The sequence below is a fragment of the Microbacterium sp. HM-570 genome (genome assembly GCF_054165885.1).
The window spans coordinates 2,737,658-2,793,009 of the sequence record NZ_CM135111.1 but is presented as its reverse complement, the minus strand read 5'-3'; the positions used below and the strand labels follow the sequence as shown (position 1 = coordinate 2,793,009).

Annotated in this window: 55 protein-coding genes, 1 tRNA gene, 2 pseudogenes and 1 riboswitch (2 of these 59 running past the window's edge); of the genes and pseudogenes, 31 read left to right on the top strand and 27 right to left on the bottom strand. The window is 67.5% G+C overall.

Going from position 1 to position 55,352, the window contains the following annotated elements:
* The 5 genes from ACT9TC_RS13410 to ACT9TC_RS13390 all read left to right on the top strand — a co-directional run.
* Positions 1-821, top strand: the 3' portion of a protein-coding gene (locus tag ACT9TC_RS13410; protein ID WP_458040959.1) for a sugar ABC transporter ATP-binding protein. It extends 715 nt beyond the left edge of the window; only the last 821 of its 1,536 coding nucleotides appear in the window; its start codon lies beyond the left edge, outside the window; it ends in the stop codon at positions 819-821.
* Entirely contained in the window at positions 818-1,909 is a 1,092-nt protein-coding gene (locus ACT9TC_RS13405; RefSeq protein ID WP_458040958.1) for an ABC transporter permease, read from the top strand. The genes ACT9TC_RS13410 and ACT9TC_RS13405 overlap by 4 nt, the downstream gene beginning before the upstream one ends.
* Positions 1,910-1,980: 71 nt before the next feature.
* Positions 1,981-2,937 carry an ABC transporter permease subunit gene (locus ACT9TC_RS13400; RefSeq protein WP_458040957.1) on the top strand — a complete coding sequence of 319 codons (957 nt, stop codon included), beginning with the start codon at positions 1,981-1,983 and terminating at the stop codon, positions 2,935-2,937.
* A 57-nt stretch (positions 2,938-2,994) separates the two neighbouring features.
* Positions 2,995-4,518 (top strand): sugar ABC transporter ATP-binding protein, encoded by a 1,524-nt coding sequence (locus tag ACT9TC_RS13395; protein WP_458040956.1) that lies wholly within the window; start codon positions 2,995-2,997, stop codon positions 4,516-4,518.
* The gene (locus ACT9TC_RS13390; protein ID WP_458040955.1) at positions 4,511-5,566 is read left to right on the top strand and encodes a LacI family DNA-binding transcriptional regulator; all 1,056 of its coding nucleotides are present in this window, start codon (positions 4,511-4,513) and stop codon (positions 5,564-5,566) included. The genes ACT9TC_RS13395 and ACT9TC_RS13390 overlap by 8 nt, the downstream gene beginning before the upstream one ends.
* Positions 5,567-5,839: 273 nt before the next feature.
* Here ACT9TC_RS13390 and ACT9TC_RS13385 read toward each other — a convergent pair whose 3' ends face one another.
* The 4 genes from ACT9TC_RS13385 to ACT9TC_RS13370 all read right to left on the bottom strand — a co-directional run bounded on the left by ACT9TC_RS13385 (position 5,840) and on the right by ACT9TC_RS13370 (position 9,342).
* A complete protein-coding gene (locus tag ACT9TC_RS13385; RefSeq protein WP_458040954.1) occupies positions 5,840-7,111 on the bottom strand; it encodes a DUF222 domain-containing protein in 1,272 nt (423 codons plus the stop codon).
* 118 nt (positions 7,112-7,229) lie between these two features.
* The gene (locus tag ACT9TC_RS13380) at positions 7,230-7,703 is read right to left on the bottom strand and encodes a hypothetical protein (protein ID WP_458040953.1); all 474 of its coding nucleotides are present in this window, start codon (positions 7,701-7,703) and stop codon (positions 7,230-7,232) included.
* 38 nt (positions 7,704-7,741) lie between these two features.
* Entirely contained in the window at positions 7,742-9,055 is a 1,314-nt protein-coding gene (locus ACT9TC_RS13375) for a serine/threonine-protein kinase (RefSeq protein ID WP_458040952.1), read from the bottom strand.
* A gap of 8 nt (positions 9,056-9,063) precedes the next feature.
* Entirely contained in the window at positions 9,064-9,342 is a 279-nt protein-coding gene (locus tag ACT9TC_RS13370; RefSeq protein WP_458040951.1) for a GlsB/YeaQ/YmgE family stress response membrane protein, read from the bottom strand.
* Between the two features lie 156 nt (positions 9,343-9,498).
* Here ACT9TC_RS13370 and ACT9TC_RS13365 point away from each other — a divergent pair, with 156 nt between their 5' ends.
* The 3 genes and pseudogenes from ACT9TC_RS13365 to ACT9TC_RS13355 all read left to right on the top strand — a co-directional run.
* Positions 9,499-9,810, top strand: coding sequence for a hypothetical protein (locus tag ACT9TC_RS13365; RefSeq protein ID WP_458040950.1), 312 nt, complete (start codon positions 9,499-9,501; stop codon positions 9,808-9,810).
* A 64-nt stretch (positions 9,811-9,874) separates the two neighbouring features.
* Positions 9,875-11,296, top strand: a complete 1,422-nt coding sequence (locus ACT9TC_RS13360) for a DUF2254 domain-containing protein (protein WP_458040949.1) — start codon at positions 9,875-9,877, stop codon at positions 11,294-11,296.
* A gap of 57 nt (positions 11,297-11,353) precedes the next feature.
* Positions 11,354-11,746: pseudogene (locus tag ACT9TC_RS13355) on the top strand (lysophospholipid acyltransferase family protein); the annotation flags it as partial.
* Positions 11,747-11,809: 63 nt separating this feature from the next.
* On the opposite strand, the gene ACT9TC_RS13350 reads toward ACT9TC_RS13355, so the two are convergent.
* The 3 genes from ACT9TC_RS13350 to ACT9TC_RS13340 are packed head-to-tail and all read right to left on the bottom strand — an operon-like array spanning position 11,810 to position 14,605.
* Complete coding sequence (locus ACT9TC_RS13350; RefSeq protein ID WP_138173519.1) at positions 11,810-12,616, bottom strand: AAA family ATPase; 807 nt, start codon at positions 12,614-12,616, stop codon at positions 11,810-11,812.
* Complete coding sequence (locus ACT9TC_RS13345) at positions 12,616-14,001, bottom strand: Mu transposase C-terminal domain-containing protein (RefSeq protein WP_128217844.1); 1,386 nt, start codon at positions 13,999-14,001, stop codon at positions 12,616-12,618. The genes ACT9TC_RS13350 and ACT9TC_RS13345 overlap by 1 nt, the downstream gene beginning before the upstream one ends.
* A 7-nt stretch (positions 14,002-14,008) precedes the next feature.
* Complete coding sequence (locus ACT9TC_RS13340) at positions 14,009-14,605, bottom strand: recombinase family protein (RefSeq protein ID WP_458040948.1); 597 nt, start codon at positions 14,603-14,605, stop codon at positions 14,009-14,011.
* Positions 14,606-14,867: 262 nt separating this feature from the next.
* Between ACT9TC_RS13340 and ACT9TC_RS13335 the strand changes: the two genes are divergently transcribed.
* Both ACT9TC_RS13335 and ACT9TC_RS13330 read left to right on the top strand, forming a co-directional pair.
* Complete coding sequence (locus tag ACT9TC_RS13335) at positions 14,868-15,548, top strand: response regulator transcription factor (RefSeq protein WP_292903264.1); 681 nt, start codon at positions 14,868-14,870, stop codon at positions 15,546-15,548.
* On the top strand, positions 15,545-16,513 hold the full coding sequence (locus ACT9TC_RS13330) for a sensor histidine kinase (protein ID WP_128217842.1): 969 nt from the start codon (positions 15,545-15,547) through the stop codon (positions 16,511-16,513). The genes ACT9TC_RS13335 and ACT9TC_RS13330 overlap by 4 nt, the downstream gene beginning before the upstream one ends.
* Here ACT9TC_RS13330 and ACT9TC_RS13325 read toward each other — a convergent pair whose 3' ends face one another.
* From ACT9TC_RS13325 to ACT9TC_RS13315, 3 genes are read right to left on the bottom strand one after another with little or no spacing between them, the layout of a single operon-like run.
* Positions 16,514-17,308: an FAD:protein FMN transferase gene (locus tag ACT9TC_RS13325; protein WP_128217841.1), complete on the bottom strand. Its 795-nt coding sequence runs from the start codon at positions 17,306-17,308 to the stop codon at positions 16,514-16,516. It lies immediately after the preceding gene.
* Positions 17,308-17,814 carry an FMN-binding protein gene (locus tag ACT9TC_RS13320; protein ID WP_128217840.1) on the bottom strand — a complete coding sequence of 169 codons (507 nt, stop codon included), beginning with the start codon at positions 17,812-17,814 and terminating at the stop codon, positions 17,308-17,310. The genes ACT9TC_RS13325 and ACT9TC_RS13320 overlap by 1 nt, the downstream gene beginning before the upstream one ends.
* 13 nt (positions 17,815-17,827) lie before the next feature.
* Positions 17,828-19,237 (bottom strand): ferredoxin reductase family protein, encoded by a 1,410-nt coding sequence (locus ACT9TC_RS13315; RefSeq protein ID WP_359921008.1) that lies wholly within the window; start codon positions 19,235-19,237, stop codon positions 17,828-17,830.
* Positions 19,238-19,758: 521 nt separating this feature from the next.
* Between ACT9TC_RS13315 and ACT9TC_RS13310 the strand changes: the two genes are divergently transcribed.
* The 5 genes from ACT9TC_RS13310 to ACT9TC_RS13290 all read left to right on the top strand — a co-directional run bounded on the left by ACT9TC_RS13310 (position 19,759) and on the right by ACT9TC_RS13290 (position 23,195).
* Positions 19,759-20,280, top strand: coding sequence for a DUF2231 domain-containing protein (locus ACT9TC_RS13310; protein WP_128217839.1), 522 nt, complete (start codon positions 19,759-19,761; stop codon positions 20,278-20,280).
* Positions 20,280-21,011, top strand: coding sequence for a VIT1/CCC1 transporter family protein (locus tag ACT9TC_RS13305; RefSeq protein ID WP_128217838.1), 732 nt, complete (start codon positions 20,280-20,282; stop codon positions 21,009-21,011). Before ACT9TC_RS13310 ends, ACT9TC_RS13305 begins: the two co-directional genes overlap by 1 nt.
* A 100-nt stretch (positions 21,012-21,111) precedes the next feature.
* Positions 21,112-21,588 carry a cupin domain-containing protein gene (locus ACT9TC_RS13300; RefSeq protein WP_128217837.1) on the top strand — a complete coding sequence of 159 codons (477 nt, stop codon included), beginning with the start codon at positions 21,112-21,114 and terminating at the stop codon, positions 21,586-21,588.
* A 126-nt stretch (positions 21,589-21,714) separates the two neighbouring features.
* Positions 21,715-22,095 (top strand): lysophospholipid acyltransferase family protein, encoded by a 381-nt coding sequence (locus ACT9TC_RS13295; protein ID WP_458040947.1) that lies wholly within the window; start codon positions 21,715-21,717, stop codon positions 22,093-22,095.
* A 59-nt stretch (positions 22,096-22,154) separates the two neighbouring features.
* Positions 22,155-23,195 (top strand): lactonase family protein, encoded by a 1,041-nt coding sequence (locus ACT9TC_RS13290; RefSeq protein ID WP_458040946.1) that lies wholly within the window; start codon positions 22,155-22,157, stop codon positions 23,193-23,195.
* Between the two features lie 73 nt (positions 23,196-23,268).
* Here ACT9TC_RS13290 and ACT9TC_RS13285 read toward each other — a convergent pair whose 3' ends face one another.
* Positions 23,269-23,988 (bottom strand): GAF and ANTAR domain-containing protein, encoded by a 720-nt coding sequence (locus tag ACT9TC_RS13285; protein WP_458040945.1) that lies wholly within the window; start codon positions 23,986-23,988, stop codon positions 23,269-23,271.
* Between the two features lie 321 nt (positions 23,989-24,309).
* On the opposite strand from ACT9TC_RS13285, the gene ACT9TC_RS13280 reads away from it, so the two are divergent.
* The gene (locus ACT9TC_RS13280) at positions 24,310-24,663 is read left to right on the top strand and encodes a DUF7882 family protein (protein WP_458040944.1); all 354 of its coding nucleotides are present in this window, start codon (positions 24,310-24,312) and stop codon (positions 24,661-24,663) included.
* A gap of 87 nt (positions 24,664-24,750) precedes the next feature.
* Here ACT9TC_RS13280 and ACT9TC_RS13275 read toward each other — a convergent pair whose 3' ends face one another.
* Positions 24,751-25,632: a manganese catalase gene (locus ACT9TC_RS13275; protein ID WP_458040943.1), complete on the bottom strand. Its 882-nt coding sequence runs from the start codon at positions 25,630-25,632 to the stop codon at positions 24,751-24,753.
* Between the two features lie 565 nt (positions 25,633-26,197).
* Between ACT9TC_RS13275 and ACT9TC_RS13270 the strand changes: the two genes are divergently transcribed.
* Genes ACT9TC_RS13270 through ACT9TC_RS13260 form a run of 3 tightly spaced genes read left to right on the top strand, consistent with a single transcriptional unit; the run spans position 26,198 to position 27,848 of the window.
* Positions 26,198-26,875 (top strand): hypothetical protein, encoded by a 678-nt coding sequence (locus ACT9TC_RS13270; RefSeq protein ID WP_458040942.1) that lies wholly within the window; start codon positions 26,198-26,200, stop codon positions 26,873-26,875.
* A complete protein-coding gene (locus ACT9TC_RS13265; protein WP_458040941.1) occupies positions 26,875-27,288 on the top strand; it encodes a phage holin family protein in 414 nt (137 codons plus the stop codon). The genes ACT9TC_RS13270 and ACT9TC_RS13265 overlap by 1 nt, the downstream gene beginning before the upstream one ends.
* The gene (locus ACT9TC_RS13260; RefSeq protein ID WP_458040940.1) at positions 27,285-27,848 is read left to right on the top strand and encodes a DUF3618 domain-containing protein; all 564 of its coding nucleotides are present in this window, start codon (positions 27,285-27,287) and stop codon (positions 27,846-27,848) included. Before ACT9TC_RS13265 ends, ACT9TC_RS13260 begins: the two co-directional genes overlap by 4 nt.
* Positions 27,849-28,039: 191 nt before the next feature.
* Here ACT9TC_RS13260 and ACT9TC_RS13255 read toward each other — a convergent pair.
* From ACT9TC_RS13255 to ACT9TC_RS13210, 10 genes are all read right to left on the bottom strand, one after another.
* Positions 28,040-28,115: transfer RNA gene (locus tag ACT9TC_RS13255), tRNA-Thr, on the bottom strand.
* Positions 28,116-28,401: 286 nt separating this feature from the next.
* The gene (locus tag ACT9TC_RS13250; RefSeq protein WP_458042935.1) at positions 28,402-29,940 is read right to left on the bottom strand and encodes an alpha/beta hydrolase; all 1,539 of its coding nucleotides are present in this window, start codon (positions 29,938-29,940) and stop codon (positions 28,402-28,404) included.
* Between the two features lie 23 nt (positions 29,941-29,963).
* Positions 29,964-31,124, bottom strand: a complete 1,161-nt coding sequence (locus ACT9TC_RS13245; RefSeq protein ID WP_458040939.1) for a DNA polymerase III subunit delta' — start codon at positions 31,122-31,124, stop codon at positions 29,964-29,966.
* A 225-nt stretch (positions 31,125-31,349) separates the two neighbouring features.
* Positions 31,350-32,012 carry a dTMP kinase gene (gene tmk, locus ACT9TC_RS13240; RefSeq protein WP_458040938.1) on the bottom strand — a complete coding sequence of 221 codons (663 nt, stop codon included), beginning with the start codon at positions 32,010-32,012 and terminating at the stop codon, positions 31,350-31,352.
* Positions 32,012-34,726: a type I DNA topoisomerase gene (gene topA, locus ACT9TC_RS13235; RefSeq protein WP_458040937.1), complete on the bottom strand. Its 2,715-nt coding sequence runs from the start codon at positions 34,724-34,726 to the stop codon at positions 32,012-32,014. The genes tmk and topA overlap by 1 nt, the downstream gene beginning before the upstream one ends.
* Positions 34,678-35,193: an Rv3654c family TadE-like protein gene (locus tag ACT9TC_RS13230; protein ID WP_458042934.1), complete on the bottom strand. Its 516-nt coding sequence runs from the start codon at positions 35,191-35,193 to the stop codon at positions 34,678-34,680. Before ACT9TC_RS13230 ends, topA begins: the two co-directional genes overlap by 49 nt.
* Before the next feature lie 108 nt (positions 35,194-35,301).
* Positions 35,302-35,598: a TadE family type IV pilus minor pilin gene (locus ACT9TC_RS13225; protein ID WP_458040936.1), complete on the bottom strand. Its 297-nt coding sequence runs from the start codon at positions 35,596-35,598 to the stop codon at positions 35,302-35,304.
* A 116-nt stretch (positions 35,599-35,714) separates the two neighbouring features.
* Positions 35,715-35,918, bottom strand: a complete 204-nt coding sequence (locus ACT9TC_RS13220; protein WP_458040935.1) for a DUF4244 domain-containing protein — start codon at positions 35,916-35,918, stop codon at positions 35,715-35,717.
* Positions 35,919-36,060: 142 nt separating this feature from the next.
* On the bottom strand, positions 36,061-36,990 hold the full coding sequence (locus ACT9TC_RS13215; RefSeq protein WP_458040934.1) for a type II secretion system F family protein: 930 nt from the start codon (positions 36,988-36,990) through the stop codon (positions 36,061-36,063).
* Complete coding sequence (locus tag ACT9TC_RS13210) at positions 36,978-38,162, bottom strand: TadA family conjugal transfer-associated ATPase (protein ID WP_458040933.1); 1,185 nt, start codon at positions 38,160-38,162, stop codon at positions 36,978-36,980. Before ACT9TC_RS13210 ends, ACT9TC_RS13215 begins: the two co-directional genes overlap by 13 nt.
* 448 nt (positions 38,163-38,610) lie before the next feature.
* Here ACT9TC_RS13210 and acs point away from each other — a divergent pair, with 448 nt between their 5' ends.
* Together acs and ACT9TC_RS13200 are read left to right on the top strand one after the other, a co-directional pair.
* Positions 38,611-40,578: an acetate--CoA ligase gene (acs, locus tag ACT9TC_RS13205; RefSeq protein WP_458040932.1), complete on the top strand. Its 1,968-nt coding sequence runs from the start codon at positions 38,611-38,613 to the stop codon at positions 40,576-40,578.
* 97 nt (positions 40,579-40,675) lie between these two features.
* Entirely contained in the window at positions 40,676-41,521 is an 846-nt protein-coding gene (locus ACT9TC_RS13200) for a GIY-YIG nuclease family protein (protein ID WP_458040931.1), read from the top strand.
* Positions 41,522-41,526: 5 nt separating this feature from the next.
* Here ACT9TC_RS13200 and ACT9TC_RS13195 read toward each other — a convergent pair whose 3' ends face one another.
* On the bottom strand, positions 41,527-41,715 hold the full coding sequence (locus ACT9TC_RS13195) for a hypothetical protein (RefSeq protein WP_458040930.1): 189 nt from the start codon (positions 41,713-41,715) through the stop codon (positions 41,527-41,529).
* A 112-nt stretch (positions 41,716-41,827) separates the two neighbouring features.
* Between ACT9TC_RS13195 and ACT9TC_RS13190 the strand changes: the two are divergent.
* From ACT9TC_RS13190 to ACT9TC_RS13180, 3 genes and pseudogenes are all read left to right on the top strand, one after another.
* A pseudogene (locus ACT9TC_RS13190) lies at positions 41,828-42,112 on the top strand (AMP-binding enzyme); the annotation flags it as partial.
* A gap of 72 nt (positions 42,113-42,184) precedes the next feature.
* Positions 42,185-42,532 (top strand): PadR family transcriptional regulator, encoded by a 348-nt coding sequence (locus tag ACT9TC_RS13185; RefSeq protein ID WP_458040929.1) that lies wholly within the window; start codon positions 42,185-42,187, stop codon positions 42,530-42,532.
* A complete protein-coding gene (locus ACT9TC_RS13180) occupies positions 42,529-42,909 on the top strand; it encodes a hypothetical protein (RefSeq protein WP_458040928.1) in 381 nt (126 codons plus the stop codon). The genes ACT9TC_RS13185 and ACT9TC_RS13180 overlap by 4 nt, the downstream gene beginning before the upstream one ends.
* A gap of 72 nt (positions 42,910-42,981) precedes the next feature.
* Here the strand turns inward: ACT9TC_RS13180 and ACT9TC_RS13175 are convergent, their stop codons facing one another.
* Positions 42,982-43,446, bottom strand: a complete 465-nt coding sequence (locus ACT9TC_RS13175) for an aromatic ring-opening dioxygenase LigA (protein WP_458040927.1) — start codon at positions 43,444-43,446, stop codon at positions 42,982-42,984.
* A 131-nt stretch (positions 43,447-43,577) separates the two neighbouring features.
* Here ACT9TC_RS13175 and ACT9TC_RS13170 point away from each other — a divergent pair, with 131 nt between their 5' ends.
* Positions 43,578-44,372, top strand: coding sequence for a transglutaminase-like domain-containing protein (locus tag ACT9TC_RS13170; RefSeq protein WP_458040926.1), 795 nt, complete (start codon positions 43,578-43,580; stop codon positions 44,370-44,372).
* 44 nt (positions 44,373-44,416) lie between these two features.
* On the top strand, positions 44,417-45,004 hold the full coding sequence (locus tag ACT9TC_RS13165; RefSeq protein WP_458040925.1) for a hypothetical protein: 588 nt from the start codon (positions 44,417-44,419) through the stop codon (positions 45,002-45,004).
* A 154-nt stretch (positions 45,005-45,158) separates the two neighbouring features.
* On the opposite strand, the gene ACT9TC_RS13160 is transcribed toward ACT9TC_RS13165, so the two are convergent.
* Both ACT9TC_RS13160 and glyA read right to left on the bottom strand, forming a co-directional pair.
* Positions 45,159-46,043, bottom strand: a complete 885-nt coding sequence (locus tag ACT9TC_RS13160) for a bifunctional methylenetetrahydrofolate dehydrogenase/methenyltetrahydrofolate cyclohydrolase (RefSeq protein ID WP_458040924.1) — start codon at positions 46,041-46,043, stop codon at positions 45,159-45,161.
* A gap of 309 nt (positions 46,044-46,352) precedes the next feature.
* Entirely contained in the window at positions 46,353-47,627 is a 1,275-nt protein-coding gene (glyA, locus tag ACT9TC_RS13155) for a serine hydroxymethyltransferase (protein WP_458040923.1), read from the bottom strand.
* Between the two features lie 35 nt (positions 47,628-47,662).
* Positions 47,663-47,747, bottom strand: a riboswitch (ZMP/ZTP riboswitch).
* 104 nt (positions 47,748-47,851) lie between these two features.
* On the opposite strand from glyA, the gene ACT9TC_RS13150 reads away from it, so the two are divergent.
* The 5 genes from ACT9TC_RS13150 to ACT9TC_RS13130 all read left to right on the top strand — a co-directional run bounded on the left by ACT9TC_RS13150 (position 47,852) and on the right by ACT9TC_RS13130 (position 54,944).
* Positions 47,852-49,405: a family 20 glycosylhydrolase gene (locus tag ACT9TC_RS13150; protein WP_458040922.1), complete on the top strand. Its 1,554-nt coding sequence runs from the start codon at positions 47,852-47,854 to the stop codon at positions 49,403-49,405.
* Positions 49,402-50,700: an N-acetylglucosamine-6-phosphate deacetylase gene (locus ACT9TC_RS13145; RefSeq protein WP_458040921.1), complete on the top strand. Its 1,299-nt coding sequence runs from the start codon at positions 49,402-49,404 to the stop codon at positions 50,698-50,700. The genes ACT9TC_RS13150 and ACT9TC_RS13145 overlap by 4 nt, the downstream gene beginning before the upstream one ends.
* 512 nt (positions 50,701-51,212) lie before the next feature.
* Complete coding sequence (locus ACT9TC_RS13140) at positions 51,213-53,075, top strand: sigma-70 family RNA polymerase sigma factor (RefSeq protein WP_458040920.1); 1,863 nt, start codon at positions 51,213-51,215, stop codon at positions 53,073-53,075.
* Between the two features lie 22 nt (positions 53,076-53,097).
* On the top strand, positions 53,098-53,514 hold the full coding sequence (locus ACT9TC_RS13135) for a YrdB family protein (RefSeq protein ID WP_458040919.1): 417 nt from the start codon (positions 53,098-53,100) through the stop codon (positions 53,512-53,514).
* Complete coding sequence (locus ACT9TC_RS13130) at positions 53,511-54,944, top strand: FAD-binding oxidoreductase (protein ID WP_458040918.1); 1,434 nt, start codon at positions 53,511-53,513, stop codon at positions 54,942-54,944. Before ACT9TC_RS13135 ends, ACT9TC_RS13130 begins: the two co-directional genes overlap by 4 nt.
* Positions 54,945-54,958: 14 nt before the next feature.
* On the opposite strand, the gene ACT9TC_RS13125 is transcribed toward ACT9TC_RS13130, so the two are convergent.
* Positions 54,959-55,352, bottom strand: the 3' portion of a protein-coding gene (locus ACT9TC_RS13125; RefSeq protein ID WP_458040917.1) for a glucosamine-6-phosphate deaminase. Its footprint extends 386 nt past the window's final position; 394 of the gene's 780 nt are visible here — the last part of the coding sequence; its start codon lies off the right edge, out of view; its stop codon occupies positions 54,959-54,961.

The following is a 55,352-nucleotide window of genomic DNA, read 5'->3' as shown; positions in this document are numbered from 1 at the left end:
TGACGAAGATGATCGGGCGCGAGCTCAACGAACTCGCCGCCCTCGCCACCGTTTCGGAGCGTGTCATCGACCGCAGCGGCACGCCCGTCTTGAAAGCGACCGGCATCGGGCGCCGGGGCGTTATCGAAGCCGCGGATCTGGACGTCTACCCGGGCGAGGTCGTCGGACTCGCCGGTCTGCTCGGATCGGGTCGAACCGAGCTCGTCCGGCTGTTGTACGGGGCAGACCGCGCCGACACGGGCCAGATCGAGGTCAAAGGCGACCCGGTCAAGGTCACCAACCCGCGCCACGCGATCGAGAACCGCATTGCGTTCTCGTCCGAGAATCGGCGGGAAGAGGGCATCATCGCCGACCTGACCGTCGGCGAGAACATCGTCCTCGGCATCCAAGCCCGGCGAGGCGCACTGCACAAGATCCCCCGTGGGGAGCAGGATGCGATCGTGAGCGAGTACATCACGGCCCTCGGCGTTCGGCCCGCGGACCCGAACCAGCTCGCCGGCAACCTCTCCGGCGGCAACCAGCAGAAGGTGCTGCTCGGGCGATGGCTCGCCACCGCCCCCGAACTGATCATCCTCGACGAACCCACCCGCGGCATCGATGTCGGGGCCAAAGCCGACATCCAGCGAAAGGTCGCCGAGCTCAGCGCCCAGGGCCTCGCGGTCGTGTTCATCTCGTCCGAACTGGAAGAGGTCCTGCGCCTTGCCCAGCGCGTCGTCGTGATGCGGGATCGTCGCCGCATCGGAGAACTGGACTCGAGCCGCACCGACCTGGACGACCTCATCGACTACATCGCCGACGGCGGCGAAGGGAACGCAGCATGAAGAAAGTCTTTCGTCACAGGCTGTTCTGGCCGATCGCGGCGCTCGTCACCCTGATCTTGGTCAACACGATCGTGAGGCCGCAGTTCATCGTCGTGACCGTGCGCGATGGGCAGTTGTACGGCGTGCTGATCGACATCCTGCGCACGAGTGCGCCCTTGATGTTGGTGGCGCTCGGCATGACGATGGTCATCGCAACACGCGGTATCGACCTGTCGGTCGGCGCGATCATGGCTGTATCGGGCGCCGTGGCGCTGACGATCATCGACGCCTCGAGCGATCCGGGCAGCATCGGCACTGTCATGTTGGCGCTGGTCGTCGCGCTCGGCGTGTCGCTGATCCTCGGCGCGTGGAACGGCCTGCTCGTCTCGGTTGCCGGCATTCAACCGATCATCGCGACCCTGGTGCTGATGCTCGCGGGGCGCGGCGTCGCACTGCTCATCACGGATGGCTTCATCACCACCGTGAACAGCGCACCGTACTCATTCATCGCGACCGGATACCTGGTGTTCCTGCCCGTCGCTTTCCTGATCGCTCTCGGCGCGATCATCGTGGTCGCCCTCGCCGAACGTCGCACGGCGCTCGGCGTGCTGACCGAGGCCGTGGGCATCAACCCGCAGGCGAGCCGCCTGGCCGGCGTCCGCTCGCGCGGCATCGTCTTCGGTGCATACCTGGCGAGCGGCCTGCTCGCGGGCATCGCCGGCATCATCTACAGCGCGAATATCCGCGCCGCGGACGCAAACGCCGCGGGGCTGTTCATCGAGCTGTACGCGATCCTCGCGGTCGTGCTCGGCGGCACCTCGCTGATGGGCGGCAAGTTCACGATCGCGGGCACGGTCGTCGGCGTGCTGATCATCCAGACCCTCGACAAGACGATCCTCTTCCTCGGCGTGCCCCCGGCGCAGAGCCCCGTGTTCTTCGCGGTCGTCGTGATCGTGGTCGTGATCCTGCAATCCCCACGGCTGCACAAGTGGATACGCGACCTGACCCGCAAACGCCCTTCCCCCACGCCCGGCGGCCCCACCGCCCCCGGCACCCCCACAACCGGCACCTCGATCGTCAACCAGAACAAGGCGGAGGTCGCGTCATGACCACGGACCTGCAAACTCGGCCGAAAGCGCCCCGCTCGGATCGGGGTTTCGTGGCGCGCTACAACACCTTCATGAGCCGGCGGTCATCGCTCATGCCGACCCTCGCCGCGGTGGCGATTCTCGTCATCCTGCTCGTGGCGGCACAGGTCAGATTCGATCGTTTCCTGACGCCGGGCAACCTGTCGGCGCTCCTGCTCGATAACGCCTATCTCGTGGTGCTGGCGGTCGGCATGACGTTCGTCATCCTGACGGGCGGCATCGACCTGTCGGTGGGGTCGGTCATGGCCTTTACCGGCATCCTGAGCGCGAGCCTGCTGTCGCAGCAACTGCCCGCCATCATCGTGATCCCGGTGATGCTGCTCGGCGGCGCCGCGATCGGGCTGATGATCGGCGTGCTCGTGCAGTACTTCAACGTGCAGCCGTTCATCGCGTCGCTCGCGGGACTCTTCCTCGCCCGCGGCCTCGCGTTCGTCGTGAGCCTGTCGTCGATCCGTGTCGAAGACCCGGCGGTGCTGTGGCTGCAGCGCACCCGCTTCGCGTTCGGCGGGTGGTACATCACCCCAACCGGGCTGATCGCCCTCGCGACCGTCGGGATCGCGTTCTACGTGCTGCACTGGACCCGTTTCGGCCGCACCGTGTATGCGATCGGTGGCAGCGAGCAATCCGCGCGTCTCATGGGTTTGAAGGTCGCCCGCACCAAGATCCTCGTCTACGTCATCAGCGGCGTCTGCGGCGGCGTCGCCGGTCTGCTGCTCACCGCGTACTCGGGCGCCGGGTATCCGCGCAACGGCATCGGAACCGAGCTGGACGCGATCGCCGCGGTGGTCATCGGCGGCACGCTGCTCGCCGGCGGGACCGGCTACGTACTGGGTTCACTCGTCGGCGTGCTCGTCTACGGCACGATCAAGAAGCTCATCTCGTTCATGGGCGCCGAGCAATCGTGGACGCAGATCATCATCGGGTTCCTGCTTTTGGTGTTCATCGTGGTGCAACGGGTGATCGTCACGCGCTCACAGAGGCGAACGTAGGCGGCGCGCCCGATGTCGGTCGGAGGCCTGCGCTCCCGCGACCGCGATAATGGCCAGATGCAACCGGCCACGCCGATCCTCGAGCTGACCGGCGCCACGGTCCGGTTCGGCGCGGACGCGGTGATCGACGGCGTGGGGCTCCGGCTCTTCCCGGGCGAGGTGCACTCGCTGATGGGCGAGAACGGTGCGGGCAAGTCGACGGTCATCAAGGCCATCACCGGCGTCTACCAACTCGATGCCGGGCGGCTGGAGCTGGACGGCGCTCCGGTGAAGTTCGGGTCCCCACATGATGCGCAGCGCGCGGGCATCAGCACCGTCTATCAAGAGATCGATCTGCTGCCGAATGTCTCGGTCGCCGAGAACATCGCGCTCGGGCGTGAGCCCCGCAAGCTCGGCGGGATCGACTGGAAGACGATGCGGCGCGAAGCCCACGACATCCTCTCCGATCTCGGAGTCGACATCGATCCTGCGTCTCTCCTCGGCACCCACTCCGTGGCGGTGCAGCAGCTCGTCGCGATCGCCCGCGCCATTTCGACCGACGTGAAGGTGCTCGTGCTCGACGAGCCGACATCGAGCCTGGATCTCGACGAGGTCGCCGAGCTCTTCCGTGTCATCCGCGAGTTGACCCAGCGTGGTGTGGCCGTTCTGTTCGTCTCGCACTTCCTCGATCAGGTCTACGAGCTGTGCGACCGGCTGACCGTGCTGCGCGACGGCAAATTCGTCGGCGAGTACCTGACCGAGGAATTGTTGCGGATCGACCTGGTCGAGGCGATGCTCGGACGCAGCGCCGCGGCCCTCACGACGCGCCGGGCCGTGCCCGAGCTCTCGCCCGAGGATGAGCCGGAACCCACAGTGTCGGCACGTGGCGTGTCGGTGGGTCGACGCGTGCACGAGGCCGACCTCGATCTGTTTGCGGGTGAGGTGCTCGGCGTCGCGGGGCTGCTCGGCTCGGGGCGGAGTGAGCTGGCTCGCGCGATCAGCGGCGTCGATCGACCGGACGGTGGCATCGTCCGCATCGCGGGAAAGGATGTCTCGGGTGGCGGCCCGCGCGCCGCGATGGCGCTCGGGGTTTTCTATTCGTCGGAGGATCGTCGTCGGGAAGGAATCATCGGCGATCTCAGCGTGCTCGAGAACATCACACTGGCCCTGCAGGCGGATCGAGGCATCCTGCGCCGCATCCCGACGGCACGGCGGCGCGAGCTCGCGGCGAGTTGGGTCGAGGCCCTCGACATCCGTCCGCCCGATCTCGATCGCCCCGCGGGCACCCTGTCGGGCGGCAACCAACAGAAAGTGCTGCTGGCGCGGCTGCTGGCACTGTCGCCGCAGGTGTTGCTGCTCGACGAGCCGACGCGTGGGATCGACGTCGGCGCGAAGGTCGAGATCCAGAACCTCGTCGTTGAGATGGCCGCGAACGGCTTGTCGGTGATGTTCATCTCGGCCGAACTCGAAGAGGTCGTGCGCGTCGCACACCGTGTCGCCGTGCTGCGCGACGGGGTTGTGGTCGATGTGCTTCCCGGCGAGAACCTGACGATGGATGCGCTGCTCGCTCTCGTCGCCCAACCGGGCGGTGACGATGTCTGAGAGGGGCGTGCCGACCGGGTCGGAGAATGGTACGGCTCCGGAGAACGGCGCCGCAAAGACCGCGAATATCTTCGATGTCGCCCGTCTCGCGGGGGTGTCGCACCAGACCGTGTCGCGTGTCATCAACGATCTGCCGAACGTCCGGCCCGCCACCCGCGCGCGGGTGCAGCAGGCGATCGCGCAGTTGCGATACAGCCCATCTCCCGCGGCGCGGGCGCTCGTGACGCGGCGCACCCGGACCATCGGCCTCGTCGCGCCCGGCATCACCGACTATGGCCCCGCCTCGATCGCGATGCATTTCACGTTTGCCGCGCGCAACGCCCGATACAGCGTCGAGACGGTGAGCGCGGTCGAAGAGGACCCCGCCGTCGCTCGATCCGCAGTCGAAGGGCTGTTGCGGCAGCGCGTGGATGCGATCGTGCTGATCGTCGTCGACGTCGGAGTGCTCGAGATGGTGCGCGGGCTCGAGCTGGGCGTGCCGATCGTGGCGGCGGCGGCGAGCCCTCGGCGCAGTCCGCTCATCGTGTCGATCGACCAGTACCGCGGTGCCCGGTCGGCGGTGCGGCACCTGGCAGAGCTGGGCCACAGCACGATCTTGCACGTGTCGGGTCCGTTGCGCGCGCCGGATGCCCTGGAGCGGATTCGCGGATGGCGCGACGAACTCGGTGCTCGGCGACTCGAGGTCATCGACCATGCGATCGGCGATTGGACGGCCGCGGGCGGCTACGACATTGGAACGCGCCTCGATCTCGAGCCGGGTTCGGCGATCTTCGCGGGCAACGATCAGATGGCGATCGGCCTGATGTCGGCGATGCGCGAGCGGGGCATCCGGATTCCGGAGGACGTGAGCATCATCGGATTCGACGATGTTCCCGAGGCCGGGTACCTGTATCCCCCGCTGACGACGGTGCGTCAGGACTTCGCAAGCCTGGGCGAGCTGATGATGCAGAAGGTGCTCATCGCCGTTGAGGAACCCGGGAGCGTCACCGAAGACACTCCGCTGCCGACGCGGCTCGTGCTGCGCCAGTCGACGCGCCCGGCCGAGTAGGGCGCGGTCCACGGTCGCGCGCTCCCTGAGCCCGTCGAAGGGAGCGCCGGAACCGCGCACGGCGGGAGGGCCGGGCGCAGCGGGTCACTTCGACAGGCTCAGTGACCGGAGGGGCAGCGCTCCCTGAGCATGTCGAAGGGCGCACAGGAGCGACCCGTGGCGGGAGGGCAAGGCACAGCGGGTCACTTCGACAGGCTCAGTGACCGGGATCTCAGTGACCGGGATCTCAGTGACCGGCGTCTCAGTGGCCGGGGACTCAGGGACCGGGGTGCCTCAGAACGGCGGTGGGTCTGAAGAGGGCGTGAAGATGACCAGCGCGGGCGGTGGTTTGTCGATGTAAACGTGGCCACCGGGTGAGGTCCATTCCAGGATTCCGCCGCCGAGTTGTCGGACGGTCCACGCGGTTTCGCCTTTGAGGGTGTGGTGGCGTTTGCAGAGACAGGCGAGGTTGCAGACGTCGGTTTCTCCACCGAGGGCGTAGTCGAGGGTGTGGTCCCGATCGCACCGGTGGGCGGGTTGTCGGCATCCGGGGAACCGGCAGTGCTGATCCCTCGCCCGCAGGAACCGTTTCATATCCGCCGACGGGGTATATCGGTCCACCGCGAGAACACATCCCGTGATCGGGTCGGCGAGGACCCGATCCCACCCGGCCGCGTGCCCTGCGAGCTGGCGGGCCGTAGCCGGGTCGATCGGGCACCGCCCGACCAGGTCGGCGGGCTCATCCGTGACGCCCGCCAACGCGAGGGCGGGGATGGTGACGTTCACGATCGCTTGGATCGACCCGAGTCCACCGAACCCGTCCGACATTCCCGCACCGGTCTGCGCGTCGGGTGTGGTGGTGAGGAGCATGTCAGCGACGAGGTCGGCGCGGATCTGATCCAGGGTCCGCACATCCGTGGGGTCGGCGTTCTTGATCGCCTGGGCCTGCTGCGTGATCCGGTCGTGCATCGCGTGCGCGAGGACGGCGGGTTGGATGGTGCTGAACTCCGCCATCCCATCCCCGATGTCCCGAACACACGCACCTCGCGACGCGCGCGCCTCTTGGTGCCGTTCCGCGAGCGGGCGCGGCTGCAGGGACTCCGCAAGCCGCGCGAGCGACGCCCCGAGGCGTCCCGGCGTTGTCCCTTCAGCCCGGACCAGCGCTTCACGTTCGAACACGGCCCGCGCGTCAGGATCCGTGAGTGGTAGGCCGTGTTCCATGATCACCGCGACATGCCCGCCGCTGACCCGTCCTTCATCCCACGCGTCGAACGTGGCTGGGAACGACTCCTCCAGCACCGCGGCATCGTTCATGCGGCGTTGCACCGTCCGGTCGGACATGTTCGTCGCGGCCCCCAGTTCCGCCGCCAATGAACGAAAAGGCAGTTCCGCCTCACGCGACGAGGGCGAGGCGAGTTCCGCGACCCGGTGCATCCCCTCCGCGGCTGCCTCCGCGAAAATGCGGGCCAGTGCGGCCTGTCCTTGCTCGGCCACACGCATCGCCTCAGCGCACCGGTCTGCGAAGTCCCGAGCCTTGGCGTCAACCCCACGAACCATCGAATGCATGTTCGAAACTCTACGGATGACCACCGACATCCACGCCCCGAAAAGCAGCCAAAAACGGCCGGAATTAGGCCAGCGAAGATGAGAAATCTCCCATCTTCACGCCGTGACGCCGCGGGAGCTAGCCGTTGCCCCGGCCTCCGCCGTTTCGGTTCCCATTCCCGCTGTTCCCGTCCGTGCCGTTGCCGTCCCTGCCGTTGCCGTTGTTGCCGTCGTTCCCATTGCCCCGGTTGCCCTCGTCACCGTCGCCATCATCCGAATCAGGAACGTCCGGCGCCTCCGGCGCCACCGGAGCCGGCGCCTCGACGGGCTCCTCGGCGGGCGCGCTCGGCGTTGCAGATTCTGCCGCTTGCACGAGGTCGGCGCGCACCGCATCGATCGCCGCCTGGATCGTCGCGGCCCGCTCGTCGGTCACGTCACCCTGGCCCCGCGCGGCGTCAAGCGCCGCCTGAAGTGCATCGAGTTCGGCCGTCGCCGCGGCATAGGCGCCCGTCGCGGCGGTCTCCGCCACCGATACCACGAGCGACTGGAGCTGTGCGGCGGACTCCGCGGTCAGGTCGCTGTCCGACTGCGCGCACCCGCTGAACACGAGCATGCAAGCGAGCGCCGGGGCGAGCAATCCCGCCCGGCGCCTCATGGTGTCACCCCGTCGAGAAGATCCTGCAGATGCGTGTCGAGGGGCTCGCCCACCTGCGGCAGATCCGGCTGCGCTGGCTCGGACGGCAGGTTCGCGGTCCAGAGCACGGCGGCGAGCACGCCCGCAACCAGCAACGCCACGAGCGCGAGCAGCCCCAGACGCACACGGCGCGAACGTGCGGGCGAGCTGTTCCGTCCCGCGTTCCCACGGGTGTCGACGGGTGCGGGCTCGTGCGGTGGTGCCGAGACATCTGTCAGCGCTTCGGTCGGGAGCATCGCGGTCGGTGCGGGCGGCACCAAGCCCATCGACGAGGCAGGCGCGACGGATGCCTCGGCCGCGTCACCCCCGCCGCCCTCGTCGACGGCAAGGGCGGTCACGGCCGGATCACTCGGCGCGGTATCGAGCGAGCGCGCCCGCGTTGCCACCTCGAGCGCGGTGGGGCGCTGTTCGGGGTCGCGTGCAGTCATGCCGGTCAGCAACGCACACCAAGCAGGACCGAGGGAGACGGGAATCTCGGGCTGCATCGAGAGCCGCGCGGCGATGGCCTCCACCGGGGTCTGCTGCGCGAACGCGCGGCGGCCGGTCAGCGCCTCGATCAGAACCAGGCCCAGCGAATAGATGTCCGACGCCGTCGTCGGCGCGGCGCCCCGCACCTGCTCGGGCGCGAGGTACGCGGCCGTGCCGATGGCGGTCCCGGGCGCGGTGAGGCGGGTCGTATCGACGAGGTAGGCGATGCCGAAATCGGCGAGGGTCGGGCGGAGGGTGCTTTTCGGAGTCAACGACGGGCGCAGCAGAATATTCGACGGTTTGACGTCTCGATGGATGATCCCGGCACCGTGCACGACGTGCAGAGCCTCACCCAGTTCGCGCGCGAGAGAGGCGGCATCCTCGTCGCTGATCGCCCCGCCGAGAAGGCGCGAGTCGAGCGTTCCTCCATCGATGTACTCCATCACGAGGAACGCGTCGCCGCGCTCCGGGAGATGCGCCTCGAAGAGGGTGACCAGCGCGTGATGGCTCAGCGATGCAAGCAGCCGCGTTTCGGATACCTGCCGCGCCTCGTCTCCGCGGCCCGCCGTGCCCGGAGTGAACAACTTGATCGCGACCGTGCGACCGAGCGCTTGATCGGTGGCACGGAAGACGGACGCCATCCCGCCTGCGCCCACGAACTCGTCGATTCGATACCTCTCCGCGAGCACGTCACCGACCTGCAGGGTGTTCCCCCGCAGGCCGGCGTGTGCCCGTGGAGCATCCGCCCCACCGCGACGGCCATCACTGGCCAGTCCCGGGTCGGATGCGATATCCCCCGTCATACGCGCGCTCAGCTGCGGCGCGACCGACGACCGGAGAAGGCGCCCCACAGCAGCAGAACGATGATCGAGCCGATGAGCGCACCGATGATGCCGGCGGGCTGGAAGAAGCCGTCCTGGGCGTCGGCACCGAACAGCAAGAACCCGAGGAATCCGCCGACGAACGAGCCGATGATGCCGAGGAGGATGGTCATACCGATGCCCATGCTCTGCTTGCCGGGCACGATCAGGCGCGCGAGCGCACCCGCGATCAGTCCGATGACGATGATGCTGATAATGAGTCCGAGCATGTGTGTATTGCCTTTCGAGCAGTAATTGAGCAGCTCAGATCATGCAGCACCAAGGCCCGGTGCGAAAGGGGGTTGCTTTTTCGTCCGCGGCTTGTCGTTTTTGCCGATCCTCGTCGCGCGAGCCGGGGTGTCCCTGGTTCGTCGTAGCGTTCTCGGGTGCCAGCCGTCGTCCCCCTCGCTGACCCGTGTGCGCTCTGCGGGGGCGCGGAGGGCGAGCGCCAGGACGGATGGCTGAGCTGTGCGCTCTGCAGTTGGCGCGTCGGCGACGTCATCGACTCCGACCTGGAACGGCCTCGGGTCGAGGTCGTCTACTACCTGCGATACGCCGACCGCATCAAGATCGGCACCTCCACTCGCCCCCGGCAGCGGCTCTCACGTACCCGGACCCCTGGCGGTCCTACGCCCGCTGGGTGGCCGAAGCACTCCGGCGAATCACCTGAGTTGATCGTCGTCGTGCGAAGGTTGTGAGGACCGTCGTTGCGAGGATGCGACGTCGGGCGACAGCGAACAACGCGACCGATGGGATGTGCGGATGCCTCAAGCACCACGGAGAGACACCGGCCCCAGCGCGTGGCGCGGGTGGTGGGCAACCCTGTCGGAAGCGATCGATTCGCGACTCTGGCCCGTCCCCGTCGGGACGGTCGTCGCCGCGGTGATCGTCGGCATCGTGCTCCCCCGCTTGGACCTCATCGTCGACCCGCAACTGCCGACCGCGGTTGACTCCGTCGTGTTCAATGGGGGCGCCGAGACCGCCCGCACCGTGCTGTCATCCATCGCCGGTTCGCTGATCACCGCGACGTCGCTCACCTTCTCGCTCACGGTCGTCGCGCTCCAGCTGGCGAGCAGCCAAGCATCGCCGCGCGTCCTTCGGCTGTTCGCGCGCGATCGTCAGGTGCACTGGACCCTCGCCGCATTCCTCGGAACCTTCGCCTACTCCCTCACGGTCTTGAGGACGGTGCGATCGGAAGACGACGACATCGCCGAGTTCGTACCACGCCTTTCCGTGACGCTCGGATTCGTATCGACGCTCGCGAGCGTCATCATGCTCGTCTTCTTCCTGGCGCATCTCGCGGCGCAACTGCGGGTCGAAACCATGCTGAAAGAGATTCATGCCGAGACGGATGCCACGATCGATCTGATCGATGGGCGCAACGCCACGACCCCGAGCTACGACGGCGAGATCGCCCTCCCACCGGCGCACGACACGGCGGTCGCGGATGCGAGCGGATTCATCACGCGTCACGACCACGATCTGCTCGTCCGGTACGCCGCCGAGCACCGAATCGTGATCCAGGAGCTCCGCCGTGTCGGCGAGAACGTCGTGACGGGAACACCACTGGCACGGTGGTGGCCGTCCAGGGACGATCGGACCGAACGAGAAGAGGGCGACCGAGAAAAGGGCGGTCGAGAAGATCCCGATCGAGAAGACATCGAGCGGACCATCCGGAAAGCATTCCCCATCGGATACGAACGAACCTCGGCGCAAGACGTCGACTTCGGTGTGCAGCAGACCCTCGATATCGCCCTCCGCGCGCTATCGCCTGGCGTGAACGATCCGACCACCGCGGTGCACGCGATCGGTCACCTCAGCGCGATCACCGCGCGTCTCGTCGCCATGTCGCGACTGCCGGCCGGGCTCGCGGGACCCGACGGCCAGCTCTGCCTCGTCACGATACCCCGACGCCCGGCGGACGATGTGGATGCCTCACTGACCCCTCTTCGTCACTACGGTGCCGAGCATCCCGCCGTCGTGAAGCGCTTCGTGCAGGCCGTGTCCGAGCTTTCGCTCGTGTGCGCCAGCCCTGAGGTCGATGCCGCGCTCGTCGCCCAGCTCGAAGCCCTGGACGCGCAGATTCGCGGGAACACCACCGACCCGGCGAGCAACTCGGCGATGCTCACGCTCATCGCCGAACAACGGGCACGCCTGAACGCACAAACGGCATCGACCATGTGACCGATATATCCCGCGGCAACCACCGCTTCAGACAGAAACCGGTGGCAGGGTTGATCCATGACGACGCAGCAGAGCGGCCGAGCGGGCCGCGAACCCGTGTACTCCCTCGCTGTCGGGTTGGGACGCGTGCTCTTCGGCGGCATCCTGCGACTCAAACCGGTGGTCAGCGGAATCGACCGGATCCCGGCATCCGGATCCGGTGTTCTCGCGATCACGCACTTCGGATACGCCGATTTCGCGCTCGTCGAGTGGGTCACGTGGCTGCACAATCGGCGGCACGTGCGCTTTCTCGCGATGAAGGGCGCTTTCGACAAACCCGTGGTCGGCTGGCTGCTGCGAGCGATGCGCCACATCTCGGTCGACAAGGCCGCGGGGAGCGCCGCGTACGAACTCGCCGTGGATGCCCTGCGCCGGGGCGAGTTGCTGGGGGTCTTTCCCGAGGCCGGGGTCAGTGCGTCCTTCACTGTGGAGTTCAGGTCTTGGTGGCGGCGGATTTTGATTGCTCGGTGTCGTCTAGTCGCCGATGACGAGGATGCTTGCGGCGGCTTCGACGACGTCGTCGGTGATGGCTTCGAGTTGATTGATCTTGAGTATCCGGGCGATCTGGGGGAAGAGGCGCTCGAGAAGCCGGAAGTTGCCACGCGTGATTCGTTCGATGGCGGCGATGGCCTGGGCGTCGGTGAAGTCTTCAGGGTCGAGGGTGCGTCCGATTCGTTTCCAGTGTCTGTCGAGGACGAAGAGCAGTTCGTCGCGTCCCAGCGCTCGATAGTGGTGGGAGAACCCGAGCCGGCTGTACAGCTGCGGGTAGTGCCTGAAGCGTTGGTCGATGCCGGGCATGCCGACCAGGATGATGGCGAGGTGGGTGCGGTCGTGCTGGTCCCGGAGCAGTTCAAGGGCCATCGGGGTGAGCCGTTCGGCTTCGTCGATGATGAGCAGCTCGACGAAGGAATTCTTGTGTGAGCGCTGGCCGGTGACGTTACCGATCGTGCGTTGGTGTTCCTCCACGCAGATGTCCACCTTGATCTGCCAATGACCGATCTCGCGGACGAGTTCCTTTGGTCGAGGCAGAACTTCTGGCGTGTAGAAGACAGTGCGGGACCGGTTGGCCAGAGCGTAAAACGCATCGTCCGCATCGCTGCGCGGTCCCCACTCATCGATGTACGGCTCGAGAGTGTCCCAGTTGGCGTATCTACGGGCGGATTGGGTCTTTCCCACGCCAGCGTCGCCGTGGCAGATGCCGATGGTTCGCTCTTTCCGGACGGCATTCGCGAACTCGATGAAGCGTCGGTGCTCCTTGGTCACGATGAATGCCTGGCCCATCACTCGTCCTCTTCATAGGTGCGCAGCCTGTTCCGCCGCGCCGGCTGAGGTGCGCGGCGGAGTTCAGGTCGGGCGGCGGTAGTCGGGATGCGCTCGTTGATGATCTTGCGCAGTTCGCGTCGGCGTGCTCGTCGGGCGGTTTCGACGTCGCGGAGACTCAGTCTGAGGTTCGGGTGGGCTTCGTCGATGGCGACGCAGATGAAGGTGTCGTGGTCGTAGACGCGGATCTCGGAGATGTCGCGCGGGTCGTACCGGATCGTGATCGGGTGTCCCACGAACGGGGCGAGGGTGGGAGCGAGGTAGCGCTGGCCTTGGAAGTGGATCCCGTCTCTTTGCACGATCCGGTTCTTCGGCACAGTAAGGAGGAGTGTGTCGAGGTACTCGAGACTGTCGGGCATCCGCGGAAGCCAGCCGTCGGCGACCCATGCGTCCCTCGGCGAAACTCCAAGCTCGGAGTGCGGTCGGTCGTTGTAGACGGTGATGAACGCCCCAATCGCTTGATCCAACGCGGGTAGATCCATCGACGGTGTAGGGGTGCGGCTGCCTGGTCCGAGGTGGCCGGGGAGTGTGGCGAGGAGTTCGGTGTTGATCGTGCCGAAGAATCGTTCGATCTTGCCTCGACCCTGAGGGCGGCCAACGATCGAGTGAATGATGCGGATGTGCAACGCGATCGCGGTGCGCTCAAGATGGTGGCTGGTGAAGTCAGAGCCGTGGTCGACGTGCAGGATGTCGGGGAGACCGCACATGGCCCATGCCGGGTCGGTCTTTCGCCAGATCGCTTGACGGAGCGCGAGTGCCGTGTTCAGCGCCGAGGGTGCCCCGGTGAAGACGGTGTATCCGCAGATCGCACGAGAGTAGTCGTCCATTACCGTCGTCAGCCATGGTCGATCCGGCTTCCCGTCGGAGCCGACGATGAGGATGTCTAGCTCGGTGTGATCGGACTGCCAGGTTTGGTTCGGCCGGTCAGCACGACGGCGAAGGACAAGTTCGTGCCGGTCGCGGTACGACGCCGGCCCCTCCAGCGCCAGCGTCACAAGCGCAGGATCAAGCCCGCGCACGACTTCTCGCACCGTCGCGTAACTGGGGACCGGCCTACCTTCCCGGGTCGCTTCCGCAACGGTCAGCCGATGAAGCGTCGCGAGGCTCGGCCGTGGTCTGGTCAGCGCGAGCCGTTCGATGAACGCGACGGTCTCGGGAGCTGTGCGCCGGGTTCCTGCGTCGATGCGGGGCTGCAGGTCCAGTCCGGAGATCCCGCCGTCCAGGTAGCGGCGGTGCCAGCGTTGCAGTGTGCGGGCGCTGATTCCGGTGTCGCGGGCGAGGGCCGCGAGTGGAACCTGGTCTTCGACATGAAGTCGAAGCACCCGCCACCGCTCCTCGGCGTCCACGCCTCACCTACATCGCGGCGCTTCCGCGCGCAGCGTCCGCTTGCTGGTGACGGTAGAGAGTGGCGCGGCTCCACCCGACCAGGCGGGCAGCGTCCTCAGCGGTGCGTCCCTTCGCCCGCGCCTCCCTTGCCAGCTGAAGTTTGTCCGCAATCACCGCGGGGTCGGACACGGGGCGGCCGAACCGTGTCCCGTTTTGTCGGGCGGCCGCTATCCCGGCGGTGACTCGCTCGACGATCAGTTCGCGCTCGTACTCCGCGAGGGTGGCCAGCATGTTCAACATCAACCGCCCGGTCGATGTCGCAGGGTCGATCCCGTCCGAGATGGATCGGACGTGCACGCCCCGCCCGCGCAACAGGTTCACCGTGTTCAGCACGTCGATCAGAGAACGGCCGAGACGGTCAACCCGCCAGACGACCACCGTGTCGCCCTCGGCAGCATGCTCGAGAAGCTTCTTCATCCCGGGGCGTTCGATCGCCGCCCGACTTCCCGACGTGACGTCCGCGAACACGTCGCGCTTTTGCACGCCGGCTAAGACGAGCGCGTCGAGCTGCAGCTGCGCATCCTGACTGGACGTGCTCACTCGCGTGTATCCCAAACGCCTCATACCGCCAGTGTGCCTCAATAAACCCAGCAACGCAGCGGGGTAAGACAGATCACGGCAAGACAACTTTCCGAGACGACTCGCGCCGCGGAATCACGCTGACGCCGACCGGGGCGAAAGGTGGGGGCCGATGTCTTGAAAAGCTGTACTTAACTGAGACCCTCGTGCGTGATGCGGGTACGCGGGTGGGAGCCTTCGGCCGCCGCACAAGTCGCGATACATGCCCTGGCGCCTAAGCTGGAGAATCACTTCGGGGAGGGGGCGCATGGACCGCACTCCGGGCACCGAGAGGGGTTCACTTCTCTACGTCGAGGACGACGCAGAGATCGCCGCTCTTACCGTGGAGATGCTGTCCGACGCGTATACCGTCGATCTCGCGACGGACGGGGAGTCGGGTGTTCGAAAGGCGCTCGGCCGTCCATACGACGTGATGGTGGTGGATCGTCGACTGCCGGGGATGGACGGCGTGGAATTCATCCGGTCAGTCCGTGCTGCCCGGATCACAACTCCGATTCTCATGCTGACCGCGCTCGGAACAATCGACGATCGAGTATCCGGGTTGGATGGCGGCGCCAATGACTACTTGGTGAAGCCGTTCGACTATGGCGAGTTGCTCGCGCGGCTACGTGCCCTGCGCCGCGCATTCCGCGCAGACGGCGAACGGCGTGGCATCGGGGACTGGGTTTTCACCCCGGAGTCGCAGGCGCTCTACGACCCGTCCGGCTTCCGGATCTCGCTCACGGCGACTGAATCTGCTCTGCTCGCACTCCTCACCAGCAGTCCCGACCACGTGTTCAGTCGTGAAGAGATCGTCCGCGCGGTCTTTCCTGATGGCGAGACAACGAGCTCAGTCGACACCTACGTGCACTACGTGCGGCGTAAGTCCACTCCCGACATGATCGAGACCGTTCGTTCCCGCGGATACCGGGCCGGGAGTCCGTCATGAGCAACGACTTCCTCTATGTTCGCCGCGCGTCCCGCGCCGTGGGCCTGTACGTAGGAGTCGCGTCGGCACTCATCATCGCCGCAGGTGTGGGCCTCCTCGTTCTGGTGATCCTGCTCACCTCTCGCCGGGAGGGGGCAGAACACGGCCCGGGGGTAGGCGGTGATCATTCTGGCGACGACTTCGTCGTCGACATCGATAAGGTATTGCCGGCTGTGATCCTCCTCGGGGTCGTCGGTGTGCTGCTCTTAGCGGTCGTCGCGTGGCTCGCAGCGCGGCGATCTGTGCAACCTCTCAGTGATGCCCTCCGCCTTCAGCAAGATTTCGTTGCAGACGCCAGCCATGAGCTGCGCACCCCACTCACCACCCTGACCAGCCGAATACAGGTCCTGCAGCGTCGACATGCGCGAGGTGAGCCGATCGAGGACAACCTCGCGGCTTTGCGTCGGGATGCGACCATGATGAACGACGTGCTCAACGACCTCTTGATATCGGCAGAGCAGAACACACCCGCCGCAGCAGGTCCGGCGCTCGTGTCTGTCGCCGCGGAGGCTGCCGCCGCATCCCTGCAGGCGCTTGCCGATCAGGCATCCGTGACCCTGATCGTCGATGCCGACCAGGATGTGGCGGTGCGGGTGCCGCCGGTCACGCTGATGAGGGCGATAGTCGCTCTCGTCGACAACGCCGTCCAACACTCCCCCGAGGATGGAATCGTTCGCATCACCGTCAGAAGCGCGGAGTCGTTCGCGCTCATCCGGGTCGCCGACGAAGGTGGCGGCATTTCCGGGATCGCAGTCGACCGGGTGTTCGACCGTTTCGCCCGCTCGGCGGACAGCGGCCGCAGGCGTGGGTTCGGGCTCGGCCTTTCCCTCGTGCGCGACATCGCCGTCAGGGCGGGCGGGTCCATCGAGGTGGAAGCAACTTCCGATAGAGGGACGACCTTCTTGGTGCGATTGCCTGCGGCCTGATCACACGGCAACCGTGTCAACGCACGTTCTCCCGAGCCAACGTGAGGTTCGCCCGTCCGCCGCGATGATGAGGCCTGTGCGAGTCTCTGCGCGGGAAATCCACGACCGGTCCGCGTAGCCGGCGACCACCGCCGCCGTCGCCCAGAGATCCGCCTGGGCGAGACCATCGGCTACAACGGTTGCGCTTGCTACCGTGACTGCGGGATTGCCTGTTCGCGGGTCGACGATGTGCCGACCGCGTTCCGCGACTCCTGAGGTGGCGACAGCCCCGTTCTCAATAGTGATGGTCGCCGCTACCTCACCCGGGTGGCACGGGTCCGCGATCGCGACATTCCAGCGCCAGTCGGTGTCGGGGGCGGTGAACAATTGCATGTCGCCGCCCGCGTTGATGCCAACAGCGATGTCCTGCGGGACCAACGACGCGAGATGTGTGCGCGCAACTATTTCCACCGCCCACCCTTTGACTAGGCCGGTCGGGTCGAACCAGCCCTGCCAGTCGGCCGAGAACAACCCATTCGTCTCGCGCTCGGCCTCACAGCACAGCTCGGCGACTCGCGAAACCCTGGGGTCCGCGTCCTTGATGGTCAGCTCGCCCCTGCGGATCCGATTGATATCGGAGTCGTCCCGATAGGTGGAGAAGACACGGTCGATGTCGCGGAGCTCGCTGAAGCACGCGTCCACGGCACGCCGGGTGCCGGTGGCCGGTTGCGGGCCGCGGGAGCGGACGTGGACGCTGATCGGTATCCCCATGATCTCTTCGACCCACACGTGGCGGGGAGGGATGATGGCGCGCATCAGCTCTGCGCCTGGTCGAGCGCGCTTTGCAGAGAGGTCACGTAGCCGCGACTGGTGTACGTCGCACCTGACACCATGTCGATCTGCGCGCTCTGCGCTCGCACCGTTTCGCTGACAAGCTGCGGGATCGCGTTCTGATTTATCTGACGGTCACGACCGTTGCCGTCCGGGTAGTCCACCACCTGCACATCACTAATCTGACCCCCCGCGACGGTGACCTGCACCTGCACGGGCCCGTATCGCGTGCCCGTTGAATCGCCCGTGTACGTGCCATCAGCGAGCGACGACGCGGCCGTCGGAGACGGGCTCGGGGGTGAGGAAGCACTGCCGTTGAGATTGGCATCGCCCCCGGTAGTTCCACCGCTGGCGGTGGTCCCGGTAGTCGTGGATCCGCTGACGGCGGGTTCAGTCGCGGTCGGTGGGATGGCGTCCAGAGATGTCCGGTAGCTGAAGAGCAGCACCAGCCCGGTGAGCGTGGTGAGGAGCGCGTAGATGATCTTCTTCATGGGGTCCTCCGTGTCAGATCGTGAACGCTTCGGAGTGGATGCGTTCGGGCGCGAGCCCGGCGTGCCGGAGGTCGCGTTCAAGGTCGGCCATCCAGGGAATGGGCCCGCAGAGGTACGCGTCGTACGACGTGATGTCGGGGGCCAGGTGCCGGATGAGGTCCGGTCCCTGCCATGCAGAGTGGGTTGCGGGCATCCAGGGTGAGCTGCCTGTGGAGCGCGGCCCGGGCAACGGGACGTGTCGAAGCCCGCGGTGAGCGACCAGGTCTCTGATAACGGACTGCCGGAGACCGTCGGCCGGATCCGAGTCCCGAGTGATGAGAGTCGCGTCGCCGGGCTGGAACGTTTCCGCCTCCAGGAGAGAGACGAGTGGGGCGACACCGGCTCCCGCACCGAACAACAGCAGCTTCGATCCGGTCCGCAACGCACCGGTCATATGACCGTAGGGTCCTTCGATGAGGACACGCGTTCCGGGGTGCAGTGTGGCCAGTCGGTGGGTGCCATCCCCCGCGAACCGCGCCGAAATCGACAGCCGGTCCCCGGTCGGCGCGCTGGAGAGTGAGAACGGGTGACCGCGTGTCCACCCGGGGCCGTCGAGGAAGCGCCAGATGAAGAACTGCCCGGCACGCGCACCCAGCCGGTTCATCGCCCGGCCGGACATGCGTACGGTCACTCCGCGTGCACCGTCAAGGTCGACACCGCTGACACGGATCCCGTGCCGCCACGATCGAAACAGCGGTACGCCGACCCGATACACCAGGACAGATGCTGCAGCTGCCGCCCACAGCGCCCACCAGTACGCGGTCGCCACCGGCGTGGAGAGAAAGTCTGCCCCCGTCCACAGCTGGTGCGGAAGTGCCAGGCCGACACCGAGGTACGCGTACAGGTGGAGCAGGTGCCAGGACTCGTAGCGGAGGCGGCGGCGGGCGCGTCGAATCGAGGTCACCACCACCATGAGGATCGCCAGCGTGCCTGCCGTTGCCAGCAACATCCCCGGGTAGTTCCACACGAAGTCCCACAACTGGGCGAGGGGATTCACATTCGCGGCAACCGAGTACCCGGCCACAAGCAGCACGATGTGTGCGGCGAGGAGCCAGAACGACCAAAAGCCGACGAACCGGTGCATCCGCGTGATCGCCTCACGTCCGAAACCGCGCTCAAAAATGGGGACCCGCGCCATCAGTAGCACCTGGTACAGCAGCAGGTTTGCAGAAACCAGGCCGGCCAGCCGGCCCAGCGTCGTCAATGTCTCTCCGCTAACGGCGAAGACACTCGTTACACCACCGCCCGCGACCCACAACGCCACGACGAACAGACTCGTCAACCAGATGACAGTGGTCGCGCCCATCCGCCACAGCACGGGCCGTGTTGCGTGCGACGCGACGCGAGGCGTCGAGCGGGTGGGTCTAGTGGCAAGGCTGGTCATATCTGAATCGTCCGACCCGGCCGCTGAGACAGCTCTAAGAATGGTCCGCCCACAGCAACTTCATAGGACTCGCCTTTGATTTCCGAGGAAGCGCCAGTGCCTCGAGCGGGCCCAGCCCACCCGTGCATGACCGGTGCTGCACCAGAAAGCGGTGCGACAACGATCGCCATGACTGTGCGCCTGGTTCGCGCGGGACCTTCGCCCCTAGCGGCGGCCACATCCGCAGGGTGAACTGAGGTCAACAGCGTCTGCGGCGATTCTGTCAGCCGTGACCTAACACGCAAGACCCGTCGTTCGTGCGGCGAACAAGCGCCATCGCCGGCAACCACCGTTCGGGGAAACCTCAACTACCCAAACCGAAAGTCTTGGCCATCTGCGGGGAAAGGAGGTCTCCGGACGTTGGTAGATCCGGCCGCCATTCCCACCAAAGCGCAGGCTACCCTCCGTGGTGGCTCGAGGGTTCGCGGGTTAGCGTTACCCGCGAGGACAGCGAACCGTCGCCCACCCTCCCTAGGAGCAAAATGTTTGACACGTTCTTCGGCCTCCCGCTGCATCCCCTCGTCGTACACGCCACGGAAGTCATCGTCCCGCTGGCAGCCGTGCTCGTCATTCTCACCGCTGCGTGGCCGCGTTTTCGCCGATGGGCCGGCTATCTCACGCTGGGTATCTGCCTCCTCGCACTTGCCCTCGTGCCGCTATCCACCCAATCCGGTGAAAAGTTGGAAGCGCGCGTCGGGGAGAACGCGCTGATCGAAACTCACGCCGAACTGGCCGACGGTCTCTTGCCCTGGGTCGGTGGTCTCGTGCTCATCGCCGCGGCACTCCTCTGGTGGAACATCCGTGAAAAGCGTGCCCAGGCCGCCGCGGTTCGTGCGCCAGATTCCGCAGTCGCGCCGCGACCGGAGGTGAAGGGAAGAATGCGATGGATCCCCGCGACCCTCCTGGTGCTCGCCCTTGTGGTATCCGGCGGCACGACAGTGCAAGCCATCCTGATCGGCCACAGCGGCGCGACAGCCGTGTGGTCAGGGGACATGGAAAACTGATGACACACGCACCGACAGAGTCCGCAGTCCCGCGCGATGAGCCGCACTCGGGAAGCCTGGCCGGCCGGCTGAACTGGCTGCGCGCCGGGGTGCTCGGCGCGAACGACGGAATCGTTTCCGTTGCCGCCATCGTGGTCGGTGTTGCCGGCGCAGGTTCCTCCACCGCCGCGATAGTCGCCGCCGGGTCTGCCGCTCTCGTCGGCGGTGCGATCTCGATGGCGCTAGGCGAGTACGTCTCCGTGAGTAGCCAAAGCGACAGCCAACGTGCCCTGATCGAGAAGGAAAGGACCGAACTGCGGGACGATCCCGAAGGCGAACTCGCCGAACTCTCTGCGCTCTACGAGGCCCGAGGGCTGTCGCCACACACCGCGCAGCAAGTCGCCCTCGAGCTCACGGCCAAGGACGCCCTCAAAGCGCACCTGTCGATGGAACTCAACATCGATGAGGCTGACGTCGTCAGCCCCTGGCACGCAGCGGGCGCTTCGGCCCTAGCCTTCCTCATCGGAGGAATACTTCCTCTACTCGCCATCCTGCTGACCCCCGACACCATCCGCGTGCCGGTGACCTTCGTCGTCGTACTCATCGCCCTCGCCGGGACCGGTGCGATCGGTGCCCTCCTCGGCGGCAGCCGCCCACTGACGGCAACCCTCAGGGTCGTCGCCGGCGGGGCCTTGGCCCTGATCGCCACCTTCGCCGTCGGCACCCTCCTCGGCACAACCGGCCTCATCTAAGCCGCATCGCGGAAGCCCCACATATCGCCACCACCGGGATGTACTGCCTTCAATCAGTCACCATCGCTCCACCTCGGCACTCGACAAAGGAAGAACAACCATGGATACAACAGACATCGGCCCGCGCCCGCACGCCTTCGACATCGAGGCGGCGACCCAAGCGAACGAGAACTACCGCACTGTCGCCTGGACCGGGAAATATCTGCAAGTCACGCTGATGACCATCCCGGTTGGCGAGTCCGTCGGCCTGGAATGCCACCCGGATACGGACCAGTTCCTGCGCGTGGACGCCGGTCAAGGCCAAGCCGTCATGGGCAGCGCCAAGGACCAACTCGACTTCGAACAGGCCGTCTCAGATGGGTGGGCAATTCAAGTACCTGCCGGAACGTGGCACGACGTCCGCAATACGGGCAATCAACCGCTACGCCTGTACACCGTATACGCACCGGTGCACCACGCCGCCGGAACCGTCCAGGTAACGAGCACCGACGCGGAAAACGATGAGTCCATCGGTACTGACCACGCGCCGAGCTGGACCGTACAACCCGAAGCAAGCCAGCCCGATCGTCACGCGTAGGACCCAGCATTGCCATACGAAGTCGGCAGAGCCTCAGTGCTGATTCCGAACAGCCCACCGGCCCGGGAGCGACACGTTGCCCACGCAAACTGCCGACACGGATCGACCAAATTCACATCCTTCACTGTGCGAGAACTCAAGACGGGGTCGGCGCGCATGGCCGCTGAGGCGGGCGCGCCGATCATCCCCGTCGTCGTGTGGGGCGGGCAACTCCTACGCACCAAGAACCACCGCCCGCGCCTGCGCGAGGCGTTCAAGGCGCCCCTCCGCATCGCGGTCGGCGAACCGCTCGCGGTGACGACAAGCGATGACCCGGTGCGCGCGACGGAAGAACTGCGCGGACGGATGCAGGCACTGCTCGATGAAGCGCAGGCGTCCTATCCCCTCTCGGGTTCGGGTCAGTGGTGGCAGCCGAAGCACCTGGGCGGCAGTGCTCCGACGCCCGAAGAGGCAGCCGTGGCCGAGGCCGAGCGTCAGCAGCGGAAAGCCGCGGCGCGCAACCGCTAGGCCGCGGCGCGATACCGCTCGAGCGGGCGTGGTCCGGGGCCCGCGCGTACGATCGAAGAATGACCGACACACCCCTCGTCCTGGTAGCCAATGCGGGCGACGGATCGATCAGCGTCTTCCGCCTCGCGGGGACCATGCTCGAACGCCTCGCCGTCACGGACGGACTCACCGGATGCTCGACGTTCGCCGTCGACTCGGCCCGCGGGCTCGTGTACGCCGGGGTCAAGGGCAGCAAACCGGGTGAACCCTCCGGCATCCTGACCCTCGAACTCGACCGCAGCACCGGGCGCCTCAGCCCGCGGAGCCGGCTCGACCTGCCCGACGGTGGGATGAACTACCTCGCGCTCGGCCGCGACGGAGCCCTCCTACTCGGTGCGTCCTACAGCGGCGGCTACGGCATCAGTTGCCCCATCGATGACGGGGTGGTCGGTGAGCCGGTCGGCACGATCGAGTTCCCCAACCTGCACTCGGTGCTCCCCAGCACAGACGGTCGATTCGCCTATTTCGTCTCGCTCGGCGCGGACCTCGTCGCGCAGTACGCCATCGACGACGAACTGGGCCTGGAGCCGCTCGACCCCGAGACGGTCGCTGCACCCGAGGGAAGCGGCCCGCGCCACCTCGTGCTGAATGAGGCCGGGGACGCCGTGCACGTCATCACCGAGTTCTCGGGCGAGGTGCTGCACTTCGCCCGCGACATCGGGTCCGGCGCGCTCACGTTCCGCCGTGCGACGTCCGTGGTCGACCCGGCACGAGGACTCGGACACAGTGTGTTCGGCGCCGACCCTCGCGAGAACCACTTCATCTGGGGCGCCGACCTGCACTGGGGCCGGGCTGAGTCGATGCTCTGGACATCCGAGCGCACCGAGAGCACGCTGGCGGCTGCTTCCGTGGGCACGGACGGCACCGTTTCTTCGCCGACGATCTTCCACGAGACCGAGCCGCAGCCCCGCGGTTTCGCGATCAGTCCAGACGGGTCGCTGCTCGTCGCGGCCGGGGAACGCTCGACGACCATCTCGCTGTACGCGGTGGAGGGCGACGCGCTCGAATTGCTCCAGCAGGCAGAGACCGGGCGCGGCGCGAACTGGGTCAGATTCGCCTGACCGTCGGCCATTGCGAAGCCGTCGGTCGCATGCTCCGTCGATTCGAGCCAGCTCGGTGCAGGTGGGGTCCGCTTCAGCGTTCGAGCACCAGAGAGCGATCCGCGACGTTCTGCGCGACAGCACTCAACATCAGGTGACGCGTACGCGCGTAGGTGCGCAGAAGGTCAAACGCTGCGTGCATGCCCAGACCTGTCTGTGCCGCAATGATTCCCTTTGCCTGTTCGATGATTACCCTGCTGTCGAGGGCGTGCTGCAACTGGGCGGCGAGGAGAGCACTGTCTCGCAGAGAGCGCTCCTGAAGGATGCCGATCGTGGCCACATCAGCGAGAGCACGCGCCACCGCTGCGTCTCCGTCGCTCAACTCGCCCTTTTGCACGCGGAACAGGCCCATCGCACCGATGGTCTGACCGCGCAACCGCATCGGGATGGCATGCATCGAGCGGAAACCCAGAGCGGCGGCGGCCGCGCGGAACGACGACCATCGGCCTGTCCCCGCGCCGATATCGCCGAGCGTCACGCTGCGTCCGGTCCGGAACGATTCCACGGACGGACCTTCGCCCGCGTTGAGCTGATTGATCTCCATGAACTCCGCGTCCTCGCTCGTCGAAGCGATCAGCTTCAGGACGCCGTGACTATCGGCGATCAGCAGCCCTCCTGCGTCGGCAGCCACCAGCTGCGTGCACTCATGCACCAGGGAGTCGAGAAGGTCGACGATGTCGAACTCGTCCACCAACGTGTCTGCCATCTTCACGAAGGCGGCACTCAGGCGCGCGTCCCGCGTTAGTTCAACCATCTCCGACTCCTGAGATCGTCATGGATTCACTTCGTCGACAGAGAGCCGAAGCGTCCCGAGCGTTCCGGGGTGAGCAGGGCACGATCCGGGGCTGTCCTGCGCAATATTCTCCGGCAACACGAGCGTCGCGCGCCAGGTCCGACGGTGCCAAATCCAGGGAGATGGTCTGTCAACCCCCAATATTCGTCGTGGGGGTGTGGGACAGTGGAGTATCAGTTGCCTGGTGGGGTCGTCATTCAGCGAATCCACCAGGCAAACGACCCGAACGGGTCGTAGCCCCCCAGACCTCGGAGCCCGCTGATCGAGCACCGAGAGGACCCCATGGGTAAGTTCATCTATGACTCGATGATCAAGGTAGATTTCGAAGATCGTCTGCTTGCGCATCTTCAGCTGGTCATCGGCGCCAAGCTACGCCGAGGCGAATCTTTCCACTTCACGTGGAAAGACGATTCCAGCATCGGCACCGGACGCACCGTGGTGTGGGTGCACCCGGGAGTTTCGCTCGTTTACAGGTTTTATGGGAGCCGACAGCCCCAGATAAACCGGGCGTGGGTCGAAGCGCTGACGTACACGGCGAACGCGCCGACCGGGCTCTACGCCGTGCCGGAGCCGCCCGAGGGCGCTCAGACGCTCGCGGATGCACTGAACCTGAAGCTGACGAACGAACCGGCGTGACTCGTGAGGTCGGCGGCGAGCGTCTGGCGCGAATCGAAACCTATCCGCACCCGCGTCGGTCATTCGGCTCTTCGCGTGACGGTGGCCCTACTTCTCGCTGAGCTTGTCTTTGATCACGCCGGTCGCCTTGTCGATCAGATTCGGCTTCGTGTCCGTCCCGAAGAACCGGGGGTCCGGTTGCGTGGGAGGCGGCATCGGGACGCTGGACTGCGGCTCCGAGAGGTACGTGAATTCGCCCTTTCCGTCGGGCGTGGGGCCTGCCGCCCACGACCCGGTGGCCGCTGCTTCGCCGTCCGAGAAATTGATGTACTGGTAGCTGACGTCGTGCTGCTCCTGTGAAAGCGGGAAGTTGACGGGCACCGGGAGGTCCTCGATACCTTCATCCCGCAGCTCCTGCGCGGCCGCGATCCACTGGTTCTGGTGCATGGTGTCGCGCGCGATGAGAAACGATAGGAGGTCTCGCACGCCGTGGTCGTCCGTCATGTTATAGATGCGCGCGGCTTGCAGACGGCCCTGCATCTCCCCGTTCGCGTTCGCGGTGAAGTCGGCGAGAAGGTTCCCACTCGCCGTGATGTAAGAGCCCTGCCAGGGGTTTCCGTTGCTGTCGACGGGTCGGGCGCCCGCGCCGGCGACGATTGCCGACTGAACGTCCATCCCGCCGATGACCGCACCGAGCACCGGGTCCGCTGCGGCGGCTGCCTCGCTTTGCTCGACCGGTGCCTTCTCCAAGAGCTGGGCGATCATGATCGCCAGCATTTCGACGTGACCGAATTCTTCCGAGCCGATCCCGTAGAGCAGGTCTCGGTATTTACCCGGAAGGTGCGAGTTCCACGCCTGGAACCCGTATTGCGTCGCGATCGTGATTTCCCCGTACTGGCCTCCCAGCACCTCCTGCATCCTGCGGGCGAGGATGGCGTCAGGCTTGCTAGGACTGGCCGTGAATTGCATCTCCTGCTTGTGAAAGAACACCGTCAGGCCCCTCTTTCGTCGCACCGCCGTCTGGTCGGCATATCGGGAACGGTAGATCCGGGCCCCTGCTTTTCCCTCGGGGCTACCCGATTGCGATTGGCGCGCGTATCCTGCGCCCGACTTGTGGTTCCTCGGTGGCGGTACCGCTGACTTCTCACCTCGGGGGGAACCCCGATGTGCGCGGCATTGTCAAGACCCTCTTCTGTTCGAATCGCCTCCGCATACCGTCCGTTGCAGAAACCCTCGAGTCTCCGAGGGGTTGTGCGGGGCGGCCGCGTCTCAGATCAAACGGACTATGGGGAGAGATCTTGTCGGGTTCTGAGAGTCGCCACACGACGCCGGACGGTCGCCCCGCCGCACTGCCACCTCGGCAAGCAGTTTCCATCGGATCTCACATCGAGTCATCCCTCCCAAACCGCCTGGGATGCTCTGCTGCGACGCCCGAACGATCGGGCGAATCATGTACACGGTCCGCGAATCCTGCGCAAGGCCCATGGCCCGGTGGCGTGAGGATATTAGACAAGCTCCACCGATCTGAACGATCGGACTGAGAGAAGGAGCACTCATGTCGGAAAGTTATGACACCGCCAGCGAGGCTGGCTCGGGCGGTCAAGCCGCAGACACCTCAGGAAAGGTGGATGCGGCCAAGCGAGAAGCGGCGCATCTGAAAGACACCGCTTCCGCTGAAGCGAAAGACGTCCTTGGATCAGCGAAAGAGGAGGCATCCTCGGTCCTCGGAGAGGCGAAGTACCAGTCGAAGGACCTGTTCGCACAGACCCAGCGCGAGCTGTCGGACCAGGCCGCTACCCAACAGCAGCGAGTTGCGGAGGGCCTCCGGTCCGTCAGCGAAGAGCTCGGTTCGATGGCTTCGAGTTCTGACGGTAACGGCCTAGCCGGAGACATCGTCCAGCAGGTCTCGACTCGCCTGTCTACTGCCGCAAGCTGGCTGGGTGACCGCGACCCGGGCGCGGTCCTCACCGAGGTCAAGCGTTTCGCACGACGCAAGCCCGGGACGTTCATCCTGATCGCGGTAGTCGCTGGAGCAGTTGCAGGTCGACTCACGCGGGCACTGGCCGCGAGTGCGTCCGACGACAAAGACGCATCTGCGACACCAACGGCAGCGCTGACGACGTCTGACACGGCACCGCCAACGGAGGCCGAGGCGACACCGCCAGCGGTCTCCGACACCCCGATCTACTCGCAAACGGCACCCGCGCAGTCGTCCGTCCCGGGAGATTCGTGATGACCGATCCCACACCCTCGGAGGCGAAGGCGGCGTCTACGTCGCTCGGGGATCTTTTCGGCGAGGTATCGCGGGATATGTCGACACTCATTCGGCAGGAGGTGGCCCTCGCCAAAGCGGAACTCACAGAGTCCGCCGCCAGATCCGCCAAAGGTGCGGGGCTGGTCGGAGGTGGGGGTTATGCCGCACTGATGGGGGTGTTTTTCCTGTCCCTCGCGTTGTGGTGGGCACTCGGAACGCTCATCGGCGGCGGTTGGTCAGCAGTGGTGGTCGCCGTGATCTGGGCGGTCATCGCGCTGATCCTGTTTCTGGTCGGCCGGAGCCAATTCAAGACCGTTCAGGGCGCCCCGCAGACCATGGAAACGCTGAAAGAAATACCGGAAACACTGAAGAGAAATGAGGAGAACCGATGAGCGATTCATCCGATGAGATCCGCGCCAACATCGAGCGGACCCGCTTAGAGCTGGGCGGTGATGTGGACGCACTAGCCGACAAGGTGTCCCCCTCGAAGATCGTTGACCGGCAGGTGGACAGAGTCCGCGGCGCGTTCGGTTCCATCCGGGAGCGCGTGATGGGCAGCGCCGAGGATGCAGGATCGTCCCTGTCAGACGTGGGCTCCCACATGGGCGACGCCAAAGACCGCGCCGTCGCCAAAGCAGAAGGGAATCCGCTCGCCGTCGGACTGATCGCCTTCGGCGCGGGGCTGCTTTTCGCATCGCTGATCCCCGCTTCATCGAAGGAGAAGGAGTTGGCAGCGACTGTTGAAGAGCAGGCGCAGCCCCTGGTTGACCAGGTCACCGGCGCGGCCAAGGACGTCCGAGATCATCTGAAAGAGCCGGCGCAGGCCGCGACTGCATCCGTGAAGGAGTCCGCAGAAGACTCTGTTGCCGCGGTCAAGGATGAGGCCCACACCGCGGCCGGTGACGTGCAGGACCAGGCCCAGCAGGCGCGCGCGAACGTCGCGGGCGGCTGACCGCACACTGAGGACGGGCGGACTCACCACGGTGGTGGGTCCGCCCAGACAGAGCCCCCGGCCGATCCGGTATAGATGCCGCCGACCTCGGGAAGCCATGCGAACGTACCGGAACAGCCGAAACAGGCCGCTCACGTGTCGGCAAGGCGGCAACAACTTCGCTCAAAACTGCGTGTGGCCAGCTCGTTCTGTGGAGCCACCTAAGGGAATCGAACCCTTGACCTATTCATTACGAGTGAATCGCTCTGCCGTCTGAGCTAAGGTGGCGCGCGCCGCTTGCGCGATGCACAATCAACGATCTTACAGGCTGCCGAGTCCACCCGTGAACTGGCCGCGGCGCTCGACCCCCGCGATGCCCGCGACACCCCTTGCCGATCTGCCGGGCCGTGTGGTTTGGTACACGCCGAGTGCGCGGGTTGGTGCCGAGTGCACCCCGTAGTCGCAGCAAACAAGGGGTGCACTCGGCGACAAGGGGGCCACTCGGCGACAACAAGGGGTGCACTCGGCGACAGGATGGCGCGGCGCGGCGCGAACCGCAGCGGGGCACGCCCCGTCAGCCGCAGAGGTCGTCCGGCGGCACGATGCCGTCGATCAGATACGCCTCGACTGCATCATCCACGCACGCGTTGCCCTTGTTGTAGCCCGTGTGCCCCTCGCCCACGTTCGTCACGAGGGTTCCGGACTCGAGCTGCTCGGCCAGCGCGACCGACCAGGCGTACGGGGTAGCGGGATCACCGGTCGTGCCGACCACGAGGATCGGTGCCGCACCGGCGGCCGCGATCGGGCCACGCGTTCCGGTCGGCTCGTACGGCCAGACCTCGCACGGATCCGGGCCCGCCCAGTACGGCGCGATCGTCGGGGCTTCGGCGGCGATCCGGGCATCGGATGCATCCTGATCCGCCTGCGAACCGTCTACCGGGTAGTCCATGCAGTTATACGCACGGAATGCCTCGGCCGAGTTGTCGATGTACGCGCCGCCCTCGCGACCGTTGTAGAAGTCCGCGAGATAGAACGCCGTCTCGGGGTCGCCCTGCAGCGTCTCGCTGAGCGCCTGGGTCAGAAACGACCAGTTCGCCTGCGAATATAGGGCGGCGATGATCGCCGTGACCAGGCTGTCTGCACCGAGCTCGCGCCCGTCACTCGCCGGCAGCGGCGTGCGGTCGACGCTCGCGAGCAACGCGCCGAGATCGGCCATGGCCTGATCGACCGAGCCGCGGAATGGGCATTCCTGGGTCGTCAGACAGTCGGCCATGTACGCGCGCAGGGCTTTCTCGAACCCGACGGCCTGCTCGGTGCCGACCTCGAGACCCGAGATGGACGGATCGATCGCGCCATCCAGCACCATCCGTCCCACGTTCTCGGGGTAGAGCTCGGCGTATGTAGCGCCGAGGAACGTGCCGTACGAATAGCCGAGGTAGTGCAGCTGGTCATCGCCCAGCACACCCCGGAGCAGGTCCATGTCGCGCGCGGCGTTCGTGGTCGTGATGAACGGCAGGATGCCCTGACTGTTCGCCTCGCACGCCTCGGAGAACGCGGTGTTGCGGTCGGTGAGCTCGGCCTCCCACTCGGCCGACCCACGGGGGTTGGCGGGGATGTCGTACAGGTAGGCGTCCATGTCTGCCGCGTCGAAACACGCCACCGCCGTGGACTCCCCCACCCCGCGCGGGTCGAACCCGATGATGTCGTACGACTCCTGCAATGCCGAGCCGACCGCGAAATCGAGAGAGTCACGCACGAGGGCAACACCACTCGCGCCCGGACCGCCGGGGTTGGTCAAGAGCGACCCGATCCGCTCGGTCCCCGTCGCAGTCGACCGGATGACGGATAGCCCGATCGTTCCCGCCACCGGATCCTCCCAATCGAGGGGCGCCGTCACGGTGGTGCACTCGTAGCCGCCGCAATCCGTCCAGGAGAGCTGCTGCGCGTAGAACGCGTCGAGATCGCTCGGGTCCTCGATCGCCGGGGCGGACGAGGTCGGCTCTTCGGGGATAGCCGCGTAGAGGCATCCGCTCAACATCACGGACGCGGCCACGAGAGCAATCGAGGCACGGATGATGCGGCGAGCGTGACGTGCGGGGCCAGCGGTACGCATCAAGCCCAGGTGTTCGGTGCGGGTCACGAGATCCTTCCGGTCGCCGCGGTCACGAGCATGCTCTCCAGAGCGAGAGCCGGTGCGGCATTCTGTTCAAGGTTACGACGAGTCATCTGCAGCTGATCGAGCACGTCGAGCGTCCGTTGGGGAGTCCACGCGGATGCTGCGGCTCGCAGTTCGGGCTCGAGTTCGATGTTCACGAGGTCGGTGTCGCGGCCATACTGCAGCATCACGATGTCGCGGAACACCGACTGCAGGTCGGTGAGCACCCGGTCGATTCCGTCTCGCAGGCTCCGGGTAGCCCGGCGCTTCTGGTCGTCGTCGAGCGCGTGGAGCTGCGAGCGCACAGACGGCGGCACAGCCTGGCCCTCGGTCACGCCGATCGTGCGGAGGAACTCGGCGCGCTCGGTCGCGTCGCGCTCGGCAGTGAGGGCCTTCGCATCGTCGGTCGCGACCTCGACGATGCGGGCGGCGACCGCCACGACATCACCGACGTTACGAACGGCCAGAACCGCGCGGAGCGTTTCGTCTCGACGTGCACGGGCGGACTCGTCGGACGCGAGACGCTGGGCCATGCCGATGTGCCGTTGCGCGTGGCGTGCGGCCTGCTCGGCGATCTCGGGCGATGCGCCCGTCCGCTCGGCGACGAGCCGCGCGACGTCCGCGACCTCGGGCTCACGCAAGCGAACCGAACGGACGCGCGAGCGGATCGTCGGCAGCAGGTCGGCCTCGCTCGGCGCGCACAAGACCCACACGGTGCGCTCGGGAGGCTCTTCGAGGGACTTGAGCAGGACGTTGGAGGTGCGTTCGGTCATTCGGTCCGCGTCTTCCACGACGATCACGCGGTAGCGGCCGAGAGAGGGCGAATAGGCGGCACGCTCGACGAGCTTTCGTGCCTCGTCGATCGTGATGATGACGCGTTCGGTGCGGAGCGCCGTGAGGTCGGGATGCGTGCCGGCCAACACCTGACGCATCGCGCCCTCGTCGTGTTCGTCGTTCGCGATGAGCGCGGCGGCAAAGGCGTAAGCAAGCGTCGAGCGCCCCGATCCTGGCGGGCCCGTGAGAAGCCAGGCGTGCGTCATCCCCTCGGAGTCGCCGCGCGCGGCCGCGGAGAGCGACGCGACGGCGGCGTCCTGACCCCAGACGGCGCCCCAGGGAAGGGCTGCGGGAACGGGGCTGGGCACTCCTCCAGACTAGCCGCGGCTCCGGACGCGGGCGGGCTCGCAACCATGTCCCACTTCCCCGGCTGCGTGTCCCGCTTTGTTGCGCTAAACGGCGGCTATTCCGGGGGAAAGTGGGACAAGCCGGACGGGCGTGTCCCACTTTCCCCCGCACAGCGCGGTCCATACCGAGCGAAACTGGGACACGGTCGGCGGGAGGGGACCGACTCCATCTACGGGGTTGGTGCCCTACAACAGGGGTTCGATGCGCGCGCGCATCCGATCGGCGAGCTCGGCCGCCGGCAGCGTCGCGTCCAGCACGAGAAAACGCTCGGGCTCAGCCGACGCGAGGTCGAGGAAGGCCGCGCGCACCCGCGTGTGGAAGTCTTCGCGCTCGGCCTCGAGCCGGTCGAACGGCTTGTCGTCGGCGTCGAGCCGCGCGCGGGCTGCCGCGGGGTCCAGGTCGAGCAGGATCGTCACATCGGGCAGTTCCCCGCCCGTCGCCCAGAGCGACAGGTCGCGCACCTCGGTTGCATCGAGCACACGCCCGGCCCCCTGATAGGCGACGGATGAATCGAGGTAGCGATCCTGCACGACCACGTCACCCCGCTCGAGCGCGGGAAGCACCAGCGTCTCGACGTGCTGCGCCCGGTCGGCCGCGTACAACAGTGCCTCGGCGCGCGGCGCGACCTCGCCCCGGTGATGCAGCACGATGTCACGGATCAGCACACCGACTTCGGTGCCGCCCGGCTCGCGCGTACGGACGACGGTGCGACCGGATGCCTCGAGCCATTCCTGCAGCAGAGCCGCCTGGGTGGTCTTCCCGGCGCCGTCGCCGCCCTCGAGCGTGACCCACAGGCCCGGGCGCGAAGCCGGGCGCGACGTTTCCGCCGCACCCCCGGCATCCGTCATCACTTCTTCTTCGCGGGCGCCTTGCGAGCCGCCGGCTTGCGCGCGGTGCGCTTGGGCGCGGGGCCCTTGGCACGCTTGTCGGCGAGGATCTGCACGGCGCGCTCGAAGTCGATGTCGTCGACCGACTCGCCGCGCGGGATCGTCGCGTTGGTCTCGCCGTCCGTGACGTAGGCGCCGAAGCGTCCGTCGCGGATGCGGATCGGCTTGCCGCTGACCGGGTCCGCTTCGAACTCCTTGAGGGCGCTGGAGGGGCGACGCGCACCGTACTTCGGCAGCGCGTACACGGCGAGCGCGCCGGGCAGGTCGATGTCGAAGATCCGCTGCTCGTTCTCGAGCGAACGCGAGTCCGTCCCCTTCTTCAAGTACGGACCGTAGCGGCCGTTCTGCGCTGTGATGACCTCGCCCGACTCGGGATCGGTGCCGACCGTGCGGGGCAGCTCGAGCAGGCGGAGGGCCGTGTCGAGGTCGATCGTGTCGACCGACATGCTCTTGAACAGCGACGCCGTACGGGGCTTGGGCGCGACTTCCTTCTTCGCACCGCGCTTCTTCGGGGCCGGTGCGTCGACGACCTCGCCGGTCGACTCGTCCACGCCCGCGGGCTCTTCGGGCTCGAGCTCTTGTACGTACGGGCCGTAGCGGCCGTCCTTGACGACGACGAGCTTGTGCGTCTCGGGGTGCTCGCCCAGCACACGGTCGCCGGCGACGGGCGCCTCGATGAGCTCCTGCGCCTTCGCGGGCGTCAGCTCGTCGGGCGCGAGGTCTTCGGGCACGTTCACGCGGCGCGGGTCGGCATCCGGGTTCTCGGCGTCGACGACCTCAAGATACGGGCCGTACTTGCCGATGCGGAGCGTCACACCATCCGAAACCGGGCGCGAGTTGAGCTCACGCGCGTCGATCTCGCCGAGGTTATCCACGATGTTGCGCAGGCCCGCGTGGCCCTCAGAGCCGAAGTAGAAATCGCGCAGCCACGACACGCGACCCTGCTCGCCGCGCGCGATCGCATCGAGGTCATCCTCGAGGGCGGCCGTGAAGTCGTAGTCGATCAGGTCGGGGAAGTTCTCTTCGAGCAGCCGCACGACGCTGAACGCGATCCAACTCGGCACGAGAGCCTGCCCGCGCTTGGTCACGTACCCGCGGTCGAGGATCGTGTCGATGATGCTCGCGAAGGTCGACGGGCGGCCGATGCCCTTCTCTTCCAACGCCTTGACGAGGGATGCCTCGGTGTAACGCGGCTTCGGGGTCGTGGCGTGGCCCTTGGGCTCGACCTCGGTGACCGTCAGTGCGTCGCCCACGGCGACCTGCGGCAGCGACTGGTCGTCGGCCTTGTCGGCGTCGCCGCGCTTCTCGTCGCGTCCCTGTTCGTAGGCCTCGAGGAAGCCCTTGAAGGTGTAAACGGTGCCGGATGCGGTGAACTCGACGCGGCGAGCGCCCGCCGCGACCTCGAGGGTCACAGTGGTGGTCTCGTACTTGGCGTCGGCCATCTGGCTCGCGACGGTGCGCTTCCAGATCAGGTCGTACAGGCGCTGTTCGTCGCGATCGAGCGATCCGGTCAGCGAAGACGGCGTGCGGAAGTGCTCACCCGAGGGACGGATCGCCTCGTGCGCCTCCTGCGCATTCTTGCTCTTGCTCTTGTAGACGCGGGGGTTGAGCGGCACGGCCTTGTCGCCATACAGCTGCACGGCCTGCTCGCGCGCCGCCTGGATCGCCTGCGTACCCAGCGACACCGAGTCGGTACGCATATAGGTGATGTAACCCTTTTCGTAGAGCCGCTGGGCGACGCTCATGGCGTGCTTGGCGCTCATCGAGAGCTTGCGGCCGGCCTCCTGCTGCATCGTCGAGGTCGTGAAGGGCGCGTACGGGCTGCGCGTGCCCGGCTTGGCTTCGACCTTGCTGACGGATGCCTCACCCGCCGTCTGCACGTCGGTTGCCAGTTCGCGGGCCGCGGCCTCGTCGAGCACGACGACGGCCTTCTTCAGCTGACCCTTGTCGTCGAAGTCGGTTCCGCGGGCGATGGCGGCGCCGTCGATACGGACGAGCTTGACGCCGAAGGCGGACGCATCCTTCTCGACCTGCGCCTCGATGTCCCAGTAGTTGGCGCCGACGAACGCGATGCGCTCGCGCTCGCGGTCGACGACGAGACGCGTCGCGGCGGACTGGACGCGGCCGGCCGAGAGGGCGGCACCGTTGCTGCCCGAGCCGATCTTGCGCCAGAGCACGGGCGAGACATCCCAGCCGTACAGGCGGTCGAGGATGCGGCGAGTTTCTTGAGCGTCCACGAGGTCGTGATCGAGCTCGCGCGTCTTCTCGACGGCGGCCTGGATGGCGTCCTTGGTGATCTCGTGGAAAACCATGCGCTTGACGGGAACCTTGGGCTTGAGTGCCTCAAGCAGATGCCACGCGATGGCTTCGCCCTCGCGGTCCTCATCTGTGGCGAGCAGGAGTTCGTCGGCGCCCTTGAGGGCGCGCTTGAGCTCGGCGACGGTCTTCTTGCCGCGGTCGCTCTCGACGTAGAAGGGGGCGAAGTCGTTCTCGATGTCGATCGAGTACTTGCCGACCGAGGTCTTCTTCAGGTCGGCGGGGATGTCCTTCTTGTCGGCGAGATCACGGATGTGTCCGACAGACGACAACACTTCGTAGTCGTCTCCGAGGTACGACTGGATCGACTTCATCTTCGTCGGAGACTCGACGATGACGAGCTTCTTGCTGGTGGCCACGGGGGTCCTTTCTCCGATGCACACCATACACACCAGAGACTGTGAGCCGGGTTGGGGCGGCGCGGCGCCTCGTCCGGGGCGAGTCGGCGACGCCTCGGCGACACGGTGGATTCGGGCCGACGCGACTGAGGAGATCTACACAGGCAGCCCGAATCGACGGAGTCGCGGGGCGGTCCCGCCCGGGCGCGCGCCACCGCCGCCATACCCGCGAACAACACCTCGACGCTCACGATCGCGTCGAGGTCCTCGGTGCCGCACGAGAGCAAGCGCGCACCGGATGCCTCGGCTACCTCCGCCGCGCGTTCGCACGGCTCACCCGGCAGCGCTCCCGACACGGTGTCGGCCGCGGCGATCGCGGCGTTGTCGGCAGCCCCGGCAGCACGGCGAGCGGCCACGGCCGCACCACCCGTCGCCGCGAGCCCGACTGCGAGGGTCGCGCTGACGAGCATGGACCCGACGACGAGCATTGCGCCCGCCATCAGCAGCGCCCCGGCATCTGGCGGAGCATCTGGCGGAGCATCAAGCGGCCGCCCGCCGCGTTTCGGGCCATCAGCCCTCCCGCCGTGTTCCGGGCATCAGCGGCCGCCCGCCGCGGCGCAGGCCCGAGCCGAGACATCCAGTCCCGTCGCGGCGAGGCCGGGCACCGCGACCGGTGATGTCAGCGTGACGCATAGGAGTCGACCGCTCTCGTCAACCCGCAGGTCGGCGCCGCCCGCCAGGCGCCCGACCAGGGCCTCCGCGGGCTGTGGCTCTCCGCGTGCGATCAGGCGGGCAGCATCCGCCGCTGCTCCCTGCAGGCGCACCGTCTGCGACCCCGCCGCCAGCGCGCCGACGCCCACCACGATCACGAGCAGAGCGGCGGGAAGGGTCACGGCGAACTCGGCCGCGACGGAGCCGCGGTCATCGAGCGGAGCCCGGCCTCGGACATCCCGCCAGTGGCGTCGATCCCCGCGGCGACTGGCCCGGTGACCCGACCCGCGACGCACGGTCAGGCCACCGTCAGGGCACGCCGGACGAGATCGGTCAGGATGCCGCGCACCTCGTCGCTACGCATGATCACGACGAGCAGCCCGGCGAAGGCGACCGCCGCCATCGTGGCGATCGCGTATTCGGCGGTCGCGGCTCCGGCGTCGTCCTCGAGGAGGCGGCGCCGGGCGGCTCGAACGGCGCGAGGGCTGAAGGGATCTTTCATGGTGTACCTCTCTATATGTGGTCAGTTCGAACAATGGCCCCGTCGTCCGGGACGCTGGATGGGTTCCCCTGGCACTTGTTGCGACGACCTGTGGCCGCGAGCGACAACGAGTGCCAGGCGAGCAGTGCGGTGGGTCCTTTCTTCAGAGGGCGGGGAGGTCGGTGGTGCCGAGAATCGAGAGCACGAGCGGCGCCACGGCAAGGAGAAGGAAGGACGGCAGCGTGCAGACCCCGAGGGGCAACAACAAGCGGGTCCCGAGTTTCGAGGCACTCAGTCGGCCATCCACTCGGGCGCGGTGACGGGCACTCGCGGATTCGGCGCGGAGCAGCTCGACCGCCGGGACACCCGCCGCGCGCGAGAGGTCAAGAACCTCTTGCACGGCCGGAGGGATGACCGTCTGCGTGTCGCCACGGCCGGGGTCCACGGCCGCACGCGCACGGCCGATGTGCACCGCAGCGGCGTCGATCGATGCCCCACCACTCAGAGCGATCGCGAACAGCTCGGCGTCGAGACCCGGGAGTCCCGGCTCGGGCCGTGCGCGTCGAATGAGCTGTGCGGTCCACACTCGCGCACCGACGACGAGCGTCAGTCCCGCTACGAGGCACGCGATCCCCCGCGGATCGGTGAACAGGATGCTGACAGTGTCGAACCCGAGAGCCGCACCCATCAGCAGACCGACCCCCGGCAGCCACAGCATCAGGCGCGCCGTCGCAGCCGGCTCGGCGAGGGCGACAGTAACGTCGTCGCGTGCTTCGGCGGCGTCCCGCAACCCGAGGGCGAAGGAGCGCAACGCCTCGGCGAGCGCCGCACCGACCGCGGACGCCACCGCCCACGCGACCGCCAGTTCGCGCCACGACTCACCCCGAACCGCGATCGCGGCGGCCACGGACACGCCCCGGTCGAGGTCGGCGAGCACGGCAGCGGCCGAAGCATCCCTGTCCGCCAGGTACCGCCAGACGGCGTGCGGCGCGACGCCCGCCTGCAGCAGGACGGCCGCACGGCGCGCGACCTCGGCGACCTCGGCGGGGCCCGCGTCGCGAACGGCCCGGGTGCGCCGCCTCACGAAAGCCACGGCGCCTGCTCCACGATCGCGAGCCGCCCGTTCTCCACGCTGAGGCGCCCCGCGCCCATCAGCGTGCGGGTGCCGTCGGCGGCGCGACCGACGTGCACGACCGCTCCGATCGCGCTCACGGCCTGCCGGGCCAGGGCGCCATCGTCGAGCCCCGCGAGCGCTCCGAGCGCCTCGAGCCGAGCGGGCACTTCGCGCAATCCGCTCGCGTGTACGGTTCCCGCACCCCCGTCGTGACCGGTGTTCAGCGCGGCGAGTAGCTCGCGTACCTCATCGCCCCGGCACTCCCCCAGCACGAGCCGATCCGGACGCATCCGCAGTGCTTCGCGAACGAGGCGGGCGAGCCCGATCCCACCCGCACCCTCGAGGTTCGGTTGCCGTGCTTCCAATGCAACGTGGTGCGGGTGAGCGATCGTGAGTTCGGCGACGTCCTCGATCGTCACGATGCGCTCAGAGGCGGGCGCGGCAGCGAGCAGCGCGGCCAGGAGGGTCGTCTTCCCGCTGCCCGCGGCGCCGGTCACGAGCACGTTCACACGGTCGGCGACGAGCGAGCGAAGCCAGGCGGCAGAACCCGGCTGAGCGCGAAACATACCCCGCACGTCGAGATCGTCGAGCGTCGGCCGCACCACCCGCGGAATGCGGATCGAGAGGGTCGTGCCCGCCGTCGAGATCGGCGGCAGCACGGCGTGAATGCGCATCCCGGACGCCAACCGCACGTCCACACACGGACTGGCCTCATCGACGTGACGTCCGCCGAGCCCGATCAGCCCGAGCGCGAGCTCACGCACCGCATCTTCGTCGGCACGCCACAGCGGGTCGCGGATCGCGCCGACGCCCCGGTCGACCCAGAGCCCGCGCGAACCGTTGACGAAGACATCCGTCACATCCGGATCGTCCAGGTAGGCGACCAGCGGCGCAAGTTGGGACGGATGCTCGGATGGTCCGGCCGTCGCGGGCGCCGCAGCCGCGAACGTCCGCTCCGTATCCGCATCGTGCACGAAATCCATCCCGGTGGATCTGCTGACGTGCTCGAAGGCGGGTACGAATCCACCGGTCCGCCGATCCACGTCATGTTGCGCGAAATCATGTCGTCGGAGATCGACGGAGACCCGTTCGTGCCCCGCCGCACGCACGACGACGTCAGGCGGCGGCGCGGGCACGAAGGGTGGGGGCATGCAGCGAGGTTAGGAAAGCGCGCGCCCCCTACCCCGCGCCCACCCCCGTTTGGTGGACCTGCCCCCTGATTCGCACGCTGGGGAGGACGAGCACGAGCCGCGTTGACCGCGCCGGACGGCAGAAAAGAGAAGGCGGCATCCCGTGGGGGGAACGGGATGCCGCCCAGCAACGTCCGCACGAGGGGACGTCGCAATGCCAGAATCGAATGTTCGGCCGCAAAGAGCATACGCATGAAATCCGAACGCATCCCGCCAATTCGGGCAGATGATGCGGTATATCAGTGCGAGGATGTCAGGGGCCCTGCGATCGGACCCGCCGAGCATGACCGACAGCACCCGCAACACCCACTTTCGGCGGTAGTCCCTCGTCCGAAAGCGCCGGTACATTCGCAGAGACGATCCCCGGCGTCCCCGAGCGCCGAGGTGACACGCAAAGGAGCGCGCATCCATGTCCAGCCAGATCGACCACCTCTACAACGAGACCCGGCACTTCGCCCCACCCGAGGGCTTCGCCGATACAACGGCCGCCGCGGCGCTCTACCCAGCCGCGGCCGAAGACCGCGAAAGCTTCTGGGCCGATCAGGCCCGCGATCTGCTGCACTGGTCCAAGCCGTTCACGCGCACGTTGGACTGGACCAACCCGCCTTTCGCGAAGTGGTTCGACGACGGTGAGCTGAACGTCGCCTACAACTGCCTCGACCGCCACGTCGAGGCCGGCAACGGTGACCGGGTCGCGCTGTACTGGGAGGGCGAGCTCGGCGACGACCGTCGCATCACGTACGCCGAGCTGACCGACGAGGTCAAGCGCGTCGCCAACGTGCTCGAGGGTCTCGGCGTCGAGGCGGGCGACCGCGTCGCGATCTATCTGCCGATGATTCCCGAGGCCGTCGCATCCATGCTCGCGGTCGCGCGCCTGGGCGCCATCCACTCCGTCATCTTCGGCGGGTTCTCCGCCGACAGCCTGCGTTCGCGCATCGACGACGCGGGCGCGAAGGTCGTCATCACGGCGGATGGCGGCTACCGCAAGGGCAAGGTCTCGCCCCTCAAGCCCGCCGTCGACATGGCCCTCGCCGCCCGCAACGGACTTGGCCCCCAGGCGAGCGTCGAGCATGTGCTCGTCGTCAAGCGCGGCAAGAACGACGTCGACTGGACTGAGGGACGCGACGTGTGGTGGCACGATGCGGTGCCCCAGGCATCCGTCGACCACGTGGCGCAGCCCTTCCCCGCCGAGAACCCGCTCTTCATCCTCTACACCTCCGGCACGACGGGTAAGCCGAAGGGCATTCTGCACACGTCGGGCGGATACCTCACCCAGGCCGCCTTCACGCACCGCAACGTCTTCGACCTGCGCCCCGAGACGGATGTCTACTGGTGCACGGCGGATGTCGGATGGATCACCGGCCACTCGTACGTCGCGTACGGGCCCCTCGCCAACGGCGCGACACAGGTCATTTATGAGGGAACGCCCGACACGCCGCATCCGGGTCGATGGTGGGAAATCATCGAAAAGTACGGCGTGAGCATCTTCTACACGGCGCCCACCGCCATCCGCTCGTTCATGAAGCTCGGGCGCGCGATCCCGCAGAAATTCGACCTGTCGAGCCTGCGCGTGCTCGGCTCGGTCGGTGAACCCATCAACCCCGAGGCGTGGATGTGGTACCGCGAAGTGATCGGCGCGAACAAGACGCCGATCGTCGACACCTGGTGGCAGACCGAGACGGGCGCCATCATGATCTCGGCCCTGCCCGCCGTCACGACAACGAAGCCCGGCAGCGCTCAGGTGCCGATTCCGGGCATCTCGATCGACGTGGTCGACGACGCGGGCGAGCACGTCGGCACCGGCAACGGCGGTCTGCTCGTCGCGACCGAGCCCTGGCCGAGCATGCTGCGCGGCATCTGGGGCGACCCGGACCGCTACGTCGAGACCTACTGGGAGAAGTTCGCCGACAAGGGCTTCTACTTCGCCGGCGACGGCGCGCGACTCGACGACGACGGCGACATCTGGCTGCTCGGCCGGGTCGACGACGTCATGAACGTCTCGGGGCACCGTCTCTCGACGGCCGAGATCGAATCGGCGCTGGTCGCGCACGAGGCAACCGCTGAGGCGGCCGTGGTCGGGGCATCCGATGAGACCACCGGTCAGGCCGTCGTGGCGTTCGTGATCATCAAGCAGAGCTACCTCGACAAGCACTCCCCCGACGGCCTCGCGCAGGGCTTGCGGGCGTGGGTCGGCGAGCAGATCGGCCCGATCGCGCGTCCGCGGGACGTCTACATCGTCGCCGAACTCCCGAAGACGCGTTCCGGCAAGATCATGCGTCGCCTGCTGCGGGATGTCGCCGAGGGCCGGGATGTCGGAGACACCACGACGCTCGCCGACACGGCCGTGATGAGCGTGATCAGCGCGCAGGTGCGCTGATCGAGCGCGCCCCGAATTTGCCGCCCGCCGCGTCGCCTACGCGCCGTCATGTCGGAGCTGGTGGATACGCTGAGGCCAGCCGAAGGGGTGAGTCATCATGCTTCATGATGCGATGGAGAAAGTCCTGCTCGAAGCGGGGCGACCGCTGAAGAGCAATGAAATTGCCGAGCATATCAACACCCGCGGTCTTTACGACAAACGGGACGGTTCGCCTGTCCAGCCGGACCAAGTTCGCGCACGGGCTCGGAAGTGTTCGCACCTGTTCGCCCAGGCGACTGGGACGATCGGCCTAACCCAATGGGGCGGGTCACCGCTGGCACAGTTGACCCTGCCGAAGCCGAGCAACAAAGTCGCGGCGTCACGTGCCACCGTCGTGCGGACATTACCGCGCGCCGACCCCTCGAAACTTGACGCAGCTCTTCTCGATCCGACTTCATTCCAGGCCGCCGGAAACATCGACCTTGAGGTTCCGGATCGTCCTGGCTTCTATGCGATCCGAGTGGGCGACAAGAGCGCCTTGCCTGAGCTGTTCAAGATCCTCAGCGAGAGTCGTGATCACGATTTGATCTACATCGGTATCGCCAGCCAGAGTCTGAGCCGCCGCTTCGTTGGCCAGGAGCTTCGAGGACGAGGGCATGGCACTTTCTTTCGAAGCATCGGAGCACTCCTCGGCTACCGACCTCCGACGGGGAGCCTGATCGGGAAGGGCAACACGAGGAACTATAGGTTCGCGCCGGCAGACAACCAAGCGATCGTCGACTGGATCAATGCGAACCTCCTCGTCAACTGGGTCGAGTTCTCCGGAGCTCACGCGGTCGAAGAGTTGAAACTCATCAGGAAGCACTTGCCGCTGCTCAATCTGCAGGGCAACCCTGCCGCGCTTCCCCAATTGAAGGAGCTGCGAGCAGAATGCGTCAGGCTAGCCAACCTCGCCGTGGTGTAGGTGCGCTACACATACTCGATCACGATGATGGCGCGCACATACATCGGGAACTCACCGCTCGCGACAGTGGACAGCGCCACAATACGATGATCCGGTTGCTCGGCAAGCGCGGCGTCGATACGGTCCTTGAGCGACCCCGCTAGATCGTTGTCCAATCGAACCTCGATGACTTGCTGAGATGCGCTGAGTCCCATTTGCTTCCTCCTGGTTTGGTATTGCCCTGAGAGTAGCGACCAGCGCCGACAGCCCGTCGACTCACATAGGCAACGACCCTTGACGCCGCTGCTTCGTTCGTCACTTTCGAGTTCCACCGGCCAGGCGGTCGTGGCGTTCGTGATCATCAAACAGAGCTACCTCGACAAGCACTCCCCCGACGGCCTCGCGCAGGGCCTGCGCGCCTGGGTCGGCGAACAGATCGGCCCGATCGCGCGTCCGCGGGACGTCTACATCGTCGCCGAACTCCCGAAGACACGTTCCGGCAAGATCATGCGTCGCCTGCTGCGGGATGTCGCCGAGGGCCGGGATGTCGGGGACACCACGACGCTCGCCGACACGGCCGTGATGAGCGTGATCAGCGCGCAGGTGCGCTGACTCCGTCACGCCCGAGCGAAAGGGTTTCAGGAACTATTCCAGTTCATAACTAGTACGTGATACGTTCTAGTTATGAGTTCGGATAGATCGATCGGCGACTGGTTTCGGTCAGCGCTCCCCCTACTCCTTCTCACTCACCTGTCCACCGGGCCCAACCACGGGTACGGCCTGATGGAGTCGCTGAGAGCACAGGGGTTCGAGGTGAAGGGGGCCACGGTGTACCCACACCTCAACCGACTGCAGGAAGACGGCCTGATCGAGTCCGCGTGGCATGCCCCCGACAACGGGCCAGCCCGCAAGGTCATGACGATCACGGCATCGGGTCGGGATCGACTGCTCGTGCTTCGCGACGACTGGATCCGATTTCGAGACGATATCGACACCGCGCTGAGCGCGACCGCACAAGGAGAAACCGAATGACCTACTACGCCGACCTCGCGGGTGCCCTGCGGGCACGCAAGAACACCGAAGCGCAGGTTCTCGATGTTCTCCTGACGGTCAGAGAAGCAAGTACCGCCAGTGGCGCCGCACCCGAGGCCGAGTTCGGACCCGCCCCGGAGTATGCGCAGAACTACACGGGCTCGCGCAATATGACGTCAGCCCAGGTCATGTATGCGGCCGCCCTGGTCGCTTCGATCGTCACACTCGTGGTGCTGCGGATCACGGTCTTCCGCGGAGTCGAACTCCTCCCCTGGGGTGCGCTGCAGGGCATCGGGGTATTCGTCGTGATCGGCGTGATCGGCGAGGTCGTCACGAGAAAGTTGAGCCGCAGGCTGCCCCGGGGATTCCGGCCGTGATGAGCGCGACGAGCGTGCGGGCGCGCTGACACTCCGCCTCGGCGCAGGTGGAGCCAGCGCAGCCGACGTCGCCTAGTTCTCGCTCGCGCGGCGCAGCTGCGATCCCACGACCACGAAGAAGGCGCCGAGCCCGGCGACGAGCGCACTCACGCCATACGCGAGCACAGAGGTCATCAGTGAGGTGCGGAGCGACGCCGCGGTTGCCAGTGCGGCGCTCTGACCGCGCAGCTTGCCCTCCTCCTCACTGCCCTTCTCGACGGTGCGGAGCGCGTCGCTGATGTCGGCGAATGTGCGTCCACCCGCCCCGCGTTCGGCGTTGCCTCTAATCACGACGGCCTGGACATAGGCGGTGACCGGGCCCCGCACGGGCCTGCCCGCAAGAATCGGCGCGTTGCCCGGGACGGTGATCTTCTCGGCGCGCAGCTGCGTGGTCACGGCGAACCAGGCCCCCGAGCCCGCGACGGCAAGAAACGCGCCCGCGGCGACCGTGAGTCCGCCGACGCGGCGCAGGGCAGAGATCGGAGGGAGGGATGCCATGGGGTGTCCTTTCGGGCGCGGATGTCTCCACGCATCCTGGCATGCGCCGCCGCGTTACCGCGCCCTCGAAAGGCCGTCAACCCCCCGCATCCGTTCATACGAATGACACACCGCGCTGTCATGATCGACAGATGAAGCGAGACGTCGGCGCACGCATGACACTCACGGTCACCCAACCGGCCGAGTTGATCTTCTCGATGGCTGTCGCAGCGGGTGCGGATTTCGCATCCGAACGACTGCTCGTGAGCCTGGACGGCGCGGCCGTCGAGGCCGAAGAATTCGTCGATTCGCACGGCACGCGCCTGCACCGGGTCGAGGTCGGCACGGGCGAACTCGAGGCGAGCTACACCGCGACCATCCTGGGGCAGATGCCCGAAGAAGAGCTGGTCCCGACCGACCTGATCCGCTACCTTCGGCCGAGCCGCTACTGCGAGTCCGACACCCTCGCGCCGACCGCGGCCGCGGAGTTCCAGGGCCTCGAGGGCATCGATCTGCTCGACGCGGTCAGCTCGTGGGTGGGCACACGCCTCTGGTACGTCAGCGGCTCGAGCCTGCCGACAGACGGCGCCGTGCGCACGCTGCTCGCCCGCCAGGGAGTCTGCCGCGATTACGCGCACCTCTGCGTCGCGCTGCTGCGGGCTCGCAATGTGCCCGCGCGGCTCGTCTCGGTATACGCGCCGGGCCTGTCGCCCATGGACTTCCACGCCGTCGCCGAGGCCTACGTCGACGGAGCCTGGCACGTCGTCGATGCCACAACCCTCGCGCCCCGCAGCACCATGGTGCGGATCGCGACCGGGCGCGACGCATCCGACACCGCGTTCTTGACCACGCAGCGCGGGGGCGTCGACTTCCACTCGCTCGAGGTCACCGCGGTCGTCGACGAACTGCCGAACGACGACGTCACAGCGCTGGTGCGCCTGGGCTGAGCACGAGGTCGCATCCGCCGGCGGGCGCGTGGCACGCTGGAGCCATGCGCAAATGGATCGTGCGGTTCGTCTCGCTGTACCTCTTCAACCTCGTCGTGCTGTGGCTGATCGGGCTGCTGCTCGCGTCGGTGTCGGTCGGCTGGGCTGCATTCTGGGCTGCGATCGTGCTGACTGTCGCGACACTGTGGATCAAACCGCTCATCACCCGGTGGTTCCGGGGCATGGCCGCACGCTCGGCGAATCAACGCACCAAGATCGGCGAAAAGCTGACGCAGTACGTCCTCGTGCTGATCGTGGCCGTGGTCGTGTGGGTTCTCGTCGTTCTGCTGACGTCGGTCCGGGTGGAGGGCTGGTTCTGGGGCTGGGGTCTGCCGCCGGTCGCACTGCTGATCGCCTGGGCGATCTACGACGCGATCGATGACCGTGTCGAGGCGCGCGCCGGGCTCGTCTACGACTCGGCGGCCGCAAAGCTGGGTCGGCACACGAAGGTCAAAGGGACGACGGATGCCTCGGCGACGCCGACTTCCAAGGAACAGATCTCCGGGACACCGGGCGCCGGCGCATCCGATCGCCACGGGCTGAAGGACGGCCTCACCGACGAGCAGCGCCGCATGCTCGACGAGCTCGGCTGAGGCGGCTCGCGCAGCCGCACGTCCACCCGCCGCGCGCGCACCGCAACAGGTCACTTCGACCAGCTCAGTGACCGGCCCGCGGGTACCGAGAGCGGATGCAGCGCCCGCAGCTGCCCGGGGCCGGCCGCGGCGCGTCAGGCGACGGAGCGCTCGGTCAGGCGACGGAGCGCTCGGCGGCCTCGACGACGTTCGTCATGAGCAGGGCGACGGTCATGGGTCCGACGCCGCCGGGGTTGGGCGAGAGCCATCCGGCGACCTCAGCGACGGCGGGGTCCACGTCGCCGTAGACGGCCGACTTGCCCGTCTCGGGGTCGGGCTCGCCGCGCGTCACGCCGACATCGAGCACCGCGGCACCCGGCTTGACATCTTCGGCGCGCACGAGGTGCTTGACCCCCGCGGCCGCGACCACGACATCCGCCTGACGGATGTACGACGGGATGTCGGGGGTTCCGGTGTGGGTGAGCGTCACGGTCGCGTTGACCTCGCGGCGCGTCAGCAACAGGCCGATCGAACGCCCGATCGTGACACCGCGGCCGACGACGACGACGTGCTTGCCCGCGAGGTCGTAACCGCTGCGGCGCAGCAGCTCGATGACCGCACGCGGAGTGCATGGGAGGGGCGACGTGATCTCGCTGTTGACGTTCAGCACGAGACGCCCGAGGTTCGTCGGGTGCAGGCCATCGGCATCCTTGTCCGGATCGATCCGCTCGAGGATCGCGTCGGTGTCGAGGTGCTTCGGCAGCGGCAGCTGCACGATGTAGCCGTGGCACGCGGGGTCGGCGTTGAGATCGTCGATGACCTTCTCGACGTCCTGCTGCGTCGCGTCGGCGGGCAGTTCGATCTGGATCGAGTTCATCCCGATCGCCTCGGACTGGCGGTGCTTCATGCCCACGTAGAGCTGCGATCCGGGGTCGGCGCCCACCAGCACGGTCGCGATCCCGGGCGTGACGCCGCGGGCCTTCAGCGCTGCCACGCGTTCAGTCAGCTCGCCCTTGATCGCCTCAGCCGTTGCCTTACCGTCAAGCTTCTTCGCCGTCATCGTGTCTCCCATCGTCGGTCGTCCGCGCCTCTTCGCTGCGGGACTGCGCTGTGTCGGACCGAGCACCTCACGGGTCGGCCAAATACCTATGTCGATAGTTACTCTACCGGCGCCGGCCAACCGCCGATAGGTTCACAATTCAGTCCATCGGCGGGGCAGTCCCACCTCGACTCGCGGAATCACGCGAGGTGCGGCTGGGAGCGCCTACGAGCAGACTGAATTGTGAGCGCGCCGGACGACGGATGCGGCGGACAGATGCCACGACGGATGGCCCGGTCAGGCCATCCCCGCGGCGCCAGCCGACCGGCGCTACTGCTCGAGCCCGGGGTACAGCGGGAACGCGGCCGTCAGCGCGGCGACACGCGCCCGCAGCGCCTCGACCTCGGAGTCCGGCAGCAGCGCGAGCGCGATGATGTCGGCGACCTCGGTGAACTCCGCGTCGCCGAAGCCACGTGTCGCGAGGGCGGGTGTGCCGATACGCAGACCCGACGTCACCATCGGCGGACGCGGGTCATTCGGCACCGAGTTGCGGTTGACGGTGATGTGGATGTCGTGGAGAAGATCCTCGGCCTGTTGCCCATCGATCTGGGCATCGCGAAGGTCAACGAGCACGAGGTGCACGTCGGTTCCGCCCGAGCGGACGCCGATGCCCGCGGCCGAGACATCCGGCTGCGTCAGGCGCTCGGCGAGGATGTGCGCGCCGCGGAGCGTCCGCTCCTGGCGGTCACGGAACGCGGGGGTCGCCGCGAGCTTGAACGCGGTCGCCTTCGCGGCGATCACGTGCATGAGCGGCCCGCCCTGCTGGCCCGGGAACACCGCGGTGTTGATCTTCTTCGCCAGATCCGCGTCGTTGGTCAGGATGAATCCGGACCGCGGGCCGCCGATCGTCTTGTGGACGGTCGACGAGACAACGTGCGCGTGCGGGAACGGTGAGGGATGCAGCCCCGCGGCGACGAGCCCCGCGAAGTGCGCCATGTCGACCCACAGGTACGCGCCGACCTCGTCGGCGATCTCGCGGAAGCGGGCGAAGTCGAGCTGACGCGGGTACGCCGACCACCCGGCGATGATGACCTTCGGCTTGTGTTCGACGGCGAGCGCGCGCACCTCGTCCATGTCGATGAGGGATGTCTCGGGGTCGACGCCGTACGCGACGATGTTGAACAGGCGGCCCGAGAAGTTGATCTTCATGCCGTGGGTGAGGTGCCCACCGTGGTCGAGCGAGAGGCCGAGCAGCGTGTCGCCCGGGCGGGCGATCGCGTGCAGCACGGCGGCGTTCGCGGTTGCGCCCGAGTGTGGCTGGACGTTGGCGAAAGCCGCACCGAACAGGCTCTTGGCCCGCTCGATCGCGAGCTCTTCGGCGACGTCGACCTCTTCGCATCCGCCGTAGTAGCGGCGTCCGGGGTAGCCCTCGGCGTACTTGTTCGTCAGCACCGAGCCCTGCGACTCGAGCACCGAAACGGGCACGAAGTTCTCGGATGCGATCATCTCGAGGTATCCGCGCTGGCGGTCGAGCTCGCGCTGCAGAACCTGTGCGATCTCGGGATCGACTTCGGAGAGCGGGGCGTTGAAGAGCGGATCGGTCATTGCAACCTCCAGAACGACGGCATCGGCAGAAATTCCGCATCGGCCCAGGCGAACGGCCGAATACCGTAGTCAGTCGCTCCCCGGTGGTCACCCACCCGAACGCCAGTCGCGACACCGCGAGTCTAGCGGATGCGCCGACATCCGTTCTCTCCCGATGTCCCCCGATGACGGCCGCGAGAACCGCGGCGTAGCGGCCGGGCTCGGGGTTTGTTAGGTTTCCTTACATGATCCCCTATCCGGCGCATGTCGAGCCCGGTGACGGGGCGCTGCTTCTCGACGCGGCACTCGTGATTCACGCGGGGGCAAGGGCATCGCACGAGGCACAGGAGTTGGCGCGGGCCATCACGGTACGAACCGGGCTGACGCCGACGGTACGGACGTCCGAAGCCGCCGACACATCTCCCGGCCCATCGACGATCCGGCTCCGCCTCGACCCGGACACCGGGCTCGGTGCGGAGGCGTACACGCTGCGGACGGATGCCTCGGGTGCCGAGATCGTCGCCGCCACGACCGCGGGCCTCCAATACGGAGCCCAGACGCTCGTCCAGACGATCGCGACCCCCACCCATGACGCGACCCCCACCGACGACGCGACCCCCACCCATGACGCGACCCCCACCCACGACACGAGCTGGCACCTCCCCCACCTGACGGTCGAGGATGCCCCGCGCTTCGCCTATCGCGGCATGATGCTCGATGTCGCGCGGCAGTTCTTCTCCGTCGAGGACGTGTGCGCCGTCATCGACCGGGCCGCGAGCCTCAGACTCAACCACCTGCACCTGCACCTCAGCGACGACCAGGGATGGCGCCTGCAGATCGACGCCTGGCCCCGGCTGACCGGGCCCGGGACCGACGCGTCCGGGGGCTTCTACAGCAAGGACGACTACCGGCGCATCGTCGAGCACGCCGCCGCCCGGCACATGACCGTCGTGCCCGAGATCGACATGCCCGGACACACCCACGCGGTCGGCATCGCGTACCCCGAGCTGGTCGAAGCCCCGGTGATCACCGAAATGTTGCGCGCGCAGGTCGCCGAACTCGGTCAGGCCGTGCCCGAGACGGGTGTGCCGTTCACGGGGTGGGCGGTGGGGTTCTCGTCCCTGCGGATCGGCGATGAGACGGTCGATCGGTTCGTGCACGACGTGCTCCGCGAACTCGCCGAGCTGACGCCCGGGCCATACCTCCACATCGGGGGCGATGAGGCCCTCGGCACCGCGCCCGCCGACTTCGCCGCGTTCGTGCGCCGCACCGCCCAGGTCGTCCGCGAGGTCGGCAAGGTCCCGATCACCTGGCAGGAAGCCGGGGCCGCCCCGGAGCTGCCGGCGGGCACGATCGGGCAGTACTGGGGCTTCGTCGCCCCGCAAGATGGCCACGACGACCTCGCGCGCGCCTTCGTACGAAACGGTGGCGGAGTCATCCTGTCCCCCGCGGACGCGGTGTACCTCGACATGAAACCCGATGCCGAGAGCACGCTGGGGCTCATCTGGGCGAACGGGCACACGAGCCTCCGCCGCGCCTACGACTGGGAGCCGCTCGCGGTAGTCGAGGGGCTCACCGAACACGACATCCTGGGGGTCGAGGCGGCTCTCTGGACCGAGACCGTCGAGACTCTCGCCGACATAGACGCCCTCGTCTTTCCGCGGATCGCGGCCGCCGCGGAGATCGCGTGGTCCACCCCGCCCGCGATGTCGTCGGCGCGCACGTGGGCGTCCTTCCGCGAGCGGGTCGATGCCCTCACCCCCGCCTGGCGGGCCGCGGGAATCGGTGGGGCGCAATGAGCTTCATCGTGCACTCGGCCCGGCTGGTGGCGCCCACCGGGGCCACGGCGGCGGGCAACACACGCGCCGGCGGCGCATCGTCCGACATCGTGCGGGACGAATCGGATGCCTGGCTGCGCGTCGACGGCGGGATCATCACCGCACAGGGAACGGGCCACGCCTGGCGTGCCGCAGCGCACGACCACGACCGGATCGTGGATGCCGCCGCCACGGCAGGCCCGGGCGCGGTGCTCACACCGGGCCTCATCGACATCCACGTTCACGGTGGCGGGGGCGCGTCGTACGACGGCATTCGCGCCAGCGCTCGTGGGGCCTCTGACGGCGGGGAGGCGACCAGCGGTGCGGCCGAGGACGACCCGGATGCCGCGATCGTCCACGCCCTCGCGACGCACGCCGCGCACGGCACAACGCGCGCGGTGCTCTCGCTCGTCACCGCACCCGTGGCCGACCTCGAGCGGCGCGTCCGCCGCATCGCGCGACTCAGCGAGACTCAGCCGGGCATACTCGGTTCGCACCTCGAGGGGCCCTTTCTCGACCACGACCGCCGCGGCGCGCACGACCCCGCGGATCTGAGGGCGCCGAACGCCACCGACGTCGAGCGGCTGCTCGGCGCGGGTGCGGGGACGGTGCGCCAGGTGACGCTCGCGCCGGAGAATCCGGGCGCGATCGAGGCGATTCGCCAGATCGTCGCGACCGGCGCGGCAGCCGCAATCGGGCACACGGGCGCGGATGCGGCGACGGCCCGTGCCGCGTTCGACGCGGGAGCCACGATCGTGACCCACGCTTTCAACGCCATGCCGGGCCTGCACCATCGCGAACCGGGGCCCGTCGCCGCCGCCGCGATCGACGAACGGGTCACCCTCGAGGTCATCGCCGACGGTGTGCACCTCGACCCCGCCGTCGTGCGCCTGCTGTTCCGCATGGCGCCCGGACGCATCGCGCTCATCACCGACGCAATGGCCGCGGCGGGCGCCGACGACCGCGACGCGAACTGGCTTCTCGGGTCGCGCGCCGTCGAGGTACGGGATGGCATCGCACGACTCCGCGGCAGCGACACCATCGCCGGATCGACCCTGACATCGGATCGCGCGTTGCGGGTCGCCATCCGATCCGGCGTGCCCCTGACGGACGCGGTACGTGGACTGACGGCAACGCCCGCGCGCGCCGTCGGACACCCCGAACTCGGGACATTGGATGGCGGGGCCCCGGCGGATCTCGTCCTGTGGGATCGGGACTTCGCCGTCCGCGCCGTGTGGCGGGCGGGCGAACCCGTGCCGCGGGCCGGCGCGTCCTGACCTCGTCTTCAGCATCCCCATGCCTCGGATCGGGTTCGCGCCGGCTGCTTCCCCATGAGTCCCGCGGCGTCGAGATGAGGCGGGGCGTGGATCCGGATCGGCCTCCCCCCGGATGACCTTCCGAAAGCCACGCCCCGCAGCTGCGACGTCCAGCGCCGCAGCGACTTCGCACCATCCCCCCGGAAGGAGCGAAGCGCGTCTCTCACCCAAGAGATGCCTGACGAGGGAGTTCATTACGCGAGTTGTGGAATCTTTTTCGAGTCACCCGCGAAGGCGCCCCTCCCGCTCGGGTCCCCGTACGTGGACAATGGGGAGAACTGCGTCATAAAACGGCTGCCATCGCGTCTCTCTGAGTGAGACGAATACCGGGCACCCGTCCTCTGCGGCGGGGACGTTCTCGGGAACGACAGATCCGATGGGCTGTTCGATTCGGCGAACTCAGCCCACCCGGGAGCGGGCCGCGCGAAACGGGCCGCGGGAAACGGGCGACACGACACCTACGGGGATTCTGCATGGAGAACGACGAGGGCGACACGACGCCGACAGGCGACGGCGACGCCGACCTCGTTCTGCGTGCGCGCTCGGGCGATGGCGAGGCCTATGCCGAACTCTGGCGACGTCACTTCCGGTCCGGCATCACCGTCGCACGATCGATCACGAGTTCTCTCGACGCCGACGACCTGGTGCAAGAGGCCTATGCGCGGATTTACCAGTCCATCCGCAAGGGCGGCGGGCCCACGGGGTCGTTCCGCGCCTACCTCTTCACGAGCATCCGCAACACGGCGGCGGGATGGGGTCGTGCCCGCCAAGAGACCACGATCGACGAGCTCGATGCCGTCGCAGACCCCGCCTCGACGCCCGAGGCGGCGGCGGACGCACTCGATCACGGACTGACGCATCGCGCGTTCCGCAGCCTGCCCACACGGTGGCAGGAGGTGCTCTGGTACTCCGAGATCGAGGGCATGAAGCCCGCCGAGATCGCACCCCTGCTGGGCCTGAAACCGACGGCCGTGGCACAGCTGGCGTTCCGCGCCCGCGAAGGCCTCCGCGAGGCATGGGTGCAAGCGCATCTGCAAAGCGTCGTCGACGGCTCGGACTGTCAGTGGACCATCGAACGATTGGGCTCCTACGCGCGCGGCAACCTGGGACCGCGCGATACGCGTCGCGTCGATGAGCACCTGCACGAGTGCGCACGGTGCGCGATCGTCGCTGCGGAGGCGAAGGATGTCTCGTCCCGCCTCGCCCTCGTGTTGCTCCCCCTCACGATCGGCATCGCGGGCGCATCGAGCTACCTCGCGGCGTTGCAGGGCGGAGGCGCCCCGATCGTCGCCCTCGCGGCCATGCCGTCGACACTGACGCCCGGTGCGGTCACCGTCGCGGGCGGAAGCGGCGTGACGACGAGCGGTGCGGGCTCTTTCGCGGGCTCCTTTGCCGGCGGCTCTGTCGGGACGGCGGGCGGCGCGGCTTCGGGTGGCGCTGCGGCCTCGAGCGGCGCTGCGGCTTCGAGCGCCGGTGCGGCGGCAGGAGCCGTTGCCGCGGGCACGGCGACGGCCGGCGCGGCAGGGATCTTCTCGGCCGCGGGGGTCGCGGTCGCAATCGCGGTGGGCGCCGTGGTCGTTACCGGATCCGTCCTCGGGGTCACGCTGGGGCCGTCCTTCTTCGCACCCACGACAGCCGAGCCGGGTTCGGTCGCGGCCGTGGCGTCTCCCTCACCGTCGTCCGCGCCCTCACCATCGGCTCTGCCGTCCACGGAGGCCAGGGAGGTTCCGGTTGACAGTTCGCCCGGTCCCGCCGTAGAACCGGTGGCCCCGGTCTCACCCCCCAGCCGTCAGGCCCGCCCGCCGTCATCGAACCCAGCACCGAGCACCGACCCGGCTCCCCCGCCGACGTCCTTCGATCCGGTAGACCCGGTCGATCCCGTCGATCCCGTCGACCCGGTCGACCCCGTCGACCCGGTCGATCCGGTTGACCCCGTCGACCCGGTCGATCCCGTCGATCCCGTCGATCCCGTCGACCCGGTCGATCCCGTCGACCCGGTTGACCCGGTTGACCCCGTCGATCCCGTCGACCCCAACCAGCCCGCAATTCCCCCGGGCGGGCCCACCGAGTTCTCCGTCACGAGCACGTTCACCCTCGCCGGAGCCACCCTGAACATCTCCGTCGTCGGAGAAGAGGGCGCCACCCTCTCCGTGGACGTCGACGGGACCATGCGCTCCACCGTCATGCTCGGCCCGGGCGGCGTCGGCGAGTTGTCCGTGCCGTTCTCCCTCCTCGAATACACGCTCGCGCCGGTCACCGTCCGCTACGTCCCGACGAGCGGATCACCGATCGAAGTCGAGGGTTCGTCCGCGCTGGTCTGGGATCTGACGAACTGACCCCCGCTCGTAGACTGGAACGATGACCGATTCGTCCGCGCTCGACGGCGCACCCCAGACCGCAGCGACCCCCGCGGGTGGTACGGGACGAGCGCCCGGCACGGTCGAACGGCCTGGAGTGATCGATGTCGTGCGGCTCCTGACCGAACTCGTCGCGTTCGGAACCCTCGCGCTGTGGGGCTTCCTCGCGTTCGCCTTCCCGTGGAATCTCGTCTTCGGCATCGGCGCCCCCGTCTTCGCGATTCTGCTGTGGGCGCTCTTCCTGTCGCCTCGGGCAGTCATCGCCGTGCATCCGTTCGTCGCCGCCATCATCGAGCTGTTGATCTTCGTCAGTGCGACGCTCGCGTGGTGGAGCATCGGCCAACCGTGGATCGGATTGGCGTTCGGCGTCGTGGCGGTCGCCACGGGACTCGTGGTCGGCAGACGGCGATTCGCGTGACATCCGATCTCGACGTCGCCGTGCATCCCGACGCCGCACCCGAGAACGAGGTCGTCGCGCTTCTGCGCGCCGAGCTCTCGCACCGCGTCGACACGGTCGTCGACACGGTCGTCGACACGACGGATGCCTCGCTCGAGGCCGCCCGCGCCGACAAATCCGGTCATCGCTCATCGGGCCGGCCGCTCGCCGTCGTCCATGCGGCGTCGGTCGACGATGTGCAACGCACGATGCGCATCGCGACCGCGACGCGGACCCCGGTCGTCACGCGCGGCGCCGGCACGGGTCTCGCGGGGGCCGCGATGGGCGGACCGGGCGAGATCGTGCTCTCGATGCGATCGATGGACAGAATCCTGGAGGTGCGGCCCGACGATCTGCTCGCGGTGGTCGAGCCCGGCATCATCAATGCCGACCTGAACGCAGCGCTTGCGGCGCACGACCTATGGTGGGCCCCCGACCCCGCGAGCCGCGCGATCTCGACCGTCGGCGGCAACATCGCGACGGGCGCCGGAGGGCTCCTCTGCGCCAAGTACGGCGTCGTCCGCGACGCGGTGCTGGGTCTCGACGTGGTGCTGGCCGACGGGCGCCTGCTGCGGCTCGGGCACCGCACCGTCAAGGGCGTGACGGGCTTGGACCTCACGTCGCTCATGATCGGATCCGAGGGCACCCTCGGCGTCGTCGTGGGCGCGACCCTCAAGCTGCGCCGCCTCGTGCCCGGCGACGTGTGCACGATCGCCGCGACGTTCCTCGACGTCCAGTCGGCGGCGCGGGCGTCGGCCGCCGTGACCGCCTCGGGCGTGCAGCCCGCGATCATGGAGCTGATGGATGCGACGAGCCTCGCATCCGCACATTCCTATCTCGGCATACAGCCGCCAACGCCCGGCGCCGCGCAGCTGATCGTGCAGACCGACGGCCCGGCAGCGACGGCCGAGGCGAACGCGATCGGCGCAACATTGTCGGCGAACGGCGGCAACGTCACGGTCACGCGTGATCGGGACGAGGGCGAACGGCTGCTCACGATCCGGCGCTCGATGCATCCGGCTATGGAGGCGCTCGGCAAGACGACGTTGATCGAGGATGTCTCCGTCCCGCGCAGCGCCCTCGCGACGATGTTCGACGAGATCGCGCGCATCGAGCGCGAGTACGACGTGACGATCCCGACGATCGCCCACGCGGGCGACGGCAACCTCCACCCGAACTTCGCGTTCGACGGCGAAGAGGTGCCCGACCACGTCTGGGCGGCGGCGGATGCGCTGTTCCGCGCGGCGCTCGCGCTCGGGGGCACCCTGACGGGCGAGCACGGCATCGGCACGCTCAAGCGGCGGTGGCTGGCAGACGAGCTCGGCGACGACCAGTGGGCCCTGCAGCGCGACATCGCGCGGGTATTCGATCCGCTCGGCATCCTCAACCCGGGTAAGGTCTTCGCGCCCTGAGCGCCGGGTCCCGGCTACAGCCCCTGCCAGGCCGGCTTGTGCGCCCACGTCTCGCGGTAGTAGTCCGCGAAGCGCAGGGCGGATGCCGCAGCCTCATCGACCACGACTGTCGCGTGCGGGTGGAGCTGAATCGCCGAGCCGGGCAGCGACGCGGTGAGAGGCCCCTCGACCGCACCCGCGACCGCCGCAGCCTTGCCCGCCCCGAATGCGAGCAGCACCAGGTGCCGTGCGCGCAGGATCGTGCCCAGGCCCTGCGTGATGCAGTGCACCGGAACGTCATCGACCGAGGCGAAGAAGCGCGCGTTGTCGTCGCGAGTACGCCGCGTCAGGGTCTTCACACGGGTGCGGGAGGCAAACGACGACCCGGGCTCGTTGAACCCGATGTGCCCGTCGGTGCCGATCCCGAGC

Coding starts and splice junctions, on each gene's coding strand:
- ACT9TC_RS13405 (WP_458040958.1), top strand. CDS start 818: ATGAAGAAAGTCTTTCGTCACAGGCTGTTCTGGCCGATCGCGGCGCTC.
- ACT9TC_RS13400 (WP_458040957.1), top strand. CDS start 1,981: ATGAGCCGGCGGTCATCGCTCATGCCGACCCTCGCCGCGGTGGCGATT.
- ACT9TC_RS13395 (WP_458040956.1), top strand. CDS start 2,995: ATGCAACCGGCCACGCCGATCCTCGAGCTGACCGGCGCCACGGTCCGG.
- ACT9TC_RS13390 (WP_458040955.1), top strand. CDS start 4,511: ATGTCTGAGAGGGGCGTGCCGACCGGGTCGGAGAATGGTACGGCTCCG.
- ACT9TC_RS13385 (WP_458040954.1), bottom strand. CDS start 7,111: ATGCATTCGATGGTTCGTGGGGTTGACGCCAAGGCTCGGGACTTCGCA.
- ACT9TC_RS13380 (WP_458040953.1), bottom strand. CDS start 7,703: ATGCTCGTGTTCAGCGGGTGCGCGCAGTCGGACAGCGACCTGACCGCG.
- ACT9TC_RS13375 (WP_458040952.1), bottom strand. CDS start 9,055: ATGACGGGGGATATCGCATCCGACCCGGGACTGGCCAGTGATGGCCGT.
- ACT9TC_RS13370 (WP_458040951.1), bottom strand. CDS start 9,342: ATGCTCGGACTCATTATCAGCATCATCGTCATCGGACTGATCGCGGGT.
- ACT9TC_RS13360 (WP_458040949.1), top strand. CDS start 9,875: ATGCCTCAAGCACCACGGAGAGACACCGGCCCCAGCGCGTGGCGCGGG.
- ACT9TC_RS13350 (WP_138173519.1), bottom strand. CDS start 12,616: ATGGGCCAGGCATTCATCGTGACCAAGGAGCACCGACGCTTCATCGAG.
- ACT9TC_RS13340 (WP_458040948.1), bottom strand. CDS start 14,605: ATGAGGCGTTTGGGATACACGCGAGTGAGCACGTCCAGTCAGGATGCG.
- ACT9TC_RS13335 (WP_292903264.1), top strand. CDS start 14,868: ATGGACCGCACTCCGGGCACCGAGAGGGGTTCACTTCTCTACGTCGAG.
- ACT9TC_RS13330 (WP_128217842.1), top strand. CDS start 15,545: ATGAGCAACGACTTCCTCTATGTTCGCCGCGCGTCCCGCGCCGTGGGC.
- ACT9TC_RS13325 (WP_128217841.1), bottom strand. CDS start 17,308: ATGCGCGCCATCATCCCTCCCCGCCACGTGTGGGTCGAAGAGATCATG.
- ACT9TC_RS13320 (WP_128217840.1), bottom strand. CDS start 17,814: ATGAAGAAGATCATCTACGCGCTCCTCACCACGCTCACCGGGCTGGTG.
- ACT9TC_RS13315 (WP_359921008.1), bottom strand. CDS start 19,237: ATGACCAGCCTTGCCACTAGACCCACCCGCTCGACGCCTCGCGTCGCG.
- ACT9TC_RS13310 (WP_128217839.1), top strand. CDS start 19,759: ATGTTTGACACGTTCTTCGGCCTCCCGCTGCATCCCCTCGTCGTACAC.
- ACT9TC_RS13305 (WP_128217838.1), top strand. CDS start 20,280: ATGACACACGCACCGACAGAGTCCGCAGTCCCGCGCGATGAGCCGCAC.
- ACT9TC_RS13300 (WP_128217837.1), top strand. CDS start 21,112: ATGGATACAACAGACATCGGCCCGCGCCCGCACGCCTTCGACATCGAG.
- ACT9TC_RS13290 (WP_458040946.1), top strand. CDS start 22,155: ATGACCGACACACCCCTCGTCCTGGTAGCCAATGCGGGCGACGGATCG.
- ACT9TC_RS13285 (WP_458040945.1), bottom strand. CDS start 23,988: ATGGTTGAACTAACGCGGGACGCGCGCCTGAGTGCCGCCTTCGTGAAG.
- ACT9TC_RS13280 (WP_458040944.1), top strand. CDS start 24,310: ATGGGTAAGTTCATCTATGACTCGATGATCAAGGTAGATTTCGAAGAT.
- ACT9TC_RS13270 (WP_458040942.1), top strand. CDS start 26,198: ATGTCGGAAAGTTATGACACCGCCAGCGAGGCTGGCTCGGGCGGTCAA.
- ACT9TC_RS13265 (WP_458040941.1), top strand. CDS start 26,875: ATGACCGATCCCACACCCTCGGAGGCGAAGGCGGCGTCTACGTCGCTC.
- ACT9TC_RS13260 (WP_458040940.1), top strand. CDS start 27,285: ATGAGCGATTCATCCGATGAGATCCGCGCCAACATCGAGCGGACCCGC.
- ACT9TC_RS13250 (WP_458042935.1), bottom strand. CDS start 29,940: ATGCGTACCGCTGGCCCCGCACGTCACGCTCGCCGCATCATCCGTGCC.
- tmk (WP_458040938.1), bottom strand. CDS start 32,012: ATGACGGATGCCGGGGGTGCGGCGGAAACGTCGCGCCCGGCTTCGCGC.
- ACT9TC_RS13230 (WP_458042934.1), bottom strand. CDS start 35,193: ATGCTCGTCGTCGGGTCCATGCTCGTCAGCGCGACCCTCGCAGTCGGG.
- ACT9TC_RS13220 (WP_458040935.1), bottom strand. CDS start 35,918: ATGAAAGATCCCTTCAGCCCTCGCGCCGTTCGAGCCGCCCGGCGCCGC.
- ACT9TC_RS13210 (WP_458040933.1), bottom strand. CDS start 38,162: ATGCCCCCACCCTTCGTGCCCGCGCCGCCGCCTGACGTCGTCGTGCGT.
- acs (WP_458040932.1), top strand. CDS start 38,611: ATGTCCAGCCAGATCGACCACCTCTACAACGAGACCCGGCACTTCGCC.
- ACT9TC_RS13200 (WP_458040931.1), top strand. CDS start 40,676: ATGCTTCATGATGCGATGGAGAAAGTCCTGCTCGAAGCGGGGCGACCG.
- ACT9TC_RS13195 (WP_458040930.1), bottom strand. CDS start 41,715: ATGGGACTCAGCGCATCTCAGCAAGTCATCGAGGTTCGATTGGACAAC.
- ACT9TC_RS13185 (WP_458040929.1), top strand. CDS start 42,185: ATGAGTTCGGATAGATCGATCGGCGACTGGTTTCGGTCAGCGCTCCCC.
- ACT9TC_RS13180 (WP_458040928.1), top strand. CDS start 42,529: ATGACCTACTACGCCGACCTCGCGGGTGCCCTGCGGGCACGCAAGAAC.
- ACT9TC_RS13175 (WP_458040927.1), bottom strand. CDS start 43,446: ATGGCATCCCTCCCTCCGATCTCTGCCCTGCGCCGCGTCGGCGGACTC.
- ACT9TC_RS13170 (WP_458040926.1), top strand. CDS start 43,578: ATGAAGCGAGACGTCGGCGCACGCATGACACTCACGGTCACCCAACCG.
- ACT9TC_RS13165 (WP_458040925.1), top strand. CDS start 44,417: ATGCGCAAATGGATCGTGCGGTTCGTCTCGCTGTACCTCTTCAACCTC.
- ACT9TC_RS13160 (WP_458040924.1), bottom strand. CDS start 46,043: ATGACGGCGAAGAAGCTTGACGGTAAGGCAACGGCTGAGGCGATCAAG.
- glyA (WP_458040923.1), bottom strand. CDS start 47,627: ATGACCGATCCGCTCTTCAACGCCCCGCTCTCCGAAGTCGATCCCGAG.
- ACT9TC_RS13150 (WP_458040922.1), top strand. CDS start 47,852: ATGATCCCCTATCCGGCGCATGTCGAGCCCGGTGACGGGGCGCTGCTT.
- ACT9TC_RS13145 (WP_458040921.1), top strand. CDS start 49,402: ATGAGCTTCATCGTGCACTCGGCCCGGCTGGTGGCGCCCACCGGGGCC.
- ACT9TC_RS13140 (WP_458040920.1), top strand. CDS start 51,213: ATGGAGAACGACGAGGGCGACACGACGCCGACAGGCGACGGCGACGCC.
- ACT9TC_RS13135 (WP_458040919.1), top strand. CDS start 53,098: ATGACCGATTCGTCCGCGCTCGACGGCGCACCCCAGACCGCAGCGACC.